The following is a 54,152-nucleotide window of genomic DNA, read 5'->3' on the forward strand; positions in this document are numbered from 1 at the left end:
GCGAAATGGATCAGGTCTACGCCGAGGGGGAGGAAGCGGCGGCGCTCTATGGCGCGCACGGGGCGCCGAAGTCGGCTGCGGAGATGGCGGCGCTGTTCGCCGCGATGCGTCCAAAGCTGGAGCGATCAGAGATCGTGCTGGATTTTCTGGAGATCGCGCGCAACGCGCCGCTGCTGCCGTCACGCTCGGTGCAGCGGCTGATGGTGCGCGCGGCGGTGGAGCTCACGCCGGACTGGGCGCGCAGCATTCTGGGATTGGGCTCAGGCTTTGGCTTACGTCCTGGCGGCGAAAGCGCACTGCGTGCACTCGGCGCGGCGTCGGATCACATCGTGCTCGAAAGCGCACCGCCGTCGCGGGCGTGCACGCGGCTGGAGCTGCCGGCGGATTATTTGTACCGCTAGACCATCACCTGATTGCCCAACTCCACGGCCCTGCCTGACGGGATGTGGAAGAAGTCCGTCGCATTGGTCGCGTTGCGCGCGAGGAAGATGAAGAGGTGATCTTGCCAGAGCGGCATGCCGCTCTTCTCGCTTGGCACAATGGTGCGGCGGGAGAGGAAGAAGCTCGTTTTCATGATGTCGAACTTCAGGCCGTGCTTGCGTGCTTCGGTCAGCGCCTTGACGACGTTCGGCGTTTCCATGAAGCCGAAGGTGAGGATCACGCGCTTCACGTCTGGCATGAAGTCCTCGACTTTGACGCGCTCGCTTTCGGGCGCGCGCGGCGCGTTGATGGTCTTCACGGTCAAGATGATGATCTGCTCGTGCAGAACCTGATTGTGTTTCAGGTTGTGCATCATCGCCGCCGGCGCAACGTCGGGATCGCCGGTGAGGAAGATGGCGGCCCCACGCACGCGGTGCGGCGGATGGTGAGAGAGCGTTTCGAACAATTTCGCCAACGGCTCGTCGCGGCGGGTGGTTTCCGTCAGCAGCCGCGTGCCGCGCACCCAGGTCCACATTAGGATGACTAGGCCCAGCGCCAGCGCCAGCGGCACGAAGCCGCCTGACCAGACCTTGGTCATGTTCGAGGCCAGGAACACGCTCTCGATCACCAGGAACGGCGCGCACAACAACGCGGCGACCCATTTCGGTTGCTTCCAGAGTTTCCAGATCGCGACGAAGGCGAGCAGCGTCGTCACCACCATCTCGCCGGTGACGGCGATGCCGTACGCGTTGGCGAGGCGCGACGACGAGCCGAACGCGAGCGTCAGAATGATAACGCCGACCAGCACCAGCCAGTTGATCTGTGGCATGTAGATCTGCCCGGCTTGCGTTTCGGACGTGCGGCGGATTTCCATACGCGGCAGGAAGCCCAGTTGGATTGCCTGCTGCGTCAGCGAGAACGCGCCGGTGATGACGGCTTGGCTGGCGATAATGGTCGCCATCGTCGCCAAGATCACAAGCGGCAGGCGCATCATGTCGGGCGCCGTTTCGAAGAAGATGTTTTCCAGCGCTTCCGGCCGCGCCAGCACCAACGCGCCTTGGCCGAGATAATTGAGCGTGAGGCACGGCAACACCAGCAACACCCAGACGAACTGGATCGGGCGGCGGCCGAAATGGCCCATGTCTGCGTAAAGCGCTTCCGCACCTGTCACCGCCAAGAACACCGAGCCAAGCACGATGAAGGCGAGAAAGCCGTGGCTAAGCAGAAATGTGAACGCAGGGATGGGTGAGAGCGCTTCGAGAATTCCCGGATCGTCGCCGATGTGCCAAAGGCCAAGGCCACCGATGGTCAAAAACCAGATTACCGTGATCGGCCCGAACCAAGCGCCGACGCGCCCAGTGCCGCGGCTCTGAACAACGAAGAGCCCAACCAAAACGGCAATGCTAATTGGCAGCACGAATGTGTCGATGCGGCCTTCGAGGCCGGGCACGACCTGCAAACCCTCGACCGCCGAAAGAACGGAGATCGCCGGCGTAATCAGCGCGTCACCGTAAAAAAGTGCCGCGCCGAGCAATCCGATGATGAACACGAACGCTGTGCGTTTACCCAGTGCGCGTTGCGCGAGCGCCATCAGTGCGAGCGTGCCGCCCTCGCCCTTGTTGTCGAGGCGCATCAGCGCGAACACGTATTTAATTGTGACGATCAGTACGAGCGCCCAGAAGATGAGCGAGACCGTGCCGATGACCTCGTGACGTTCGAGCCCGCCGGGGCCCAAGGCGACGTGCTTTAACGATTCGCGCAATGCGTAGATCGGGCTGGTGCCGATATCGCCGAACACGACGCCGACAGATCCCATCGCAAGCGTCCAGAAGCCGCCGTGCACAGCCGCGCGCGCACGGCCGCCGCCTTGGGCGCCGCCGGGAGAGCTTTGAGGTTGAGGCGCGTCGGCTGGAGCCTGCGCCATGCGGAATTCCCCTTTGGGCGAGCGTCGGCCCGAACCCGGGCCGGGCGTTTACGCCCTTTCACCTAGAGGGGCAAATGCTTGCGCCCAGGCGCCTTGTCGCTTCGTTACCTTAACGGCAGCCGCAGCCGCCGCCGCCATGCCCGCCGCCGTGACCGCGTCCGCCGCCGCGCGCGCTGGCCCGGGCTGAAGCAAATGCGAACGCCGAGGCGCTCGTGCTGCCGCCACGAATTATGACAGTCGTGCTGGAATACGAGCCGCCGCCAATGTCGGCGCCAACGCCACCAGCCGAGCCGGCAAAGAATGCGTTGGAAAGCGTCACTGTCTCGGGGCCGCTATATTCGATCGCCGGCGCCGGAGCTGGGGCGACGGGTTCAGGGCGCGGACGCGGACGTTGACGCGCCGGACGCGGGCGTTCGATGCCGTCGGCATACGCGACGCTGGGCGCGGCGAGCATTGGTGTGGCAACCAGCGCAAGTGCGGCAAAGAACGTTAGCGCACGCATTGAGACGTCTCCCGATTGAAGCGGGCGCAGTTTCGCGCGCGATGCGCCGCGTTGCAAAGCCGCTTCGCCAGCAGCGGGTGAAGTTCGCGTCAGTGCAGCGACGTTAATCAGAAATCGGAGGCGATGCCCTTGCGCTCCCAGTCGCCGTAGCGCGTCGGTTCCGGCCCTGCCGGGCCTCCGTGTTCTGGAGGCTGAGCGGCCGCATCCTTGCGCCGCGCTTCAGCTTCGGCGAGCGCACGCTGCGCTTCCGGCGTCAAAGCGCGCTTCGGCTCTTCCGCATCCGCCATATTGAACCTCGTCACGCGCTCGTTTCGACTGGCGAATAACAGCGCAGCGACCTGGTCTGCAATGGACCGCCGCACGCAGTCTGCATTAAAGGCCCGCAAAGGCGCCACGCGCGCTTCCTTCCGCATTGATTTTATGAACTATTCCGTCAGGCGCGGGGTGCGGACGCGCGTTTATGGTTGATGAAGCCTTAACTGCCGCGCTGCGAGCTTGGCTGAAGCTCGCGATGCGCCTTTTGTCCATCCTTCCCGCCGCGCTTTGCGTGGCGATCGGCGTCGCCGCCGATCCGCCGCGCGCGTGGGCGGATTCGCCCGTCGTGCTCGATGGCGTCGATGGCGATACGCGCAAAGCGATCCTCGATCTGCTGCCCGACCGCGACACACCAGAAAGCCTGTTCGACGCCGAGCGCATTGCTGAAGAAGCAGCTGCGCGTGCCTTGGTGTGGCTGCGCTCGGAGGGCTACTACGCCGCGACGGTGACGCCCGAAGCGGAGGAAAACCCGATCGCGGCGCGGTTGCTGATTTCGACCGGGCCGCGCTTTCTGTTTGAGCCGCCGCAGCTCGTTTACGACGGCGACACACCGACCACGACCGCCTCGCAAGCAGCGGCGCACGCGATCAACGCGGTACATGCGAACGCTCCGGCGCGCGCCGCGAACGTGCTGGAAGCGGAAGCAGGCGCCGTCGCTGCGCTGCAGAATGCAGGTTACGCCGACGCTGTCGCAGGGCCGCGGCGTGTCGTTGTCGATCACGCAACGTCGCGCGTCGCGCCAGAGTTTCACCTGAGCGCCGGCCAGATCGCACGGCTGGGGCGCGTCCGCGCTGAACCAGATACGGTGTTTCGACCGGGCTTCATCGCAGGCTTGCAGAACTGGGAGACTGGCGAAGCCTATTCGCCCGATCGCATCTCGCGCTTGCGCCGCGATTTGACGTCGACCGGCGCTGTATCTCTGGCGACAACGCGACTTGCGGAGCCCGGACCTGACGGACTACGCGACGTCGTCGTCGCGGTGGAACCCGCGCGGCGCAACGCTTATGAGCTGGGCCTCGGTTACTCCACGACCGAGGGGTTCGGCATTCAGGCGGAATGGACGCGTCGCAACTTCACTGGCCGCGCCGATTCTCTCAGCGTGGAAGCAACGCTGGCGGAAATGCAGCAGGGCCTAACCGTGGAGCTGCTGCGCCCGCACGCGGCGGGGCTCGGTCACTCCATCACGTACGGCGCCTCGGCGGATCACGAGGAGCTCGACGCTTACACGCGCCAGGGCGTCGCCCTCTTCGCTTCGGTGGATGCGTCCACCCGATTGCGTCTCGGGCAAAGCTACGGTGTCCGGCTTTCGGCGGATGAATATGACGATCTGCTCGGCAGCGTCACCGACGCCATCATTCTTTCTGGCTTCTATAATCTGCGCAACGACAGCACCGGCTACACGCTCGATCCACGCGACGGCTCGATCGTGGAAATGCGCGTCGAGCCGTCGGTGTCCACGGGCGACGAAACACTGGGCTTTGTGCGCGGGACGGCGGAAGGCCGCGTCTATGAATCGTTCGATGACGAGGATCGGCTCACGCTCGCCGCGCGCGTGCGCACCGGTTGGCTCGAACCGGTTGCGGGTAGCGCCGACGATGTGCCCCCAGATCGGCGCTTCTACGCCGGCGGCGGCGGTTCGGTGCGCGGATATGCGTACAACACGCTTTATCCGGCCGAGCGCGACACGCTAGGGCTCACGCCCGGCGGGCAAGGCTTGCTCGAGGGCTCGGTCGAAGCGCGTTGGCGCTTTGGCGATCGCTGGGGCGCGGCAGCGTTTGTCGATGGCGGCACGGCGTTCGACGATTGGAGCGAAGCTGGCGATCTAAGCTGGGGCGTCGGCGTCGGCGCACGCTACGATCTGGGCTTTGCGCCATTGCGTATCGATCTCGCGGTGCCGCTCGATCAAGACGAAACAGACGATGATTTCGCGCTCTATATCAGCTTGGGCCAGGCGTTCTGATGACGGACGCGCCGGACACCCCGCCTCCTCCGAAGCGAAAGCGCCGCTGGCTCTATCCCGCTGTCGGCGTCGCCATCGTCGCCAGCGGCGCCGCGATCGGCATCGGACCGGCTGCGCCGTACGTCGTCGATCACGTCGCGGACGGTGCGCGAATTTGGCGGCTGGGAAATCTAAAGGTCGATGGCGTCAGCGGCGGCTGGCTTGGGGCGCTACGCGCCGACCACATCACGATCGCGGACGAAGAAGGCGTTTGGATCGAGGCGCACGACGTGGCGCTGAACTGGGCTCCGCAGGAGATTCTGTTCGGCCAAGTGCAGCTCAACCGCGCGCGCGCAAGCTCCATTGTCATGCACCGGCAACCGCGCCTGCTGGCGCCGCGGCCGCCGCAAGGCGCTTCGCTCGACGTGCGGATCAGCAACATTCAAATCGAAACCATTGTACTCGAGGAAGCAGCATTCGGTACGCCGGCGCGTTTCACCGCCGATTTCGCGATGGACCTGCAGGACAAGCAGATCCAGTCGCTGGCGCTCGGGCTGCGACGCGAGGACAGCAATGACGACCGCGCCGTCATCGTCTATCAGGGCAGCGCGCTTTATGCGCTTTCTGCCGACATCGAGAGCTTGCCCGGCGGCATCATTGCGCGCGCGCTGGGCGTGAGCGAGCAAGGCGTCCGCGCGACGGCGCGTGGCGAAGGCGACCTCGACACCGGCCGGGCTCAGTTCGACGCGACGATTGGCGAAACACAATTGCTGACGGGCGCCAGCGAATGGGCGCAAGGCCGTTGGTCCACCACCGCACACGCCGATCTCATGGCGCTGCCCGCGCTCGCCGATATTGCGCGCCGGATCGGACCAAGCGCCGATGTCCGCCTCGCCGGCGCATCGGATCGCACGTTCATGGCGCACGCGGAAACACCGTTCCTCGCTGTTGATGCCTCCGGTGCACTGGATGAAGAAGGTCAGCTCGATGGCGGCGCGCGCATCGTAGCGACGACGACGCGGCTTTCCGATATCGCACATGAATCACCCTTTGCGTTGGGCGCGGCGCGTCTGGAGGGTGAGTTACGGCGGGCGCGCGGGACAACGGCGATCGAAGGCGAGTTTGTCGCGCAGGACATCGATGCGCTCGGCCGGCGCGTTTCGCTAAGGGGCCCTGTCAGCGCCTCGTTGACAGATGAGCGCTTTCACCTCGCCGCGCAGCTCGCGGCGCCGGAGGATGCACCTGCCCTGTTCGCGCAAGCGCGTCTGCGCACCGAGCTGAGCTATGATCGCCGCAGGCATCGCTTTGAGTTGGACGAGGCGGAGCTTGTTGGTGACGCGCTCGCGCTTGATGCGCAAGGCTGGGTCAATGGCGGCGACGGCGAGTTCTCGGGGGCGTGGCGTGTGCGCCGGCTCGAAGCGTTGACAGGCGAACTCTCGGGCGAAGCGGGCGGCAACTGGCGCGCCTTTGCGGAGGACGCGAATGGCGCGCGCGTTTGGACGACAGCGGTGGAGGGACAAGGCGCACGCATTGGCGGCTCGCCGGCCGTTGTCGCGCAATTGCTTGGCGCCACGCCGCGTCTCGACGCGCGGCTGGCGTACGTAAACGGCGGCATCACAGTGTCGCACGCGCGCGTCGATGGCGCGCAACTGCGCGCCGGCGCGACGGGTCGCATTGTGCGCGGCAACGCCAATCTCGCACTCGAAGCCACGGCGCGCGGGCCGCTCTCGCTCGGCGGCGCGGAGATCGCGGGCGCGGTCGACGCAACGGGACAGCTGACCGGTCGCATTGCGCGGCCGGCGCTGTCCGCTCGCGCGACGCTTTCTAGCTTCACCGCCGGCGGCGTCGTTGTTGAGCAGCCGATTGTCGATTTCACGCTGGCGCCGAGCGGCAACGCTTATGCTGGGCGGGCCGAAGTGCAAGGCGCCGCGCGTGGCCAAGCGCTGACGGGAATCGCGGACGTCTCCATCGCCGGCGGCGCTCTTGGTCTCTCCAATATAGACGCGCAGTGGGGCGCGCTGACGGCGCAAGGCTCGGCGGCGTTTGCATCGCGCGGCATTACAGCTGATCTCGACGTCAATGGCGGGCTCGATGGAATCGTGCCGGGCGTCACCGGGCGCCTTGTCGGCGCGTTGGCGCTAACGCCCGAAACCGTCACGCTCGATGCGCAGATCATGGACGCCCGATCCGGTGACCTTCGTGTGCGCGCCGCGACGCTCCGCGCGCACGGGCCGTTCGACGCCATCGCGGCGCAATTCAATCTGCGTGGGCGGTTGCGGCAGGCGCCGCTTGCGTTCGAAGGCACGGCCCTGCTTGATGCGGCTGACGAGACGACGCTCAGCGTCGAAGGCCGCGGCACGTTGGCGGACGCCGACATTTTCACGCGCGCGCCAATGCGGGCCGCGTGGCGCAATAGCGCGATCGAGGCGGCGCTCAACGTCGCAATCGAGGATGGCGTCGTGCAGGCGGCGTGGACCGAGCGCGGACGCGCGATCAGCGGCACGGCGCAGATCGAAGACGCACCGCTCGCACCCCTCGCGGCGATCTGGGGCGAGCGCGCGTCTGGGCGCATCGATGGCCGGATCGCGCTCGCGAACAATGGCAGCGGCCTTTCCGGCGAGGCCGACGTCACAATGGACAATGCCCGCTTTGCCGGCCGCCAACGCGGCACGCTCGATCTGCACATCGTCGGCGATCTCGACCCCGGGCGCTTGGCGGCTGTCGTTGACGCAACATCGACGGAAGGTTTGGTCGCGCATTTCGAGGCGGATGCGCCAGTCGTCACCAGCGTTGAGCCGATCCGCATTGCGCTCGCGCCGGAGCGGCGCGGACGTGCGACCTGGTCGGTGCGCGGTCCGGCGGAAAGCTTGTGGACGGCGGCGCGACTGCCTGATCAATCGCTTTCTGGTCTGCTCAATGGCGAAGGCGAGCTTGCGTTCGGCGCCGGTTACCTCTCGGGCGACGGCCACATCGAAATCGTCGATGGCCGCTTCGAGGACAAGCTCACCGGCATCACGTTCGTTGATCTCGATGCGCGCGTCGCGATCGACAATCGCGGCGTCACGATCGAGAACTTCACTGCGGCTGGGCCACGCGGCGGCAGGCTCACCGCAACCGGCGGCAGCGACACGAGCCGCCAAGGTCGCATCGTTGTCACCATCCAGGATATGCTGGTGGCCGATCGCCCTGATGCACGGGCGCGGGCAAGCGGCGAGCTGACGTTGGCCTGGGAAGGTCTGCGCTCCACGATGACGGGTGAACTCAACATCGACGAAGCTGACATCGACATCGCCGCAAACCCCGAAGCCGGCATCCCGACGCTAGACGTGATCGAAGTGAACCGGCCCGGTGATTTCGACGACGAGGAGGAAGAAGCCCCGCCGCTGCGAACCAACGCGACAACCGATCTCAACGTCCGCATCCGCGCCCCGGGCCGGGTGTTCACGCGCGGGCGTGGCGTCGATGCGGAATGGTCGCTCGATCTCCGGCTGCAAGGAACCTCGCGCGATCCGCGCCTTTACGGCCAAGCACGCTCGGTGCGCGGTACGCTTGCGCTCTCGGGCCAGCCGTTCGAAATTGAAGACGCGCGCATCGTCTTCAACGGCGATCCACTCGACGCGCAGATCGACATGACGGCGGTGCGCGACACCGCCGATCTCACCGCGCGCATTCGCCTGATCGGCACCGCCCGCGATCCGGAGATCACCTTCTCCAGCGATCCGCCCCTGCCCGAGGACGAAATCCTGCCGCAGGTGCTGTTCGGCCGCTCGATGGAAGATCTCTCCGCGCTCGAAGCAGCGCAGCTTGCGGCGAGCTTGGCGGCGCTGAGTGGGCGCGCTTCGCTCGACCTGGTTGACGCGGCGCGCGCGGCGGCGGGGCTGGATCGCTTCAACGTGCGCCAGGATGAAGACGGCGGTTTCCTCGTCGCCGGCGGCGTCTATCTCACGCGCGATGTGTACGTCGAAGTCGCGCGCACCGGGCTTGGCCAGGCGCAAACCCGTGTGGAATGGACCGTACGTCCGCGCTTGGTGTTGATCACCAGCTTCCTGGGTAACGGCGATCAGCGCGTTTCGCTGCGCTGGCGGCGGGAAAGCGATTGAGCCGCCACCCCTGCCCAGCCATATAGGGCGCAAATGAAATTCCTCGACCAAACCAAGATCTACATCCGCTCCGGCAACGGCGGCGCGGGCGCGGTCTCGTTCCGGCGCGAGAAGTTCATTCCGTTCGGCGGCCCGGATGGCGGCGACGGCGGCAAAGGCGGCGATGTCTGGATTGAGTCCGTCGACGGCCTCAACACGCTGATCGACTACCGCTACCAACAGCACTTCAACGGCAAGACCGGCGGCCACGGCATGGGTCAGAACCGCCACGGCGCCGACGGCGAAACCATTACGCTACGGGTTCCGACCGGCACGCAGGTGCTGGAGGAAGATAAGGAAACGCTGATCGCGGATTTATCGAAGGCGGGCATGCGTATCCTGCTCGCGCGCGGCGGCAATGGCGGCTTCGGCAACAACTATTTCAAATCCTCGGTGAACCAAGCGCCGCGCCACGCCAATCCCGGCCTCGACGGCGAAGAGCGTACGCTGTGGCTGCGGTTGAAGCTGATCGCTGATGCGGGGCTTGTCGGTTTGCCGAACGCTGGCAAGTCGACGTTTCTGCGCTCGGTGAGTTCGGCAACGCCGAAGGTCGCCGACTACCCGTTCACGACCTTGCATCCGCATCTGGGCGTAGTGACCATCGGCCAAGGCGAACGCTTCGTGATGGCGGATCTCCCCGGCTTGATCGAAGGCGCAGCGGAAGGCACCGGCCTCGGCACGCGCTTCTTGGGACACGTCGAGCGCTGCGTTGCTTTGGTGCACTTGATCGACGCCACTGCTGAAAGTGCAACGGAAGCCTACCGCACCGTTCGCGCTGAGCTCGAAGCATACGGCGAAGGCATCGCCGACAAGCCCGAGATCGTCGCGCTCAACAAGATCGACGCGTTGACGCCGGCCGAAGCCAATCGGAAACGCTCAGCGCTATCTCGCGCGATTGGCAAAGAGGTGCGCTTGGTCTCCGGCGTGTCCGGCGCCGGCGTGCGCGAGCTGGTGAACGAGATCGCCGCAATGCTGCGCGAGCGCCGTATCGAAGAAGCGCCAGAGCAAAAAGAAGAACCGCAATCGGATTGGGCGCCCTAGCTTAGGCCTGCGCGGCGGCGCGCTTCGACGCTATCGCGTGAGTCGAGACCCAGCAGATCGGTGATCCGGCGCATCAGCGCTTCTTCGTGCATTTCGCGGTGACTATCCGCCAAGATGACGCGCCACATCGCTTCAAGAACCGCCTGGCGCTCTTCGTGCGGCACGCCCTTCTTGATCAAGGACGTAAAACGGTAGAGATCGCTCGCCGCCGCTTCTGCCGCTTCGCCCTCAAGGCGAAGCGCAACGGCGGCAGGTCCGGAAAGCTGATAGCGTTGCGCCCAGAACATGCTCGATCTGCGTGCGCTCCACCTCAGCATAATCGTGATCTGCGTGAGCCGCGATCACCAGCAGCGCCGCGACGGCAATGCGCTGATCTCCTCCCGGCAGCACGCCATCGTCTTCAGGGCGGCCGGCGAGGCGGCGCATGATGTCTGCAAGCATGGGGTCGACCTAGTTTCACCTTCCGCGGCACGCAAGGGCGCCTATCGCAGGCTGACAGCGGCGCCTAGATTGATCGACGCATGATGCGCGACCTACCTCTCGCCTTTCCAGGCATGAAAGTCGGCCTGTTCGGCGGCAGTTTCGATCCCGCACACGAAGGTCATGCGCACGTGGCCGAGACCGCGCTGAAGCGCTTGGGTCTCGACAAGGTGTGGTGGCTGGTTTCGCCGCAAAATCCGCTGAAGCCGAAATCGTCGCCGTTCGAGCAGCGCGTCGCATCAGCGCGCGGCCAAGCGCATGGGCGCAAGATGGAGGTGACGGATATCGAGCAGCGGCTCGGCTGCGCCTTCACCTACCAGACGCTCCGCGCCCTCAAGCGGCTCTATCCTGGGGTGGAGTTCTTTTTGGTCATGGGCGCCGACAATCTGGCCAACTTCCGCAAATGGCGAAATTGGCGCGAGGTGGCGAAATCGGTCCCCGTGGTCGTCGTGTCCCGGCCAGGCACGAGCCCGGCCGACCGGCTATGCGCCCCAAAAGACTGGATTTTCCTGAACGCTCGCTTCAACCGGCAATCTTCCACAGCGCTCCGAAAGCCCAAGCGGGCGGCGGTGGCGAAACCCAGGCGGAAGTGATAGCGTTTAGGTTCCTGGGGAAACAAAAGGACCTCGCACCTGTCGCCTGAAATGAAGCGCGCGCCGGCCGCGTCACGAGCCGGAAAAGCACCGCGTGAGGCTGTTGATCGGCCTGCCCGGGGCATTGATGTCGATGCGGCGACGCGCGTGGTGCTCACCTCGCTCGAGGACGATAAGGCCGAGGATATCCTCGCCATCGATATTCGCGGCAAATCATCCTTCGCGGACATGCTTGTGGTGGCCTCCGGCCGCTCGGCGCGCCACGTCGGCGCGCTGGCCGATCACGTCATGCGCAAGCTGAAGGAAGCAGGCGTGAAAGACGTGCGGGTCGAAGGCCTGCCGCAGGCGGATTGGGTGCTGGTGGATGCGGGAGACGTTGTCATTCACCTGTTCCGCCCCGAAGTTCGCTCGTTCTACAACATCGAGAAAATCTGGTCCGGCAATATCGGTCCCGACTCCGCCCTGCCGAGCTAAGCTTTGCGCCTGCTGATCGCGGCGGTGGGCAAACTGCGCGACGCGCCGGAAGCGGCGCTGAGCGCGGACTACATCGAACGCGCCGCCAACGCCGGCCGGCAGATCGGATTCAAATCCGTCGATATCGTCGAAGTGGAAGCCAAACCCTCCGGCGATTCACGCGGCGAAGCCGGCGCCCTCTTCCGCGCAACACCCGATGATGCGCGCAAAATTCTGCTCGATGAGCGCGGCGCCGAATGGACGTCGCGCCAGCTCGCCGAAAAGCTCGCGCGTTGGCGCGATGACGGGTTGCCGTGCGCTACATTCTGGATTGGCGGCGCTGACGGCGTTTCGCAAAGCGTTAAGGATAACGCTGATGAAAAGCTCGCTTTTGGCCGTCAAACTTGGCCGCATCGCTTGGTTCGGGTGATGATTGCAGAGCAAGTTTACCGGGCTCTGACCATTTTGTGTCGTACTCCCTACCACCGAGACTGAAGATTCCGGCGTCGTCCGAAGGGCGACCAACGATGGGATGTGGTGGACATGGCTCGAGGCGCAAAACGCGCCCGCGCCCTTATCGCGTGCGCGCTAATAGCGCTCACGGTGCAGGGAACGGCTGACGCCCAGACGACACGCACGGCTGCTCAGGCCGAACGCGACCGCCGCACCGAGGCGGCGCGCGCCGAGCGTTTGCGCGCACAAGCCAACACCGCGCGCGGCGAAGTCCGCGCCCTGGACACGCGCCTCACAGAATCCGGCCGCCGGCGTTCTGAAGCCGAGGCCGCGGCCACGGCCGCCGAAGAACGTCTCGCGGTGCTGCAGACCCAGATTACCGCGGACGCGCTTCGCCAGCAGCGCTCGCGCGCCGCCCTTGAACGCGCGCTGATCAGCGCCGCGTTTGCGCAACGCCGAATCGAACCCGGCGCCGTGCGCTCAACCGTTTTCGCGCGCGCCGTGGCGCCGGCCATTAACCAAGATCAGCGCCGCGCCAGCGCAACGCTCGCCGAGGCGCGCGCCAATGAAGAAGCGATCTCAACCGAACGCTCCATTTTGGCTGACGCGCAGGCGGCGATCGACGCCGAGCGCGCCGAGATCGTCACCCTGCTCGCGCGCCGCCGCGCCACGCAGGCGCAATTGGTCAACGACGCGACCGCCGCCGAACGCCGCGTCCGCGCCCTCGCTGCCGAAGCGCGCAACCTGCGGGAACTGGCGGCGCGGGTGCAGCCAGCCTCCACCGCGCGGCGTAGCGGCGGTTCCACCGGCGCAACCTCGATCCCCGCCGCTTGGCTCGCGCCGGCGGAAGGCCGGATCGTGCGGGGTTACGGCGTTCGCCAAGGGGCGGGGCCTGCTTCACAAGGCGTTTCAGTCACCACACGCGCCAATGCGCAGGTGGTTTCTCCCGCATCCGGCGAAGTGGCCTATGCCGGTGTGTTTAGAAGCTACGGCCAAGTCTTGATCCTGAACCTGGACGGTGGTTACGCTGTCGTCCTCACCGGGTTAGAAACCATCTCAGCGCGCGTGGGTGAACGGGTGCGTGCGGGGCAGCCGGTTGGCGAAATGTCAGCCAATGCCTCTCCGGCGCCGGAATTGTATGTAGAAGTGCGTCGGGAAGGCCAGCCGGTCGATCCGGGGCGCTGGCTCACCGCACGAGGGCTTGCTGCAGACCAAAACGTGCGGGCTGGTTAGGCGAATCGGGCGATCATTTCGTCCGGGGAGTAGGGACGAGATGCGGATTGCTTGGATTGCGGCGCCGGTTGCCGGCATGGCTGCTCTGGTTGGCGCGCTGGCTTGGTCGGCCCCCGAGGATAATTCCCGCGGCGATGTTTACCGTCAGCTCGAACTGTTCGCCGACGTGTTGGCTCGCGTTGAGCAAGATTACGTGACCCCAATCGACGAGCAGGAAGCGATGGAAGCGGCCATTAACGGCATGCTGGCCTCGCTCGACCCCCACTCCTCCTACATGGATCCGACCGACTACCGGGACATGCAGACCCAAACCCGTGGCGAATACGGCGGCCTCGGCATTGAAGTGACGTCAGAAGAAGGCGTCGTCCGCGTCGTCTCTCCGATCGACGGCACGCCTGCCGCCCGCGCAGGCATCCAAGCCGGCGATTTCCTGACCGCGATCGACGGCGAATCCATCGTCGGCCTCACCCTGAATGATGCCGTCCGCCGCATGCGCGGCGAGTCGGGCACGCAGATTGTCGTCACCGTGGCGCGCGAGGGCACCGAGCCCTTCGACGTGACGCTGACCCGCGAAATCATCAACGTCCGCGCGGTTACCGCGCGCGTCGATGGCGAGATCGGCATCATCCGCATCTCCACCTTCAACGAGCGCACCGGCTCGATGCTCCAGGACGCGATCCGCCAAGTGAAGCGCGAGGCCGTTGGCGGCCTGCGCGGCGTGGTCGTCGATCTGCGCAACAACCCGGGCGGCCTGCTCGATCAATCGATTGAAGTGTCCGACGCGTTCCTCGATGGCGGCGAAGTGGTTTCGACCCGCGGCCGTCAAGCCGAAGACATCCAACGTTACAACGCGCGCCGCGGCGACGACCTCGCCGGCGTGCCGGTGGTTGTGCTGATCAACGGCGCGAGCGCCTCGGCGGCGGAAATCGTTGCGGGCGCGCTGCAAGACCGCAATCGCGCGCTCATCGTCGGCACCGACTCGTTCGGCAAAGGCTCAGTGCAAACCGTGATTCCGCTGCAAGGCGGCCGTGACGGCGCGCTGCGCTTGACCACCGCGCGCTACTACACGCCGGCTGGCCGCTCGATCCAAGGCGCTGGCATCACGCCGGACATGGAAGTCGCGGCGCGCCGTATGACGGCCGAGGATGTCGCCCGCCTGCAACGCATCGGCCTCAGCGAAGCCGATCTGCCGCATGCGCTCGACAATGAATCGGGCGCGCAACGTCGCGCGGTGCACATGCCGGAAGACCAACCGCCGGAAAACTGGACCGAGGGCGAAGACTATCAGCTCTCGCGCGCGCTGACGTTCCTGCGTCAAGGCACCGTGGCGGAACGTCTACGCGCACGCGACCAATCCGCGGCGCGCGCCGGGCGTTAAGGCTTTATAAACCAAGGTAAACGCGTCCGTTTGGTATAGTGACGCTTAAGGCGAATTGCGTGATCTTTCGCGCACATGATTCGCTCGAACCCTCGCGTGCGCTTACCACCGCAACGATCCGCGGCGACGGCGAAGCCACAGCGCCGGTTCCCAAAAATCGATCACCGCATCGCGGCGTTTGTCGCATGTGCGGTGTTCGCGCTGGGCGCGTTTGGCGCGGTGCAATTGTTCGGCGATCCGGCAGCGGCCGGACCGCGCCGTGTGGTTTCACTTGAACCCGGCGCCGCATCCGCCGCGACGGACGCACCGCGCGTTTCATTTTCGGATGCGGCCGAAGAAGGCATGGACCTCGAACACTTCGGCTTGGACGAACTTCCCCAAGCCGGCGCCGAGATCGGTGAGATCGGCGCTGACGGTCAGCTGCGGGTCTCCGTTGTGGAATCCCCGGAAGCGACGGCGGGACGCCCCGCAGCGTCGCCTCTGCCGCGCGCGCCGTTCGCCGGCATGACCGAGAGTGGGCCGAACGGGCCATTGCCGATCATCGCCGCGAACGGACGCACGCCGGGTCAAGCTTACGCACGGCCGTTCACGCGTCAGACCGATCGGCCAATGGTGGCTGTCGTCATCGGCGGCCTCGGCTTCAACGCGCGCGCAACGACGCAGGCGATCGACGAACTGCCGCCGGAGGTGACGCTCTCGTTCGTGCCCTACGCTCAGGATCTGCAAACCTGGATCGATCGCGCGCGGGCGCGCGGCCACGAGGTGATGCTCGAACTGCCGATGGAGCCGTTCGACCCTGACGCGGACGATACCGGTCCGCAAACGCTGCTCGCAACGGCTTCGGGGCAGCAGAACGTGTCGCGCCTCGACCAATTGCTCTCGCGCGGCGCGGGATATTTCGGCGTCACCAATTACCAGGGCGCGCGGTTTGCAACTTCGGCGCAGGCGTCCACTCCGGTTGTGCAAGCGCTGCGGCGGCGTGGCCTCGTCTTCATCTCCTCCGGCATCGGTCAACGCACAGCGCTTTCCGCCGAAGCGCAACGCGCGGGGCTTCCGAGCATGGCGGCGGATCGCATCATCGACGTGCGCCGCGAAGCCGATGCGATCGACGATCAATTGCTCAATCTTGAAGCGCTCGCGCTGCAGAATCAGAGCGCAATCGGCGCGGGTTTCGCGTATCCCGTGACGATCGAGCAGGTCGGCCGCTGGGCCAATGACGTCGCATCGCGTGGCTATCAACTTGCCCCCGCGTCGGCCGTGCTCAATGCACGCGCCGCGCGCCGATGACAGAAACCAGAGACCCGAAACGCTACCGACCAAACGTAGGCCTTGCGATGTTTCATCGCGAGGGACCTGTCTTTCTCGGCAAGCGTTACGGAGCGGAAGGCCCTTATCAATGGCAGATGCCGCAAGGCGGCATGGATCGCGGCGAAACTGCCGTCGAAGCGGCGTATCGCGAACTTGAAGAGGAGGTTGGCGTAAGGGCCGAGCACGTCGATCTGCTCGAAGAAACCTCAGACTGGCTCTATTACGAATTCCCCACGCACGTGCGCACAAAAATGAGGCCGCGCGGACGTTACATGGGCCAAAAGCAGAAGTGGTTTGCGTTCCGCTTCAAGGGACGTGACTCAGATATTAGGCTGGATACTCATACGCCGGAGTTTGTAGACTGGCGTTGGGCGCCGTTGGAAAGCGCGCCCGGTCTGGTGATCCCGTTCAAGCGCCCCACCTACGAAGAAGTGGCGAAACGGTTCAAGAAATATAGCGTGGGGGCTTCGAAATGATTGTCTGCCTTAAGGGCGCGGCGTTCGTGCGCGGCTGATGAAACACTCAAGCATTGTGACGCCTGTCGTGTTCGTGCACGGCGCGTTCTGCGGCGGCTGGGCGTTCGACGCGTTCCGCGAACCGTTCGAGAGCGCGGGCTTCGAAACGCACGCACCAAACCTGCCGCATCACGAGCGCGGCGCCGACCTCGAACAACTCGCGCTGACCGGTCTGAAGGATTACGCACAGGCGATTGCGGACTACGCGCGCGGCTTGCGCGCGCCGCCTGTACTGGTCGGCCATTCGCTCGGCGGCTTGGTGGTGCAGTTGGCGGCGGCGCAAATTCCGGTAGCGGGCCTTGTGCTAGTTGCGCCCTCCTCGCCGTGGGGCGTGCCGCCGACGACCTTGGACGAACACAGCAATCACTTCGGGCTTTCGCTACTCGGCGATTATTGGCGCAGACCTGTGCCGCCGGACTATCGCGTTGCCCGCGCAACGACGCTCGACCGCCTGAGCCGCGACGACGCTCGCAAAACGTTCGCGCGTTTCGTGCCGGAGAGCGGCCGCGCCATTCGCGAAGCGGTGCAGTGGTGGATGGACACGTCGATGGCGAGCCAAGCGCCGGTTTATCGTATCGCCGCGCCCGTGCTGGGACTTGCTGGCGGCAAGGATCGCGTAAACCCATCGAGTACCGTGCGCCGCGTGATCTCGCGCTTCCCCGATGGCCAAGCACATTTCCACGAGTTTCCAGAGATGAGCCATTGGCTCGTCGGCGAACCTGAAGCGCCGGAAGTGGCACAAATGACTCTGCGTTGGCTCGAGGCGCGCGACATTCTGCCGAAGGCAGCGAAGGCCAAGAAAAAGCAGCTCTCGCTGTTCGGCTGGCGCGCCGAAAGCGCCGGCGCTTAAGCGCCTTCGATTGCGGGTTGCGCGTTCGCGGGCCTGATCGTGATCAGCACAATTTCCGGCGGATTGAGAAAGCGCACCGGGACGATGCTCGTGCCGATACCGGCGCTCACATACATCCGCTTGCCGTTCTCTTCGACCAGATGGCAGCCATAACTTTTGTTGCGCAGCGGCAGAATTGGCCGGCCAATCAGCGGAATGGTCACCTGCCCGCAATGGCCGTGACCCGCGAGCATCAGTGCAGGTCCGCGCGGCATGTCCGCGAACGGATCCGGCGAGTGGCTGAGGACGATAGTGTCATGGCCTTCCGCGCCATCGAGCGCGGCGGAGAAATCCGGATCGCCGGTTGAATCGTCCGCAAGTCCGGCCACGACAAAGTCGCCGCCCTCGCGCCCGATCACGACGTTACGATTCCACAGCGCGGCCACGCCCGCCTCCTCCAACGCGCGCGTGATGGTTCCGCGTCGGTACCAGACATCGTGATTGCCAAGCACGCCGACGACGCCCAGCGGCGCGCGCAATGCGGCAAACGTCGCGATGCCGCCGAGCACTTCGCCCTGATTGCGCCCTGAGCGCTGCGCCTCCGGCTCATGGCTGCCGGCGTAGTCACCCAACAGCACAACCAGATCAGGACGCAGCTCGTTCACACGTTGAACGATCCGGCCCATGCGCGCAGCGTCAACATGCGGACTGCCGACATGGGTGTCGCTCAACGCCGCAATGCGCAGCGGCGCGCCATGCCATTCTTCGCTGACGATCTCGACATGGCGCACCACGAGCTGGTTCGGCTCAATGAACCAGGCGTAGACGTTGAGCCAGTACGCGACCTCGACCAGTGCAAGCACGCTGAGCAACACCCAACGCCTGCGCTTGCTCAGCGTCTTCCAACGCGTCACCAGCCAAACGGCAGCTAGCGAAAGCAGGATAATGCCAACAAACGCGCCAACTAGCGCCGGCCAGAGATGCGGATGCGGCATGCGCCGCTAGTCTAGCCGAAGGCGCCTAGCGCGCCAGCGCGGCCTTGATACCCTCGACGCGCGACAGCGCGCGTTGGGCTGCGGCGCGGCGGTCGTCGGTGTTGGCGTCGCGGAGATCGTCCTGGGCGTTCTTGAGCTGTTGCTCCAGCTGCGCGAGATCCACGTCGGCGAGGTCGATGGCTTCTTCGGCCAGGACGCTTAAGCCCTCGGGCGTCACGTCGGCGAAGCCGCCATTGACGAAGATGCGCCGCTCCGTGCCCTCGTTGATCACTTTCAACGCGCCGGGCTTGATGACGCTCATCACCGGCGCGTGGTTCGGCGAGACGCCGAACTCGCCTTCCGAACCCGGCACGACGACGTGATCGACTTCGCCGTTGAAGAGCTCACGCTCCGGCGAGACGAGTGCGAAGTGAAGCTTGTCAGCCATACCTGAAACCTACGGAGAAACGGCCGGCGTCGCGGAAACGAACGCCATCAACATCGGAAATCGAAAAGTGCGGCCCGGCATGCCTGGCTCGCCACCATCGAGCCGCACGCGCACTGGCCCAGAGGCGCCATCGCGATTGAACTCTCGAACGATAGCTTCTGGCGTCTGCGCGACCTCACGCTCGGCATATCCAACCGACGGCGACATGAGCGCTTCGGCCACTTGCGCAAACGTGGGCGCAACGCGCGGGCCGTAGGCCATCACATTGCATTCGCGCTCACTGGGCTCAGAGATCGCGACGATCCCGCGTCCGCTCAGCACGTCCCATGCGGGGCGCCCATCGGGGGTCTGCGTGAATTGCCGTGTCGAGGCGTTGCCTTCGGCGACCAGCGCGCGGTCCAACTCCGCGAGACCCGCAATGCCCACGCCTTGCGCCTGCGCTTTCGCGCACAGCGTAACTGCCTGCACGAAGCCCGTTGCCACCTGTTCGACGCTGACCTGAGCCGACGCCGCAGTCGGGGTCACGAACATGGCAAGCATCATGAACGCAATCGCAGACTCGAAACGGCTCATGACGTCAGAACCAACCTTTTTTCTTCTTCTTGTCCGGCTCGGGCGCAGGCGGCGGCGCAGCAGCGCGCTGCACGGAAGCCTTCGGCGCTGGAGCGTTCTTTTGCGCGGACGCGCCCTTTTGCGCCGGCGCGGCGGTACGCGATGCGCCATTGGCTGCGTTGCGAGCCGATGGATTCGGCCCAAGCTTGTTCACAAACCAGTTCATCGCGTCCCTCCAGAACCTGTCCCTATGCCGCCTCGGCGGCCAGACGTTGCGCTTTCGCGATGGCATCTTCAATGGCGCCGACCATGTAGAAGGCCGGTTCCGGCAGGTGATCGTAGTCGCCATCCACGAGGCCCTTGAAGCCGCGGATGGTGTCCTTGAGATCGCAGAGCACGCCGGGCGTGTTCGTGAACGCTTCGGCAACGTGGAACGGCTGCGAGAGGAAGCGCTCGATCTTGCGGGCGCGGGCGACCGTGAGCTTATCTTCTTCGGAGAGTTCATCCATGCCAAGAATGGCGATGATGTCCTGCAGCGACTTGTAGCGTTGCAGCGTTTCTTGAACGCGGCGGGCGACGTCGTAATGCTCTTGCCCGAGGATCAGCGGATCCAGAATCCGGGACGAAGAATCGAGCGGATCGACCGCCGGATAGATGCCCTTTTCCGAGATCGCACGCGACAGAACCGTGGTCGCGTCCAAGTGAGCGAACGAGGCGGCGGGCGCCGGGTCGGTCAAGTCGTCGGCCGGAACGTAGATGGCTTGCACCGAGGTGATGGAGCCCTTGGTCGTCGACGTGATGCGCTCTTGCATCTGGCCCATTTCGGTCGCGAGCGTCGGCTGATAGCCGACCGCCGAAGGAATACGACCAAGCAACGCCGACACTTCCGAGCCCGCTTGCGTGAAGCGGAAAATGTTGTCGACGAAGAACAGGATGTCCTTGCCCTGATCGCGGAAATGTTCAGCGATCGTCAGACCCGAAAGCGCCACGCGCGCGCGCGCGCCCGGCGGTTCGTTCATCTGGCCGAACACCAGCGCACAACGCGAGCCCGGACCGCCACCCGCGACGTTGACCTTCGACTCGATCATTTCGTGATAGAGGTCGTTGCCTTCGCGCGTGCGCTCGCCGACGCCGGCGAACACCGAGTAACCGCCGTACGCTTTGGCGATGTTGTTGATCAGCTCTTGGATCAGCACCGTCTTGCCGACGCCAGCGCCACCAAAGAGTCCGATCTTGCCGCCCTTCGAGTACGGGCAGAGCAGATCGACGACCTTGATGCCGGTGACGAGAATTTCCGGGACCGGCTTTTGATCGACGAACTCAGGCGCCAGTTGGTGGATGGCGCGGCGCGCCGTCGTCTTCACCGGACCCGCTTCGTCAATCGGCTCGCCGATGACATTGAGGATGCGGCCGAGCGTTTCTTCGCCCACCGGCACCATGATCGGCGAACCGGTGTCCGTCACAGGTTGGCCGCGGACGAGGCCGTCGGTGGCGTCCATGGCGATGGTGCGTACGGCGCTTTCGCCCAAGTGGGTCGCCACTTCGAGCACAAGGCGCTGACCATTGTTCATGGTCTCGAGCGCGCTGTAGATGTTCGGCAGCTCACCGTCGAACTCGACGTCGACAACTGCGCCAATCACCTGCGTCACGCGGCCTGTAGCTTTCTTCGTCATCTCGGGTGCCTACCTTCCAGTTTCGGTCACGACGAGGGACAAGCCGTTCGCGCGCCTGGTCAGCGCGAGCACTTGGCCCTGGTCTACGTTCACACATTGCACGCGGCCATCCGCCTGCACTTCAACTTGCTCAGCGCCAGCGACGCTGCATGAATTGGCGTCGCACGAGGCGACGGAGTTCGGCCCGCCGGTCACCAGTGCGGCGCCATCGGCGATGTCGATCATCACGCTTGGCTCAGCGCAGCGTCCGCCGACTTCATCGGCTTCCGCGCTGGTGAATCGCGCGATCGCGACGCCAGCGCCAGCGGCGACGATCGGCGTCACGGCCATGGCGATGAGGAGCGACCGCTTCATCAGCTTTCCACCACCAGTTCGACCGGAATGTTGCCGCGCGTCGCCTTCGAGTACGGGCAAACTTGATGCGCGGAGTCGAGCAGCTCTTGCACCTGCGCACGATCCATATCAGGGATCGCCAGCGTCAGTTTCGCCGAAAGCCCCAGACCGCCCTCTTCGCGGCCGATGCCGACTTCGCATGTCACGACCGCTTTGGCCGCATCGATCTTCTTTTGACCCGCCACGAACGCGACGGCCGAGTTGAAGCAATTGGCCCAGCCCAGCGCAAACAGCTGCTCCGGGTTCGACCCTTCGCCCGAGCCGCCCAAGCCCTTGGAGTGCTCCATGTGAAAATAGAGCCCCCCTTCCGCGAGCGCGACCTTGCCGCCGGCTCGGCCGCCTTTTGAGACTGCTTTGGTTTTGTAGAGTGTGTCTGCCATTGGTCGTGCCTCCTTAGAGAGCTTCCGCCCCGGAGATGATTTCGATCAGTTCCTTGGTGATGTTGGCTTGGCGCTGACGGTTATAGCGGAGCGTCAGCTTCTTGATCAGATCGCCGGCGTTGCGCGTGGCGCTGTCCATGGCGCTCATCTGCGCGCCGTAGAAGCCGGCTTGGTTTTCCAACAGCGCCTGCAGGATTTGGCCGTTCAAGTATTGCGGCAGCAGCGCTTCGAGGATTTCCTCTTCGCTCGGCTCGTATTCATAGACCGCGCCCTTGAGATCCGGCGGCGTCACGCCTTCCGGCGCGCGCGCTGGGATGAGTTGCGTTGCCGTCGGCACTTGGCTGATCACCGACTTGAAGCGCGAGAAGAACAAGGTCGCGACATCGAATTCGCCAGCGGCGAACAGTTCGAGAATGGCTTCGCCAACGAGATGCGAGGCGTCCGCGCCAATATTCTTGAACGCTGACAGATCGACGTAGCGGACGATCTTTTCGCCGTGCAAACGGCGGAGCTGATCGCGCCCCTTCTTGCCGACCGCGAGAATCTTCACGGTTTTGCCGGCCGCGAGCAGCTCATTGATCCTCTCGCGCGCGGCGCGGACGATCTGAGTGTTGAAACCGCCGCAAAGGCCGCGTTCGCTCGTCATCACCACGAGCAAATGCACTTGATCCTTGCCCGTGCCGCGCAGCAGCATTGGCGCACTGTCGCCGGACACCGCCGACGCCAAGTTCGCGATCACGCGCGCCATGCGTTCAGCGTACGGACGCGCCGCTTCGGCTTGGCTTTGCGCCCGCTTCAGCTTCGCGGCCGCCACCATCTGCATCGCCTTGGTGATCTTCTGCGTGGATTTCACGCTGGCGATGCGATTGCGGAACTCTTTTAAGCTCGGCATCGGAGTCCCTTAGGCAAACGTCGCTGAGAATTCTTCGAGCGCGGCTTTGATGTTCGCTTCAATACCGTCCTTCGAAATGTCTTTCTTGGTGATGATCGCTTTCAGCAGGTCGCCCTTCTTGGCGCGCAGGAACGACGTTAGCTCCTTCTCGAAGCGCCCAACTTGATCGACGGCGATCTTGTCCAAATAGCCGCGCGTGCCGGCATAGATCAGCACCACCTGCTCCTCGACCGGCGACGGCGAGAATTGCGGTTGCTTCAGCAGCTCGGTGAGGCGCGCGCCACGGTTCAGCAGGCGTTGCGTCGCGGCGTCGAGGTCAGAGCCGAACTTCGCGAACGCCGCCATTTCGCGGTACTGCGCGAGTTCGCCCTTCAACGGACCGGCGACTTGCTTCATCGCCTTGATCTGCGCGTTGCCGCCGACGCGCGACACCGAGATACCAACATTGAGCGCCGGACGGATGCCTTGGAAGAACAGTTCGGTTTCCAAGAAGATCTGACCGTCCGTGATCGAGATCACGTTGGTTGGGATGTAGGCCGAGACGTCGTTGGCCTGGGTTTCGATGATCGGCAGCGCCGTCAGCGAGCCCGAACCGTTGTCTTCGTTCAGCTTCGCCGCGCGTTCGAGCAAGCGCGAGTGCAGATAGAACACGTCGCCCGGATAGGCTTCGCGGCCCGGCGGGCGGCGCAGCAAGAGCGACATTTGGCGATACGCAACGGCTTGCTTCGACAAGTCATCATAAATGATGAGCGCGTGCATGCCGTTGTCGCGGAAATACTCACCCATGGCGCAGCCGGCGAACGGCGCGATGAATTGCAGCGGCGCCGGCTCGGAGGCCGTGGCGGCGACGATGATCGAATATTGCAGCGCGCCCTTGTCTTCGAGCGTCTTCACGAGCTGCGCGACGGTTGAGCGCTTTTGGCCGATGACGACGTAGATGCAGTAGAGCTTCTCGCTCTCCGGCGCGTTGCGGTCGTGCGCTTCGCGTTGATATAGGATGGCGTCGAGCGCGACGGCGGTCTTGCCGGTTTGGCGGTCGCCGATGATCAGCTCGCGCTGGCCGCGGCCGATCGGGATCAGAGCGTCGATCGCCTTGATGCCGGTCTGCATCGGCTCGTGCACCGACTTGCGCGGAATGATGCCCGGCGCCTTCACGTCGACGGTGCGGCGCTCGGTGGACTTGATCGGGCCCTTGCCGTCGATCGGCTCACCCAGCGGGTTGACGACGCGGCCGAGCAGGCCCTTGCCGACCGGCACGTCGACGATTTCGCCGAGGCGCTTAACGGTGTCGCCTTCTTTCAGATTGCGGTCTTCGCCGAAGATGACGACGCCGACGTTGTCGCGCTCGAGGTTGAGCGCCATGCCTTTAACGCCACCCGGGAACTCGACCATTTCACCGGCTTGCACGTTCTCAAGGCCGTACACGCGCGCGATACCGTCGCCGACGCTCAGCACGCGGCCGATCTCGGCGACCTTCGCTTCAGTGCCGAAGCCCTTGATCTGCTCTTTGAGGATTGCGGAAATTTCAGCGGCGCGGACGTCCATTACGGTCTCCTCAGGCGGATTTCAGGGCCAGACGCAGCGCGTCCAGCTTGGCTTTGACGGATGCATCGAACTGGCGGGAGCCGACACGGACGACGAACCCGCCGATCAGGCTGTCGTCGACTGACGTTTCGGCCTCGACCTTGGCCCCCAGCTGTTTGCTCAGGGATTCGACGATGGCGGCTTTCTCGTCCGCGCCCAGCGGGCGGGCCGAGATAATCTCAACCTGGCGGGCGCCCCGTTCCTTGGCGACCAGCGCGCGGTAGGCGGTGACGATGCCGGGCAGTTCGGCGGCGCGGCGGTTCAGGGCGGCGACGCCGATGGCCTTGCGGCCCAGTTCGGAAACGCCGAGTTTCGCGGCCACAGCACTCAAAGCATTGGCTTTTTCTTGCGGATCGATCAGTGGCGAGCGGGCCGCGTCCCGGAGATCGGCGCTTTCCTTCCAGGCCGCCGCGAACTTCGCGAAATCGGCCTCTACAGCGTCTAACGCGTTGGCTTCCTTGGCTAATTCGAAAACGGCCCGGGCGTAGCGCGCCGCCGCTTCGGAAGCTTCGCCATCGAAGGTCTCTGCCACGTCTGTCTCGCTGCTTCCGCCGCTGACGATCCGCCGGACCGTCCGCTGACTTGATTGCGCCGCTTGGGGAAAACCCAAACGCCAAAGACCGCTGCGGGTCGATCGCGCGGAGTGCTTTGACGCGCGCGCGAAGTACCATGTCGGCTCCGAGATTGACAACCGGCCCGGCGGCGGCGGATCAGCGACAAAAGAGCCTGATCAGGCGGGGGAAAGCACCGATGACCGACGCACCAGCGTCTTCGCAGACCAGCCCTGAAGTTTCGCCCGCAAAGATGCGCCAGGTGGTAGCCGCGTCGGCCGCCGGCACGGTGTTCGAGTGGTACGATTTCTTCGTCTACGGCGCGCTGGCGTCGGTGATGAGTGCGCACTTTTTTGCAGGGCTCCCCGACGCGCAGGCGTTCGTCTTTACGCTGCTGACGTTCGCGGTTGGCTTCATCGTCCGCCCGCTCGGCGCGCTGGTGTTCGGCAAGATCGGCGACTCCACCGGACGCAAGGGCGCCTTCCTCATCACCATCACCATCATGGGTCTGGCGACATTCGCGATCGGGTTGCTGCCGACAGCGGAAGACATCGGCGTTTGGGCGCCAATCCTGCTCGTCGCCATGCGCGTGTTGCAGGGTTTCGCGCTCGGCGGCGAGTATGGCGGCGCCGCGATCTACGTCGCCGAACACGCGCATCCTAAGCGGCGCGGCGCCGCGACTGGCTGGATCCAGGGCACGGCCTCGATCGGTTTGATCGGCGCGCTCGGTGTTGTCCTCGGCTCGCGCGCGTTGCTTGGCGAAGAGGCTTTCCGCGAATGGGGATGGCGTATCCCCTTCCTGATCTCGATCGGCCTGCTCGGCGTGTCCGTTTGGATTCGTCTGCAGCTTGAGGAAAGTCCGGCGTTCAAGAAATTGCAGGACGAAGGCAAAGTCTCAAAACGCGCCTACGCAGAGAGCTTCACCGAATGGCCCAATCTGCGGATCGTGCTGCTTGCGTTGTTCGGTGTAATGATGGCGCAAGGCGTCGTTTGGTACACGGCGCACTTCTATTCGCAATTCTATCTGGAGCGCATTCTCAAGATCGACAGCCAGAGCGTGAACTTGATCATGATCGCTGTCGTGCTGATCTCGGCGCCGCTCTACATTTTCTTCGCGCGCCTCTCGGATAAAGTCGGCCGCAAGCCAGTCATGCTGTTTGGCATGCTGCTGATGCTGGCGCTGTACTTTCCGGGCTTTCACTACATCACCCGCGCCGGCAATCCGGCGCTGGACGCTGCGTCGCAAACCACACCCGTTTCCGTGTTCGCCTATCCCGGTGACTGCACCTTCCAGCTCGATCTCACCGGCGGCGCGCAGCAATTCGCCACGTCCTGCGACATCGCCAAAGGCGCGCTATCCAACGCAGGCATTTCGTACCGGACGATCAACGCCCCGGTTGGCACCACCGCGCGCGTCGAGATCGGCCGCGATGTCGTCGTCGAAAGCGTGAACGCCGTGGGCCAAAGCGCGAGCGAAATCCGCGCCACGCGCACGGCCTTCAACGACCGCTTGCGCGAGGCGCTGACGCAAGCCGGTTATCCGGCCGCGGCGCCGGGCGCGATGCAGGGCTGGAGCGTGGCTGAGGTTCTGCGGGTGTTTTCTGAAAAGGGCGGCGTCATCGGCATCATGGCGCTTTTCATCGTCGCCGCCTGCGCGCTCTACGGGCCGCAAGCGGCGGCGCTCGTCGAGCTTTTCCCGACGCGCATCCGCTACACCGCGATGAGCTTCCCCTATCACATCGGCACGGGTTGGTTTGGCGGATTGCTGCCGGCGATCGTGTTCGCGATCAACACCGCTACAGGCTCAATCTATCAGGGGCTCTGGTTTCCGGTGATCGTCACCGCGCTCGCCGTGATCATCACATTCTTCTTCTGGCCGGAGACCAAGGATCGCGACATTCACGCTTGATGCGCGATCGTTTGGTTTTCAGACATTCACCAGACTTCTGAACGAGAGATTAAACCAGCGCGTGCATAGTCCTTTGCATGACGGCGTTCCCCCACGCCGCCGAGGCCCTCACCAGCGCCCTTGACCGCTTCGGGCACGCCAGTGCGCGTGTGCTTGAAGCGGTCACTGGCGTCGGTGATGCGGACTTGGGCGAGAGCCTCGTTGAGATGACGAAGGCCAAGGTGCAAGCGAAAGCAAGCATCGCCGTGATCCGTTTCTCCGATGAGATGTGGGACGCGTTGGTCGCGATCGGTAAAGAGTCCAATCACGCTTGATTGCGGTGCGCGACGTTAGTGCGCCGCCTTCTCCGCCGCCGCTTCATCCCTGCGCCTTGCACGGATGTTGAGCAACTCCACACCAAGCGAGAACGCAATGGCGAAGTAGAGGTAACCACGGGGAATGTGGAAGCCCAGCCCGTCCGCGACCAGCGCCACGCCGACCAGCAGGATGAAGGCCAGCGCCAGCATCTTCATGGTCGGGTTCTCTTCAATGTATTCCGCCAGCGGCTTGGCGGCGATCGCCATCACCAGCGTCGAAATCACGACAGCCGCGATCATCACGGCCAGAATGTCGGTCATGCCGACGGCGGTGATCACGCTGTCGAGCGAGAACACGATGTTGATGACGCCGAGCTGCAACAGCACAGCGTTGAAATCATTCTTCGCTTCCGCCTCTTCGTGATGTGTGCCCTGCACTGAGGCGTGGATTTCCTGCGTGCCCTTCACCAGCAGGAACAAGCCGCCCGCGAGCAGGATCAGATCCTTGATGGTGAAATAGGTGAACTCCTCGATCGCATGCGCGTCGGCGCTCATGCCCAGGATCAAGGCCGCCCACCCTTCCGGCAGCGCGAACAACGGGTGCTCGTCGAGCTGGATGATCCAGAAGATGCCGCTGAGCATGATGATGCGCAGGATCATCGCGCCCCACACGCCGACGCGCCGCGCTTGATCCTGCTGCTTGCCCTTGAGCTTGCCGATCGCGATCGACACGAACAGCAAATTGTCGATCCCCAGCACGATCTCGAGGAAGGTCAGCGCCGACAGGCTGACCCAAAATGCGGGGGTGGCGAGAATGTCCATGAACGCGATCTCCAGGCGCACCTAACGCCCGAACTGCGCCGCTACGTCAAGGACGTGCTTCCACCGCAAAGCCGTGCTTTGATGCCCGCTGATCCTTCGGAGACGGCAAGATGCGGCGTTCCATTCTGATTTTTGCTTTGCTCGCAAGCGCGTGCGTATCGCCCGCGCCGGTGACGTCGACGGCCTTGGTGGCCGCGGACGCGGCGACCTCGCTAGCCGTTGGCGAGCGTGTGACCCAAGAGATTTCCTCGCAAGCCGGCGGCGAGGGCATGGACCCGGCGGTGAACCTCACGCTGCGCCACGCCGACGGGCGTTCGATCAGCTTTCAGGAAGCCAACCACACGCCGAACGACATCTTCGTGCAGCGCGCCGGCGGCGCACTGGCGCAGGTGATGGGATTGCGGGGCGAGGAAACCACGACACTCTATTACGTCACCGAAGGCGAGAACGCTGGCTCGGCGTTTTTCTGCGGCCCGCAAGGCCCGGCGGCGATCGGAACACACGAGGCGCCCGACGGAACGCTGCAGGTCGTCGGCTTGCGCCAAGCCATCCAAGTCGAGACGCGGCCCGACGGTGCGACTGAAGCGGTGCCGTACAGCCCGGATCAAGTCTGCGCGCGACTGAAGTTCCGAAGAGGCTGACAATCTATGCGCTGACGCTGCTTCGCATCAGAACTTGCTGAAGCCGCCGTCGATCAGGATCGAGTCGCCGTTGTGGAAGCGCGAGGCGTCGCTGGCGAGATAGACGGCGATGCCGCCAAGCTCCTCCGGCTTGCCCCAGCGCCGATACGGTACGCGCGCGATGACGTTCTTGATGAACACCTCGTTCTGCTGCGCGGCGGCGGTTATGTCCGTCTCGATCCAACCGGGTAGAATAGAATTGGCGCGCACGCCGTAGCGCGCGAACTCGACCGCGATACCGTTGGTGACGGCAATCACGGCGGCTTTGGTGGCGGTGTAGTCCTGATTGCGCGCAGCGCCGAACAACGCGCCGAGACTCGCAACGGCGACGACCGAGCCGCCTGGATCGCCCGCTTCGGCGCGCACCTTCATGTGACGGCACGCTTCGCGCAGCGTGAAGATCACGCCGTCGAGATTGACGGCCATGACGCGGCGCATGTCCGCGCCGCCAATATCGAGAAACGACTTCCAGCGATTGCTCACGCCGGCGTTGGCGAACACAGAATCGACACGCCCAAACTCGGCGAGCGTTGCATTGAAGCCAGAGACGATGTTCTCTTCCTTGGATACATCGACAACGCGCGCGTTCACCTTTGTGCCGTGCTTCGTCAGCGCTTCGAGCGCGCGAGTGTTCTTGTCGGCATTGGTGCCCCAGATCTCGACGCTCGCGCCGGCCTGCGCCAACGCCTCCGCCATGCCCAGGCCAATGCCGCCATTGCCGCCTGTGACGAGCGCGACGCGGCCACTGAGATCGAAGGGTTTGTAGGTCATATCGCTGTTATGGACCGTGATTGCTTATGCGCGCAATCTCGTAAGAGCGAAGTCAAGCGTCATCGTGATCTCGTTCATTCGGCTCTTTGATTTCAATAATTTCCTTTGGTCTGGCATCTCTGAGCCAGCGATACCAGATGGCCCAGCCGATGTAGTAGGCGCCGGTGAAGATGGCCCACATCGCGACGTAGTACCTGGTGTCCGCCCACGTAAACAACGGACCGATGGGTTGCGCTCGCGACAAATACTCGAAGAAGCGCACGACCATTCCAAAGAGCGCAAGCGCTCCGAAGTAGAACGCCGATTTTCCGAACGCGGGCCATTGATGGAGCGGCGCCATTATAAGAACGAATACGGGTCCACGTCGATCTGCACGCGCACCGCGCTGTGCAGTTTCACGCGGCCGGCCCATGCCGCCAGAAATGCGCTGACATCGACGCCGCGATTGGCGCGAATGAGGAAGCGGCGGCGGTGCATGCCGCGGATGACGCTGAGCGGCGCGGGCGCTGGGCCCCAGAGGTCGAGGCCATCCACGACTGGCGCCTTCTCGCCCATCGCTTTCGACGCATCGTTAGCGAGCTGTTCGTTCGGCGCGGAGACGATGATTGCGGCGAGCCGGCCGTACGGCGGCATGCCGGCGGCTTCGCGTTCGGCGATTTCGGCGGCGAAGAAGGCGTCGCGATCCTGCGCGGCGAGCGCCTGCATCACCGGCTCTTGCGGCGCGTAGGTTTGAATTAGCGCCCTGCCCGCCTTTTCGTGGCGGCCGGCGCGGCCGGCAACTTGGCTGACAAGCTGGAACGTGCGCTCGCCGGCGCGGAGATCGCCGCCCTTCAAGCCGAGATCGGCATCGACAACGCCGACGAAGGTGAGGTTCGGAAAGTTGTGGCCCTTGGCGACGATCTGGGTGCCGATCAGAATATCGATCTCGCCATCCTCCATCCGCTTCACCAGCGCACGCACGGCATCGCCATCGGGCGTGGTGTCGGAAGAGAAGATTTCGATCCGTGCGGCCGGGAAGAATTCGCGCACTTCTTCTTCGATGCGTTCAACGCCGGGACCGATCGAGGTGAAGCTATCCGGCGTCTGACATTCCGGGCACGCCTTCGGCTTTGGCATCGAGAAGCCGGTGAGGTGACAGACGAGACGGCCGGAGTAGCGATGCTCGACCAACCAGGAATCCGTTTCCGGCGATTGCATGCGGTGGCCGCAGGCGCGGCAGAGCGTGAGCGGCGCGTAGCCGCGGCGGTTCATATAAAAGAGCGATTGCTCGCCGCGCAGCATGGCTTCGGCGCAGGCGCGGATCAGCTTCGGCGAAATCCAGCGGCCCTTTTCGGGCGCGTCGATCTTGAGATCGATCAGCTCAACGTCCGGCAATTCGGCCGTGCCGTGGCGCGACGGGAGTTCGACGTGGGCGTAGCGGCCGGCTTGTGCGTTCACCAGCGTTTCGAGCGACGGCGTGGCGCTCGCGAGGATCACGGCGCAGGAGCCGAGCTTGGCGCGGGCGACGGCGAGATCGCGCGCCTGATAGATGACGCCCTCCTCCTGCTTGTAGGACGGGTCGTGCTCTTCATCGACGACGATGAGCTTCAGGTTCGGATACGGCAGGAACAGCGCCGAGCGCGCGCCGACGATCAGCCGCGCGCGGCCGGCGGCGATTTCGCGCCAAGCGCGGCGGCGAGCTTTGTGTGGAATAGCCGAGTGCCATTCGACTGGCGTCACGCCGAAGCGCGCTTCGAAACGGGACATCGCCGATTGCGTCAGCGCGATTTCCGGGAGCAGCACCAACACCTGCGCGTCCGGCGCCTGCTTCAAAGCCTCGGCGGCGGCCTCAAGATAGACTTCCGTTTTGCCCGAGCCCGTAACGCCGTCGAGCAACGAGACGTGAAAGCCGCCATCGCGCACGAAGGCGCAAACGCGATCGGCGGCGGCTGTCTGAATAGCGGACAGCGCCTTGCCGCTCATGCTGAGATCGGGCGCGGGGAATGGCGGATCTTCGCTGATCTCAAGTTTCGTAAGCGCGCCGCAATCGACCAAGCCTTTAACGACGGCCGACGAAACATCCGCGCGACGCGCGAGTTCGGCGGCGCTGACGTGCTCCTTCGCGGCTTCTTCCAACACACGCGCGCGCGCTTCCGTGACTTTCGGCGGCGTCTCGCCGGTGGGCGCCAACACAATATGAGTCGGCGGCGGCAGCAGTGCTTCGGGCGAGCGCGCCACCATGCGAAGCAGATCGCCGGCGGGGCGAACCAGATACTTTGCCGACCAATCGACGAAGTCGCGCGAGATAGAGGGCAGCGGCGAGCCGGGCAGCACTTCTTCGATGGCTTTGAGGTTCGCGGCGCCCGGGTGATCTTTCTCGACGCGCCACACCACGCCGCGCACCAGCCGCGTGCCGATGGGCGCGATCACGTGCATGCCGGGTTCGATGCCGAGCGAAGATGCGGCACGATAATCGAACGGTTCGGGCAGCGGCAGCGGAAACTGCACGGACACTTTGTCCAACGTGTCGTGCTCGAACGCGGCGCCCTCCTCCGCGACCGCAAACAGCGGCCCGAGCGGCGGCGCGGTGCGCTGGCGCTTCAGCGCTTCCATGGCGCGACGGCGGGCGGTTGAGGTCATTGAGAATGAATCTAGGGGGTCGAGGGATTCGGTGGAAGCACCCGGCGCTGTGGCGAAGCGGATACTCAACGGCGTTTTACCCTGCTTTCTCAGCGCTCCTTAGCCAAGCCGGCGCGATCCTGGGGCGCCATGTTCGCGTCCCTCCTCTCGCGGCTGACCCAGCCGCTGCCCAGCCGCGCACACGACGGGCTGTTCACGACCTTCGCGCCGAACGGCGTTTCGGCGGCGACGTTGCGCGCGCTTTACCATCAGTATGACGACGCGTTTCCCGACGAACCGGTCCCGCCGCAGCATCGCTATTTCCGGTCGCTGGTCGATCAGATCGTCGGACAAAAGACGGACGCCTCAGGCCTGCAACGTATGCGCGCGGCGTATGCGAGTTGCTTCGAGCGCTACGAGGCGTTCGAAGACGCTGTTGACGTCTGGCGCAAGGAGCCGGCGTTCCGCAAGGCTCTGATCGAGGCGAGAGAGCAGATCATCGCGGAGCTGCTGCCGACGGCAACTGCCGAAGCGGCGCGACGGAAGCACTTCAGCCGCTGGCGCGAATGTCTCGCGGCGCCGCTCGATCTGGAGGGTGCGACGCGGCTCGATCTGATCAAGCAAATGAGCCCAGACGATTGGCACGAGATCGTGCTGAACTGGACTTGGGATCACGGCACGGCCGAGCTGGACTGGATCACAGCGCGCCGGGATTGCGACCGGGCGACGGCGGTTGTGGCGCTCGCCGCCGGTAAATGTGGACGCTTCGCTACGCAGATCGCCGGGCCGCACGAGCGAAAGCACGCCGGCTTCGTCCGCACGCTGGCGGCGCGGGTTGAGAACGGATTCTACCCGATAGCGGAGCTGACGCTTGGGCTCTCGATGCGCAAGCGGGCTCAATACGAGGCGGAGCTGGAGACGGCGCGGACGACCGGTGAGAGTCCATGGCGGATACCGGAAGGCCTGCTCGACTGGGAGGGCGTGCGCGCTCATCAGCCGAAATATGCGATTACGGATGGGCGGCTGCACTATCAGTATGAGCACTGGCTGACCCACGGCGCGCCGCGAACTCGCTAACACGATCTAAACGCGGTCATGGCTGAATGCCGATGATGACCGCCGCTTCCGCCCTACTCTCGCACTGGATCGCGCATTTGCGCGATGAGCGGCGCTTTGCGGCCAATTCCACTGAAGCGTATGAGCGCGACGTATCGGCGTTTCTCGATTTCCTGCAGAGCCATTTGGGCGGCGAACCTGATGCGCAAGCGCTGGCTGAGTTGGAGCCGCGCGATCTGCGGGCGTATCTGGCGTTTCGACGGCAAGGGCCGGATGCGCTGGGAGATCGTTCGATCTCGCGCGCTTTGGCGGCCATTCGTAGCTTCTACCGTTATCTCGAACGCCGTCACAGCGTGACCAATGCACGGCTTTCGTTGGTGCGTGGTCCGAAACTGAAGCGGCCTTTGCCGCGGCCAGTTTCCGAAGCAGCGGCGCGCGATCTGATCAGCGAAGCACAAACGGCGGCCGGCGAAGAATGGATCGGCGCGCGGGATGCGGCGCTGGTGACTTTGCTCTATGCGGCGGGTTTGCGGATTTCGGAGGCGCTGGCGCTTGATGGCGGCGATCGGCCGTTGCCGGAGATGCTGCGTGTGGTCGGCAAAGGCGGCAAAGAGCGGCTGGTGCCGTTGCTTGCTGCAGCGCGGCAAGCGGTTGAGCGATATGCCGAGCTTTGCCCATTTGCGCTGACCGAAGACGCACCGCTTTTTCGCGCGGCTCGCGGCGGCGCTATGTCTCCGCGCATGGCTCAAGCGTTGATGGAGACGCTGCGCGGACGTTTGGGATTGCCTTCAAGTGCGACTCCACACGCTTTGCGGCACTCGTTCGCAACGCATTTGCTCGCGAACGGCGGCGACTTGAGAGCGATCCAAGATCTGCTCGGACACGAGTCGCTTTCGACGACTCAGGCCTACACGAGCGTCGAAACGCAAAAAATTTTGCAGTCGTATCGCCGCGCACATCCGCGCGCGTGACGATTTTCGCGCGCATGCACACGCTTACGCGCCTTTGTTTTCAAGGCGCGTAGCGATTTCGCACAATGCTCGCGAAGACAAAAACGCAAGCACGCAGAAAAATGCGCGCGAGTACTTGCGTCAACATCTTGCAAACCAAATTGAGCGAGAAAAATACTCGGAGAGTCAAACAACTCCCGTCCAACCAACCGACCACACTTGTAAAGATGAGGAAACGAAAATGGCTAAGAAGGTAAAGAAGGCGCGCAAGACCGCCAAGAAGACGAAGGCTCGCAAGGCCGCCCCGAAGAAGACCGTCCGCAAGGCCGCGAAGCGCAAGACCGCCAAGAAGACCGCTCGCAAGACGAAGGTCGCGAAGAAGGCGAAGACCGCCCGCAAGCCGGCGAAGCGCAAGAAGATGGCTCGCAAGACCAAGAAGGTCGTTGCGCCGCCCGTCGCGATGTAATCGCATTGGCAGGGGGGATGCTTCGGCGTCCCCCTTCGCCGTTCTAGACACTGCTCAATCGGGACCACGATCACCAAAAGGATCTCATGCGTTCGCCGGTCATAAGAAGCCCCCGCTCCCGCATCGAACGCCGCAGATTGTCCCGTCTCAAACGCTGACTTAGGTTCGGCCCGCTTCTCTCACACCCGATCTTGATCGCCGTCCACGCGCGGCCCAAGCTCTGCTGTTCAAATGACTATTCGCGTCTCCTCTTCGATCCGCCGCAAAGGAAAAGTCGTCGGTCGCGCTACCGCGGTCACGGAGGAGCCTGACGCCCCACGCGCGGTTCGCGAGGTGATTGAGCAAGCTGGGAAGCAGGCCAAGGCTCACGACGTCGCCCGCCATACTGGCCGCAAAGCGTTCAGGAAGAAGCCCATCAAGGAGTAGAGCCGAAACCTTGTTGACAGACGGTCGATCAGAGAGTACTTTGTAATTCAAAGTTGCTCTTGGAGTTGGAGAATGACCGTGACACGCGAGGAATTGCTGCAGGACCTGAGTTATGCGCGGACCCTGGCCGAGGAGGGCCGGCGGGCGCCGCTGATTGGCGGGTCTTACCTGGTCTTGTTCGGCGTGTTGCTCACGATCGCCTACGGCGCTCACGGAGCCATGCTCATGGGGCAAGTGGAGCAACAATGGGCCGGCGCGATCTGGATGGCGTTCGGCGTTTGCGCCGGCCTCGGCGTCTTCATCCTGCGTGGCCGCACCAAGGATTTGCCTGGCAGCTCTTCGATCTCGAACCGCGCTGACCGGACGGTGTGGCAGGCGGTGTCGTTGGCGATCCTGTTCGTTGTCGTGGGCGCGCTGGCGCGGGGCATCGCCTATGACGACTATATCGGCACCTACGGCATCATGGCGGCGGGCTTCGGCCTCTATGGCGTGGCGCTCTATTCGACGGCGACGTTGAGCGGTCATATGTGGCTGCGTATCTTTGCGTGGCTGTCGTGGTCGCTGAGCGCGACGATGTGGCTCTTCCTGGGCGAACCGTGGGCATACGTGATGGGCGCCGTGGGCGCGTTCCTGGTGCTGCTGGTGCCGGGCGTCATCATGATGCGCGCTGAACCCTCCAAGGTTGTGTGAGGGCGCCTTGTCCAAGTTCGACCACACCGAGATTGACGATGTGATTCACGGACGGCTGCGGCTTGGCGTGATGGCGTATCTCTCGACCGTCTCCCCTGCTCCGTTCGTGGAACTGAAAGGCAAGGTCAACGCCACCGACGGCAATCTCTCGACGCATTTGAGCAAGCTTGAAGAAGCGGGCTATGTGCGGATCGAGAAGAAGTTCGAAGGCAAGAAGCCGCTGACGTTGGTGCATCTCACCAAGGATGGGCGTGAGGCGTGGATCGGATATCTCTCGCGCATTCAGGCGCTGATTAGCGCAGCCGAATAAGCGCCGAACGCGCGGTGCGCTGGCGTTGCGGGTCTGAAGACCCGCGCTCCTTTTTTGTGCGAACGTGTGAGGCGTCACGAGGTGTCGGCGAGAGGCGCAGCGTCAGCAAAGGCTTCCACGTCTGCGATCGGCCGCATTTCTGGGCGCGTGCGATAAGAACGCCGGCGCGTAAGGCCGCGCGGCAGGCGCTGCAGCAAGCGCGCGACCAGCGTTTCGACGTTTTGCGAGAGTGCGGCGATGCGCTTTTGCAAATCCTTCGAGCGTAGCGCGCGGCGAATGGCTGAGCCGATGATGGCGCGCCGCCTATGCGTTTCGATGCGACGGCGGGCTGAATGTTTGGGTGGGTTGATGAAGCGCACGTGTGGCGCGGCGCGGAGCATGACGATGCTGACGAGCAGCCGCTCGATGCGGTTCAGCCATTGATGCGCGATAACCGTCGCTTGATCGGAGAATGGCGCGATGGCGCGCGCTTCGTGGAGGAACGCCGCAAACCATTTCAGCCATAGCAACATCCAGCGCTGGGTGCGCTGGAGGCGATGCTCGGAGATAGGTGGGGCGTTGAAACGCATGGGCGCGAGTGTGCGCGTGGTGTGAAGCCGGTCGGATTGATTTCTCGCCCTTCGTGCTCACCCGATAGGGGGAGCTGTCATCGCGATCGATGACTGAGGGGGCAGCGCCTTTGTTTGCAAGCATTTGCGCCCTCCCCTCCGTCGCGTGCACCGCACGCGACACCTCCCCTAACGGAGGGAGGACGAGAGCTAAGTGTTGGATAGAGGGCGCCTCTATCCCCGCATTCCGTTTGTTGCTGGCAGTGTGAGTTCAGCTGATCGCCGCAACGCGTAGCATGCTACTGCGGGGGTTCCCTCGCGGTAGTTTTGCAACAGCGTCGGGTCAAACGACCGCTTCTCGCGTTGCTTGGTAGGATATTCACCAGGATCGCTCTTCATGTTTCTCGGGAGTTCACTTTTTTAACACGGGAAATCACGATGAACCTAAAATCAACTCTAGCAATTTCAGCGCTGCTCGCCGGCATAACCGGTGGCGCCGGCGTCGCGGCCGCTGAAGATTGGTATGTTCGCGGCGATGTGGGCGTGACCGTCGACGGCGAATTCGGCGATCCGAGCTTTGACGACGCGGATTTCGACGACGCCGCGATGTACAGCATTGGCGCCGGATATGGATTCGCCAACGGCTTCCGCGCCGAAGGCGAACTTTCGTACCGCGACAACGAACTCGACGACAACGCAATTCCGTTCCCGGCATCTGGCGACGCGCAAGTCACCGCGCTGATGGGCAATCTCTATTACGACTTCAACCGCGCCGGACGTTGGCAACCGTATGTCGGCGTCGGCGTTGGCGCCGCGAAGTTCGAGTTCGACGGACAAGTGTTCATCGGCAGCTACGAGGCCGATAGCACGAACTTGGCCTATCAAGGCATCGCCGGCATTAACTGGCAGTTCTCCGACCACTGGAGCGCCGACCTCGCCTATCGCTACTTCCAGATCCCTGACGCGGAATACGAAGCAGGCGTCATCCCGCCGTTCACGGAATTCGAGGAAGATTACACCCACCAAGCCGTGACGCTCGGCATCCGCTACAGCTTGGGCTCTCCGGCCGCTGCGCCGGCTCCGGTTGCGCCAACGCCGCCGCCCGCGCCTGCGCCAATGCCAACGACGCCGCAAGCTTCAATCTGCCCGGCTTCTGAGTTTGTCGTGTACTTCGAGTGGGATCGTTCGAACTTGAACCAAGCCGCGCTTGAAACCATCGACGCCGCAGTCAACCGCGCGCGCCAGTGCAACGTTTCTGGCGCCATCGTTGTCGGCCACACCGATACGTCGGGCTCGCCCGCGTACAACGAAGCCCTCTCCGAGCGCCGCGCTTTTGTCGTGCGCGACGCGATGGTTTCGCGTGGCTTCGCCGCAGGCGCAATTCGCACTGAGGCGCGCGGCGAAAGCGCGCTCGCCCGCGCTACCGCCGATGGCGTGCGTGAACCGCTCAACCGCCGTACGGCGGTGACGATCAGCTTCCGCTGATCAGAGCTGATGCGTGAATGAGTGAGGGCGGTGGACGAAAGTCCGCCGCCTTTATTTTTCGTGTCGCTCGCCGCTCGGTGAGCGCCTCTAAGCGCACTGCCCTTCGTCGCGCCTGGAGCAGGATGGATTATCAGCGCGTGCCGGGCTAATGCCCTCGCATGGCGCGCACCAAGCAAAGCCCTGAGTTTGAGATCGACGTGGGTGGCGAGACTTATGTTTGGCGCCTCCAACGGCTTCCCCAATGGTCCACTGATTCCAATGAGTGGCGCGGCAAGGCGATCGCGGTGCGTCACAAGGATGGACAGCGCGAAGTCGTGCTGGAGTTTCCGTCTGGGCCGCCGCCCAAGTTTGGCGCGCCGCCACTGAAGCCGGCGCAAATACCCAAGCCTCTCATTGTGAGGGCAATCGCGTCCGCCATCGCCGAGGGTTGGAACCCGATGTCTCGCGGGAGACCCGTGACCATCGTGGTTGATGAGACGGGCGCGTAGCAGTCGACGCGCGCTGCCTTAAGCCGCGGCGCTCAAGGCCCAGCGCGAGACACCCGGATACGGCGGCTCATTGGTGTCGGCGAAGCCTTGGCGAGCGAGCGTGTGGGCGGCTTGGGCATCTTCGGCGTCGAGGTGGGCGATGACGCGTTGGGCGCCGTTGGCGAAGGCCCAGGCCGCGAGCGCGCGGATGGTTTCGCCGCCGAAGCCGCGGCCTTGGAATTCCGGCAACAAGCCAAAGGCGAGTTCGACATCGCCGGTGAATTCGTCGGGGCGGCCGATCAAGGCGGCGAGGCCGACGAGGCGCGGCGGCGTGCGCTCGCCTTCGCTGGCGACGATGGCCCAGCCGTACCAGCCCTGCCCTTCGGGATCCTTCTCGAGCGCGGTGACGGCCCATTCGAGGCCGGGCTGCTCGAACGGCGCGGGCGGCCAGTTCGGTTCGTGCGTCACCGCGATGGCGTTGAAGAACGCGGAGCGATGGCTGGCTTGCAGCGCGGCCAAGTCACGATCGAGCGCCAGGAGCGCGATGCGCTCCGCGGTGAGTGTCAGCAAAGTCCCGTCCCTCCCTCGCTGTGGATGACGAGGAGAACGCAGATTGCGCGGCGCGGAAAGTGAGCATTCCGCAATTTTCACAGGAGGATGAAGCGGCTCAGCCCTTGTCCTGAACGCCACCGGACCAAGTCACGATAACGAGGTCGTCGATGTCCGGCACATAGCGGTGCCCGGTAACGACTGTCCATGCGTTGGGCGTCGGTAGCGTCGCCGCCGGATCGCTGGCAGGCGCAAGCCGCGTGTATACGACATGACCCTGCTGATAGGCGGTCACTGCTACGATCTCGTCGGCGAAAATTCTGCGCAGCAAATCGCGGGCGTCATCAAGTTTCGCCACATCCTGCTCCGCGGCATTGAGAAACACTCGTGCCCCACCGCCGTGGGTATAGACCCCAGCGTTCCCATGCTCGTTGCTCCAGGTCACCGTGAAGCCTTGTATGGATTCCGGAAACTCTGTCGCCAACGTCAGCAACAGACGCATCTGCGTCTCGTGATCGACGGCGCTCACGCCTGCATGGTCCAGCCATCGACGCCTTTAGCGGCTTCCTTGATGGCTTCGGACATGGTGGGATGGGCGTGGCAGGTGCGGGCGATGTCTTCGGCGGAGGCGCCGAATTCCATGGCGACACAAACTTCACCGATCATCTCGCCGACGCCTGAGCCGACCATGTGCACGCCGACCACCTTCTTGGTCGCGACTTCCTCCAGCACTTTCACCATGCCGTCGGTTTCGTGATTGGTGCGCGCGCGCGAGTTGGCCATGAACGGGAATTTGCCGACCTTGTAGTCGACGCCCGCGGCTTTCAGTTCTTCTTCCGAGCGCCCGACGGTGGCGATCTCGGGGTCGGTGTAGATGACGTTCGGGATGATGTCGTAGTTCACGTGGCCCCACTGGCCCGCGATGATTTGCGCCGCGGCGATGCCCTCCTCTTCGGACTTGTGCGCCAGCATCGGCCCGGTGGTGCAATCGCCGATGACGTAGATGCCTTCCGCCGTCGTTTTGAGATGGCCGTCGTGCGGGATGAAGCCGCGCGGATCGGTCTTGATCCCGACGGTCTCGAGGCCGAGTCCATCGGTGAACGGTTTGCGGCCGATGGCGACGAGGACGACGTCGGCGTCGAGCGTGCGAGCGCCGCCGCCTTTGCTCGGCTCGATGGTGACTTGCAGACCTTGGCGCAGTTTCTCGACGCCGGTGACCTTGTGGCTAAGCTCGAACTTCACGCCTTGCTTCTTCAGCGTGCGCTGGAAGGCGGTTGAGATTTCGGCATCGACCGTCGGCGTGATCTTGTCGAGGAATTCGACGACGGTGACTTCGGCGCCGAGGCGGCGCCAGACGCTGCCGAGTTCAAGGCCGATGACGCCGGCGCCGACGACGATGAGTTTGCCCGGCACTTGTGCGAGCGAGAGCGCGCCGGTGGAGCTGACGATGCGCTCTTCGTCGATGTCGATGCCGGGAAGCGGCGTCGGCACGCTGCCGGTGGCGATGACGATGTTTTTGGTTTCGAGGGTTTGCTTGGCGCCGTCCGGGCCGGTCACTTCAACTCTGCCGGCGCCGGCGATGGCGCCGAAGCCTTTGACGTAATCGACCTTGTGCTTACGCATCAGGAACTCAACGCCCTTGGTGAGGCCTTCGACGGCGTCCTCCTTCTGCTTCAGCATTTGCGGCAGATCGAGCGACAGCCCGGTGATCTTCACGCCCATCGACGGGAACACCTTGGTCGCGGCTTCGTAGTATTCGCTGGCGTGTAAGAGCGCTTTCGATGGGATGCAGCCGACGTTGAGGCAGGTGCCGCCGAGCTTGCCGCGGGATTCGATGATCGCGGTTTTGAGCCCGAGTTGGCCGGCGCGGATGGCGCAATTGTAGCCGCCGGGGCCGCCGCCGATGATGACGAGATCGTAGCTCATGAATGCTCCGGGAACGCGCGTTGAATTTGGCGCGAACCTAGGCGCCGAACCCGGTCGGATCAATGCGCGATCTAGGCGCCCTGCCCTGCGCGTCTGCGAGCGAGGATGGTCCAACCGATGAGGACAAGCGCGAGCGCGGCGCAGAACCAGCCGAAGGCGTCGCCGATGCGGGTGTAGAGCGTGGGAACGTGGCGGGGTTGGATGATACTGCGATCTGTCAATGAGGCTATGTCGCTGCCGCTAGGCGCCTCGGCTAGAACTTGGCCATAGGGATCGCTGATCGTCATCACGCCTTCGCGGGCGCTGCGGATCAGCGTGAAACCGCTCTCGACGCCACGCAGCACCGCCATGCGCGAATGTAGCCAGCCATCGACGCCGAAATCCCAGGCCGGAACCAATAACAAGTCGGCGCCTTGCTCGCCGTAGCGGCGGGAGAGCGCTGGGAAGTCCATATCCTTGCAAATGACAACGCCGGCGCGCAGCCCGTCCACATCGGTGAACAAAGTCGCGGTTCCGGGCGTAAACTCGGATTCGAGGCCCGGGATCATGTGATGCTTATCGTAGGTGCGGACGCCTTCGGCGGTGACGAAGTAGGCGCGGTTGAAGCTGACATCGCCTTGCCGCTCGACGGCGCCGACCACGATCGTCGCGTGGTGCTGACGCGCGATCGCGGCCAGATCATCCAACGCTGACTGCGCCTGACCTTCGCCCAACGTGACGATCTTCTCCGGGAGCACGATGATGCGCGCGCCATCATCTGCGGCGCGGCTCACTTCGTTGACGTACCCTTCCCAAGTAGGCCGCCAATCGGCGGCGTCGAACGCGAGATCGTCGCCGGCAAGCAGCGCGATTCCGATCTCGCGCGCTTCGAGGAGCGGCTCGTCTCTCGCATCGATCAAATGACGCGTGAAACCAAATCCGATCGCCGCCGCGACGATCACGACCGGCGCCGCGGCAGCGATCGCCCTCTTCCCAGTCAGAAAAGCAACCGCCGAAGCAAAGGCGCTGAGCACAAACACAATCGCAGGCGCGCCGCCGAGGGAGGCGACTTGGATCGCCGGGAGGAAATCTATCTGGCTGTAGGCGAGCGAGCCGGCCGAGCCGTGCGGCGATGTGGCGGCGATCAAGGCCTCGACGCCCGCCATCAGTGTCGGAAACACAAGCACGGCCGCCCAGGACGGCAGATGCCGTGCGCCGCCGCGCACGGCGAACGCAATGGCGCCCCAGATCAGCGCTTTCATGAGCGTGATGATCGCTGTCGGCGCGAGGCCGCCGAGATCGAGGAAGTACGACGCCATCAGCGCCGTCGAAAGCGCGCCCGCGAGCGCGCCGTAGAGAAATGCGCCCAAGCGTGTCGCGCCCATGACGGCGATCAGCAGCGGGATCGGCGCGATCCAGGCGAGCGGCCAGAACGGGTGCAAGCCGTACGATTGCGCGAGCAGCGCGCCTGACAACAACGCGGCGACGATGCGCCCGAGCGTCAGCACGTGCTACGCGCCTTGCTTGTCCCAGTAGGAGCGGTCGGCGGCGTCGACGATCCAGATGATGAGGCCGAGGATCAGCACGATGGCGAGGATGCCGACTTGCGCTTCGGTGGTGGTGAGGTCGGAAGCGATCACTTGCGGCTGCAAGTAGGCTTTGGGATCGATGCTTTGGATGGTGGCGAGGCCGTCGCTTTGGGTCCACGCCCAGCGGCCGCCGAAGAGCGCAAAGCCGATGAGCCAGGTCCAGAAGCCTTGGGTGCGGCGCATCAAGCGGATCGCGCAGATCAGGAAGAAGAGCCCGGCGCCCGCGAGCAAGCCGACTTCGATCCAGTTCGCGGTGGCGGCTCCCGAGTTGGCGGCGGCGACTTGCGCTTGTGCGACTTGGCTATCGACCTGATCGACGCCGACGCCAGGGGCTTCAAAGCCCGTGATCGCGCCCGCCGCGGCGAGCGCGCCGGCGAAGGTGAGCAGCACCAGGGCCAACAGCGCCAGAATGGCCGGCCAGCGCAGAATGAACGTCATGGGTGTCCCCTCCCAGCCGCTCCCCCGAGCAGGCCTTGTGCTAAGTTATACTTGGACCTTGCACGCCGCCAGTGGCGAAGCGAAAGCGGTTTGGATTCAAAGGCGAAGATCGGGGCGCCGGCGCGCCAGCGGAGGGAATGCATGACTTGGTTCGGGACGGTGAGTGCGGTCAGCGCGCTGCTAATGGGCGCGATGTTTGGGGTGAACGCGTATTTCCAGTTCGCGACGGGCGTGAGCTGGTGGCTCTACGTGCTGACCGCCGCGCTGCTGCTGGTCGGCGGATTTCGCACGCTGCGGAAGATGTCGGGCGGGTTGCGGTTGCTCGGCGGCGCGTGGGGCTTGGCCGCCGGTGTGTTGGCGGTGCCGTTGAGCGCTGCTCGCGCCGATGGCGCAACGTTCGACACCGCTGGTGCGGCGCTGTTTGCAGTCGCGCTCGCGGGCCTCGCGCTGACGGTGCTGCACAAGGAAACCAAGAAGGCTTAACCGAAGGCAAGCAGCGGGTACGCGATTGCGTTGGTCAGCGCGTGCAGGAACCAGCTCGGCGCGATCGAGCCGTTGCCGACGCGCTCATTGAGCCAGGCCATGATCCATCCGCCGGTGGCAGGAAGACCGCCGATGGCGAGCGCTAGCGCTGGATCGAACTTGGGTCCGCCGGGTATCACAAAGATGAGCAGGTGCACGGCGCCGAACAGAATGGCGTGAAGCGTGTTGCCGGCGCCGAAGCCCAGCCAGCGGATCAGGCGCTTGGCGATGAAGCCGCGAAACAGAATCTCTTCGGAGAGCGCGGTCTTGAACAGCGCGACGATCAGGATCTGGCCGACGACGTCGGCGCTCATCCCCTGCTCGCGGATGTGACCGGCGACCGTGTTTGAACCGGCCGCCATGTCGCGGAGGGCTGGCAGCATGAAAACGGCGAGCGATGCGGGGATGAGAATGACGGCGACGCCGAGTGTCCACAGCATTGCCTTGGACGTCGGTGCGATGAGGCCGAAGTAGCGGGGGAAACTCTCCTGCTTGCGCGCGAAGATCGCCCACACGATCAGCGGGATGAGCGTGAAGACCGCGACTTGCAGCGCGGCGTTGATGGCTTCCTGCAGCATCGCGGTAGTTTATCCACAATGATCCGCCTGCGAAACACGAACAACAAGCGGTTAACACCCGTTGTTAGATCGGGTGGGCGCACTTGGAGGTCGCCATGCAGATCACGAAGCTTCGCAATTCCGAAGAAACCGGCCTGGTTCCTGCCGGCGCCTACTTCAAGCGTCTCGCGGCTGATCTGCAAAAGGCCAACGCCACGGAAGCGGCGCGCCAAGATGATCTTGATGCGGAAGACCGTGCACTGGAGGCGATCTACCGCCGCCGCTCGGCGTCGCGCGAAAATACTTACTCGCACCGAGAACTGAGCGCCGCTCTCTGACACCCATTCCCGGATTGCGCGTAGCGCAAGTCCGGGACCCATAAACACGGGTCGTTCAAAAATGAAACGCGACTCGCGTCGCGCTTATTGTGGATTGGTCCGTGTTTATGGGTCCCGGGCTCACGGCTTCGCCGTGCCCCGGGAATGGGTGGAGACCTACAGGTCGAGCAACATCCGTTCCGGATCTTCCAAGCCTTCCTTCACGCGAACCAGGAAGGTGACGGCTTCCTTGCCGTCGACGATGCGGTGATCGTAGCTCATGGCGAGATACATCATCGGGCGCACGACGACTTGCTTGTCGATTACGATCGGGCGGTCCTGGATTTTGTGCATGCCGAGAATGCCGGACTGCGGCGCGTTCAGGATCGGCGTGGACATTAGCGAACCATAGACGCCGCCATTGCTGATCGTGAACGTGGCGCCTTGCAGATCTTCGAGCTTCAGATGGCCATCGCGGGCCTTGAGGCCGAGTTCGCCAATTTCCTTTTCGATCTCGGCCATGGATTTGTGATCGGCGTCGCGCACCACCGGCACGACCAGGCCGCGATCGGTGCCGACGGCGATGCCGATATCGTAGAAATTCTTGTAGATGATGTCGTCGCCGTCGATCTCGGCGTTGACGTTCGGGATTTCCTTCAAGCCGGCGATGCACGCCTTCACGAAAAAGGACATGAAGCCAAGCTTCACGCCGTGCTTCTTCTCGAAGCTGTCTTTGTATTTGTTGCGCGCCGCCATGATGGCCGACATGTCGGCCTCATTGAACGTGGTCAGCATCGCGGCGGTGTTTTGCGCTTCCTTCAAACGGCGCGCGATCGTTTTGCGCAAGCGCGTCATCGGCACGCGCTCTTCGCGATCGGAGACGACGCGCGCTTGCAGCGGCGGATGCGGCGCGGGCGTTTGAGATTGCGCGCCGCGGTTTTCGATGATGGAGAGCGCGTCGGCCTTGGTGACGCGGCCGTCTTTGCCGGAGCCGGTGACGCCGGAGACTTCAACGCCGCCTTCGGCGGCGATGCGCTGCACCGATGGCGGCGCTTGCTTGGCGGCGGTTACGGCTGCAGCAGGTTGCGGCGCTGGCGGCGCGGCGAGTGGAGGTTTCGGCGCTTCGGCTTTTGGCGCAGGCGCGGCTTCGGCTTTCGCCGGTTGCGCCCCTGCCCCGCCCATGCGGCCGAGAATGGCGCCGATGTTGACGGTGGCGCCTTCGGCGGCGACGATTTCGCTCAGCACGCCGGCCTCCGGCGCTGAGACTTCGACCGAGACTTTATCGGTCTCGAGTTCAACCAGCGTCTCGTCCTTGCGCACTGTGTCGCCGGCCTTCTTCATCCACTTGGCGACAGTGGCTTCGCTGACGCTTTCGCCGAGGGTCGGCACAACAATATCGGTCATCTCAATTCACTCGCTTGGTGGCGCATCATGACTGGGGAGGACGGGTGACTCGGTGTGAGTCCAGAATATCCCGTCATTGCCGTTGTTTTTCTGAACAAGCCGCACGCGCTTGGGATCGAGGCCGCGGATCAGGCGGGCGTTGACGCCGATCTTCTCGGCGTCAACGGTTCCGACGAGCGTGGTGTGTGTCGCGCATCCGCAGGTGCGGCAATGGTGAAACTCTAGCTCGCGATCGCCCCACATATAGATGAAGGTGTCAGGCGGGCTGGCGAAATGCACGTCGCGCTGCGGGTAGTAGGCAATGAGCGATCCGTAGAGCCGGCAATGCGAGCAATTGCAGTCGAGCACTTGCGTAGGCTGCTCGACCTCGAAGCGGACCGCGCCGCAATGGCAGGAGGCGCTGACTTTGCTCAACCGAGCGCGCTTTCGAGCAGCGCTTCGAGTTGCTTTAGGTGCTTCGACATCTGACCCGCGGCCGTGGACGCGCTGGCGGGGCGGCCGGCGTAGCGACCGCGCTTGGCCTTGATGCTCATTTTCTCCAGCGTGAGTTCGAGCCACGGTTCGGCGAAGGTGTAGCCGCCCATGTTCTTCGGTTCTTCCTGGCACCAGACCAATTCGGCGTTCGGGAAGCGCGCCAGTTCGTGCATCAGCGACTTCATCGGCCACGGATAGAGTTGCTCGATGCGCAGCAGGTAGATGTCGTCGAGGCCGCGCTTTTCGCGTTCGTCGAGCAGATCGAAATAGACTTTGCCCGAGCAGAGCACGACGCGGCGGATTTCGCTGTCGCCTTTGAGCTTGATCGCTGTGTGGCCGTTGTTGAGCTGGGCGTCGTCCCAGAGCACGCGGTGGAACGAGGTGCCTTCGGCCATGTCGGCGAGATCGGAGACGGCCTTCTTGTGCCGGAGCAGCGATTTCGGCGTGAACACGACGAGCGGCTTGCGGAAATCGCGATGCAGCTGGCGGCGCAGTGCGTGGAAGTAGTTCGCGGGCGTGGTGCAGTTGACGACCTGCATGTTGTCTTCGGCGCATTGCTGCAGGAAGCGTTCGAGGCGCGCGGAGCTGTGCTCCGGGCCCTGCCCTTCGTAGCCGTGCGGCAACAGCATCACGAGCCCGGACATGCGCAGCCACTTGCGCTCGCCGGACGAGATGAACTGATCGATCACGACTTGAGCGCCGTTCACGAAGTCGCCGAACTGCGCTTCCCAGAGCGTCAGCGTTTTCGGATCGGCGAGCGTGTAGCCGTATTCGAAACCGAGCACCGCTTCTTCGCTGAGCAACGAGTCGATGACTTCGTAGTGGGCTTGGCCAGAGCGGATGTTGTTCAGCGGCGTATAGCGCGCTTCGGTTTGTTGATCGATGAAATGCGCGTGACGCTGGCTGAACGTGCCGCGACAGGAATCTTGGCCTGACAGGCGGACGTTGAAGCCTTCGTCGAGCAACGTGCCGAAGGCGAGATGCTCCGCCAGCGACCAATCGATGCCTTGGCCGTCATCGATCGCCTTGCGGCGCGCCTCCACGACGCGCTGCACTGTCTTGTGCATCTCGAACGCGGCGGGAATGTCGGTGATGCGGCGGCCGATGTCGCGGAGCTTGGAGATGGACGCTTCGGTCTTGCCACGGCGATCGTCGTCTTCCGGCAGCGAGAAGCCGGACCAGACGCCGTCGAGCCAATCGGCTTTGTTGACGCGATATTCCTTGCCAGCGTCGAATTCGCGATCGAGGAAGGCATTGAAGTCGTTTTGCCACTCGTCCATTTCGGCCTGCGTGACGACGCCCTCTTTGAGCAAGCGCTCGCTATAGATCGTGAGCGTGGTCGGCTGATCCTTCACGCGGCGATACATGATTGGCTGCGTCATGGTCGGGTCATCGCCTTCGTTGTGGCCGAAGCGGCGATAGCAGAACATGTCGATGACGACGTCTTTGCCGAACAATTGGCGATACTCGGTCGACACCTTCGCGGCGTAGACCACGGCTTCCGGGTCGTCGCCGTTCACATGGAAGATCGGCGCTTGCACCATCAGCGCGACGTCGGATGGGTACGGCGATGAGCGCGAATAGTGCGGCGCGGTGGTGAAGCCGATCTGGTTGTTGATGATGAAGTGCATCGTGCCGCCGGTCTTGTAGCCGCGCAGGCCCGAGAGCGCGAAGCATTCGGCGACGACGCCCTGCCCCGCGAACGCCGCGTCGCCATGGATCAGCAGCGGCATTACGCGCGCGCGCAGGTCGTGCAGCGCCGCGCCCTCTTCCGTCCACGTCGCGGCGAGCGCTTGTTTGGCGCGCGCTTTGCCCAGCACGACGGGGTTCACGATTTCGAGGTGCGATGGATTAGCGGTGAGCGAGAGATGGACGTCATTGCCATCGAAGCTGCGGTCGGACGAGGCGCCGAGGTGATACTTCACGTCACCGGAGCCCAGCACGTCGTCGGGCGTGGCGGAGCCGCCTTGGAATTCGTGGAAGATGGCTTGGTACGGCTTGCCCATCACGGCGGCGAGCACGTTCAAGCGGCCGCGGTGGGCCATGCCGAGGATGATCTCTTCCACGCCGAGCGCGCCGCCGCGTTTGATGATCTGTTCGAGCGCCGGGATCATGGCTTCGCCGCCGTCGAGGCCGAAGCGTTTGGTGCCGGGGTGGCGCTTGTGCACGAACTTCTCGAAGCTCTCGCCTTCGATCAGCTTCTTCAGGATCGAGCGCTTGCCTTCGGGCGTGAAGGTGATGGCTTTGTCCGGACCTTCGATGCGCTCTTGCAGCCAGCTTTTCTCCGTCGGATCGGAGATGTGCATGAACTCGACGCCGACGGTCTCGCAGTAGGTGCGCTTCAGGATCGCAAGCATCTCGTTGATGGTCGCGGTTTGCAGGCCGAGCACGCCGTCGATGAAGATGGGGCGATCGAGATCGTTCGGGCCGAAGCCGTGATTGCCGGGATCGAGTTCGGGCGCCGGTGGGCGCACCTCCATGCCGAGCGGGTCGAGATTGGCGGCGAGGTGACCGCGTGTGCGATAGGCGCGGATCATCATCAGCGCGCGCACGCTATCGCGCGCGGCTTGCTGCACGTCTTGCGTTGAGGCGCCAGGCAAGCGCGCGGCGACGCGTTGTTCGAGCTTGGCGGCGAGGCCGGCCCAGCCGCCATCCATCAGCGCCGTCGTTTCAGTGGTCTTCGGTTGCGCCAGTTCGGCGCGATACCAGCTCGGGCCGCGTACAGCAGCGGCTACGGCTTCGGGATCGTCGCGCACTTGGTCGAAGAAGGCGCGCCAGGAGGCGTCGACCGAGTTCGGATCACGGGCGTAGCGCGCCGCCATTTCCTCAATGAACGTCGCGTTGGCGCCGTAAAGGAAGCTCGTTTCGAGCATCGCTGTATTGGGCAAGCTGCGGGCGTCATCCGCCATGGAACGCTGACCTCTCGGAAAACCGGTCGAACCCATGAAAAATATAGGGCGCACCGTCAGACGGCGCCCCTTCTAAAGTGCGTCGGTAAAGGATTGAAGGGCTGCGAAGGCGGAAGGGTGCTGGTTTACTCAGCGGCCGCCAACGAGAGTGCAGTTTATCCCGCGGCGGGGCAGCGGGAACGCTGAAAGGCCTGCCATTGCCCATCAGTCATCCGCTCAATAGCCACTGCCCCGGAAATCGAAACGTCTGTCACCACCAACCAGCCGTCTTCGATACGGAGCGGTTCATTCACGCGGCGAAAGAACGCCTCGTAGCCCTCAAGGGCAAATTCGACGTTGATGGAGTTGAAAGCCGGACGGTTCCAGGCCGGTACCTCCGCTGAACGCAGCAAGTGGATTGCTCCCAATCTAAGGGTTCGTGTGAAGGCAGGTTGGGCGCTCCCCTCAGCACCAAGGATGCCCCAATCTTGGTTGCGACCAAGAGCAGCTGCGCCGCGCCGACGTTGTTCTTGTTGTCCCCACATGAACGGCCGGCGGTCATAGGGATCAGCGATCCGCGCGTGGAACGCTGTTCGCGCCGTTTGCGTAGTCGGATCCACGTCGCCCAAGCAGACCGCCGGGCTGTAGTGCTGCGACGACGGCCCAGTGGTGGCGCAGTAGACAGGCGCGCCAACGCCAAACACATCGGCATCGGTGCGGACCACCCACAGCGGCGTTAGCAACGCCCCATCGCGCAGGCCGAGGTCAGGGCGAGGCAATTGGACGGGGCGAGGAGCGAGTGGTTGCAGTTCGAGGGTCGCGACATTTGCCGTCGGATAGAACGAGCCGTCCGACGCCAGCGTTGTTCGCCTAACGCGGAACGCTTGCTCCACGCGATCGCCTGATGAAGCGACTTGGATGCTTGGCCCCTCGGGACACCAGTTGAGCGGATCGATTTGCGCGGACGCGTCGTCTGCCGACGCGATCAAGGCGAACACTGCAACGAGCGGAGCGCGCATCTTCAACCCTTCAACAGCTCGCTCATCGTCCGGCCCAGCGCGGCCGGGTGCGGCGCTACCTTGATGCCGGCGGCTTCCAGTGCGGCGATTTTCGACGGCGCGTCGCCTTTGCCGCCCGAAATGATCGCGCCGGCGTGGCCCATGCGGCGGCCGGGCGGCGCTGTGCTGCCGGCGATGAAACCGACGACGGGTTTCCAGCGACCCTTTTTCTTTTCGTCGGCCAGGAATTGCGCGGCGTCTTCTTCGGCGGCGCCGCCGATTTCGCCGATCATGACGATGGACTTGGTTTCATCGTCGGCGAGGAAGCGCTCGAGCACGTCGATAAATTCCATGCCCTTCACGGGGTCTCCGCCGATGCCGACGGCTGTCGATTGGCCGAGGTCCTCGTTGGTGGTTTGGAACACGGCTTCGTAGGTCAGCGTGCCGGAGCGCGAGACGACGCCGACACTGCCCTTCTTGAAGATCTGGCCGGGCATGATGCCGATCTTGCACTCGTTCGGCGTGAGGATGCCGGGGCAGTTCGGGCCGAGCAGGATCGAGTTCGACGTCGCCAGCTTTGCCTTCACGCGCACCATGTCGAGCACCGGAATGCCTTCGGTGATGCAGACGATGAACGGGATTTCGGCGTCGATGGCTTCGTCGATTGCGGCGGCGGCGTGCGGCGGCGGCACGTAGATCACCGTCGCGTCGGCGCCGGCGCGTTCCTTGGCTTCAGCGACGGTGTTGAAGACCGGTAGGCCGAGATGGGTTTGGCCGCCCTTCCCCGGGCTGACGCCGCCGGTCATCTTGGTGCCGTAGGCGATGGCTTGCTCGGAGTGGAACGTGCCGTTCTTGCCGGTGAAGCCCTGGCAAATGACGCGCGTCGCGGCGTTGACGAGAATGGACAAAGCTTGCGGCCCCCGAGAATGTCGGTGCGGGCATAACCCCTGGGGACCGCGCCTGCAAATCCCAAGCTGACGCGCCCTAGTCGGATGGCCGACGCGACGATAAGGTCGGCGAAAACGGGAGGGGTGGATGAAGATCTGGATCGCGCTGGCGGCGGCAGTGCTGCTTACGGCTTGTGCATCGTCCCGGCCTCAAACCTTCACCGGCCAGTTCACGGCGCCGCCCGCGGGCTCGCGCATCGTGGTGATGACGCCGGATGTGCAGCTCGGCGTGCTGACGGCGGCAGGTTTGCAGGAACCGCGCGAAGATTGGTCGCGTTCGGCGCGTGATGGCCTGGCGCGGGCGCTGGCGGCACAAATTCAGCACGAAGGCCATACCGGCAGCACGCTCGATCCGACCACGGCGATGGAAGGTCGTGTCGGCCAGATCATCCGGCTGCACGACGCAGTGGGCACTTCGATCCTTGCTGTGAACTATGGCGGCGCCAACCTGCCGACGCGGCGCGGCAATTTCGAATGGACGCTTGGCGACGGCGTGCAGGAATTGGCGACGACCTACAACGCCGACTACGCGCTGTTCGTGACCGCGCGCGGTTCGTACGCGAGTTCTGGGCGCGTCGCGGCTATGGTGGGCATGGCGATCCTTGGCATCGGCGTGCCTCTGGGTGGGCAGCAGGGTTTCGCGTCGCTGGTCGATCTGCGTACTGGGAACGTGATCTGGTTCAACGTGGCGCAAGCGTCGCCGAACCAAGACATGCGCGATCCGGGCGGCGCGGCGAGCTTCGTGACTACGCTGCTCAACGACGCGCCGCTATGAGACGCGCGCTTATTGCGGCATGCTTGGCGCTGGCGCTTGCGGCGCCAGCCGCAGCGCAAGACGTCCCTGCCCCGTCGCGACAACGGCCGCTTGAAAACACCGATGAAGGCGGGCTTTGGGGCATGTCTGACCGCGCCGAAGCGCAGGCGCGGGCGTCTGGGCAGATCGAGCGCGATCCGGCGCTGAACGAATACGTGCGCGGCGTCGCGTGCCGGGTGGCGGCGCGTTATTGCGGCGACGTGCGCGTTTACGTGATGAACCGGCCGTTCTTCAACGCGTCGATGGCGCCAAACGGCTACATGGAAGTGTGGTCCGGTTTGTTGCTGCGCGCGGATGACGAAGCGCAATTGGCGTTCGTATTGGGCCACGAGACCACGCACTACGCCGAGCAACACTCGATCGAGATGATGCGCACGGTGCGCGGACGCGCGACGGCGGCGATGATCCTCTCCGTGGGCGCATCGGCGGCGGGCGCGGGGTATGCCGGCGATCTGATTTATCTTGGCACGTTGGCCAGCGTGTTCGGCTATTCGCGCGAGAAGGAAACCGAAGCGGACATGGCCGGCTTCGATCACACCGCGGCTGCCGGCTACGATGTCGGCGCGGGCGCCGCGATCTGGACGAGCCTCATTGCGGAGACGCGCGCGTCGGACAATCCAGATGTGCGCCGGCGCGAGACACGTGGCAGCATCTTCGCAACGCACCCGGTTTCCACCGAGCGCGTGCAAGCGTTGCAGGCGCGCGCGACACAGCGTGGCGCCGGCGGCGAGACGTTCCGTGAGCGCTATCGCGCGGCGATCCGGCCGCATCTCGATCCGTGGCTACGTGCGGAGCTGCGGCGGCGTGATTTCGGACAGACGATGCAGATTCTGGATCGGCTCGCGGCGCACGGCGAGGATCTGGGTGTGGTTGAATATTATCGCGGTGAAGTGAACCGCATTCGCCGCGGCAACGGCGATCGCGATCGGGCAAAGACGCATTATCTGGCGGCGATCGCGCAACCTGATGCGCCTGCGGCGGCTTGGCGCGAGCTAGGTGAAATGGCGGCGCGCGATGGCAACAACGCGGAAGCGGCGCAACTGTTTGCAACATATCTGGAGCGCGCGCCGAACGCGGAAGACCGCGCTTTGGTGGAAGCGCGCGTCGCGCAGATTTCGGGGGGAGCGCAATGACGACACGGCGTGGATTGTTGGCGGCGGCGCTTGGCGGCGCGGTCGCGGCGGGATGCGCGAGCTCGGGCGGATTGCGCTCTGGCGCGTACACCAATGTCGGCACGTTCAACATCACGCTGCCGCGAGAATGGTCGGACATCACGTTCATGCTGGCGAACCGGCCGCGCAATTTGCGCATGCTCTCTATCGATGGACCGCTGCTGAACCGGCTTTATTTGGCGTCGTTGATGCCGGGTGAATCGCTGTTGCGTCCGCGCGATCGCGATACGCCGCGGCCGACGTTCCGCACCGACATGAGCGACAGCGAGTTGGTTGAGTTCGTCGTCGATTGCGTGGCGGTCGAGTATCAATCGCCAGCGGCGAGCGCATTGCGGCCGCAGACGTTCGCAGGCCAACCCGGCGTACGTTTCGATGTCAGCGCTCAAACGGCGGAGGGTTTGAACATTTCCGGCACGTCGCTGGTCGCGCGCGCGAACGACCGGCTGCACATGCTGCTCTTCCTCGCGCCGAGTGAGCACTATTACGGCGCGATGCTGCCAGAAATCGAGACGATCTTTGCGGGGGCTACACCGGCGACGGCTTAACCCATGATGAAGGCGTTGAGCTTGTTGCCGTCGGGATCGCGGAAATAGCCGGCGTAAAAGCCAGGCAGGCCCGGCCGCGGGCCAGCTTCGCCTTCACATTTGGCGCCCATTGAGATCGCCAGACTGTAGATGCGGTCGACTTGGGCCGCATCCTTGCACTCGAGCGCCACCATCACGCCATTGCCCACGGTTGCTGTGTTGCCGTCAAAGGGCTTGGTGAGGCCGATGCCCGCGCCGCCGCCGGGTTTGCCCCAGGCGATGAAGGTGTCCATGTCGAACATACGCCCGACGCCGAGCTCGCCGCAGATAGCGTCATAGAATTTCGCCGCGCGCTGAAGATCGTTGGTGCCCAGTGTGACGTAGCCGATCATGGCGTCTCCCCTCTTGCTTGGCCCTCGCCTCATTGTGCTAAGCGGGGCGGGCATGGTTTAGACCCGCGCGGAGCGAAGCGAAAATGGAAAAAGACCGGCTGCTGGCGTTCAGCGATGGCGTCATCGCCATCATCATCACGATCATGGTGCTGGAGCTGCGCCCGCCGCATGAGGCGACCTTAGAAGCCCTGCGCCAACTGGCGCCGACGTTTCTGAGCT

60 protein-coding genes (2 of these 60 cut by a window edge) are annotated in these 54,152 nt (G+C 64.1%); 29 read left to right on the plus strand and 31 right to left on the minus strand.

Features of this window, described 5'->3' with window-relative positions:
* Nucleotides 1-401, plus strand: partial view of an oxygenase MpaB family protein gene (locus DSM104635_RS18495; protein WP_158767637.1) — the 3' end only. It extends 493 nt beyond the left edge of the window; the window shows 401 of its 894 coding nt (coding positions 494-894); the start codon falls outside the window, past its left edge; it ends in the stop codon at nt 399-401.
* On the opposite strand, the gene DSM104635_RS18500 is transcribed toward DSM104635_RS18495, so the two are convergent.
* The 3 genes from DSM104635_RS18500 to DSM104635_RS18510 all read right to left on the minus strand — a co-directional run bounded on the left by DSM104635_RS18500 (nt 398) and on the right by DSM104635_RS18510 (nt 3,133).
* Nucleotides 398-2,344: a potassium transporter Kup gene (locus DSM104635_RS18500; protein WP_158767638.1), complete on the minus strand. Its 1,947-nt coding sequence runs from the start codon at nt 2,342-2,344 to the stop codon at nt 398-400. The two genes, DSM104635_RS18495 and DSM104635_RS18500, sit on opposite strands and share 4 nt — an antisense overlap.
* A 109-nt stretch (nt 2,345-2,453) precedes the next feature.
* Nucleotides 2,454-2,846, minus strand: coding sequence for a hypothetical protein (locus tag DSM104635_RS18505; protein ID WP_158767639.1), 393 nt, complete (start codon nt 2,844-2,846; stop codon nt 2,454-2,456).
* Between the two features lie 107 nt (nt 2,847-2,953).
* On the minus strand, nt 2,954-3,133 hold the full coding sequence (locus DSM104635_RS18510) for a DUF1674 domain-containing protein (RefSeq protein ID WP_158768152.1): 180 nt from the start codon (nt 3,131-3,133) through the stop codon (nt 2,954-2,956).
* A gap of 224 nt (nt 3,134-3,357) precedes the next feature.
* Between DSM104635_RS18510 and DSM104635_RS18515 the strand changes: the two genes are divergently transcribed.
* From DSM104635_RS18515 to obgE, 3 genes are read left to right on the plus strand one after another with little or no spacing between them, the layout of a single operon-like run.
* Nucleotides 3,358-5,121 carry an autotransporter assembly complex protein TamA gene (locus tag DSM104635_RS18515; RefSeq protein ID WP_158767640.1) on the plus strand — a complete coding sequence of 588 codons (1,764 nt, stop codon included), beginning with the start codon at nt 3,358-3,360 and terminating at the stop codon, nt 5,119-5,121.
* A complete protein-coding gene (locus DSM104635_RS18520; RefSeq protein ID WP_158767641.1) occupies nt 5,121-9,200 on the plus strand; it encodes a translocation/assembly module TamB domain-containing protein in 4,080 nt (1,359 codons plus the stop codon). The genes DSM104635_RS18515 and DSM104635_RS18520 overlap by 1 nt, the downstream gene beginning before the upstream one ends.
* 33 nt (nt 9,201-9,233) lie before the next feature.
* Nucleotides 9,234-10,280: a GTPase ObgE gene (obgE, locus tag DSM104635_RS18525; protein WP_158767642.1), complete on the plus strand. Its 1,047-nt coding sequence runs from the start codon at nt 9,234-9,236 to the stop codon at nt 10,278-10,280.
* Here the strand turns inward: obgE and DSM104635_RS18530 are convergent.
* Complete coding sequence (locus DSM104635_RS18530) at nt 10,277-10,567, minus strand: tellurite resistance TerB family protein (protein WP_158767643.1); 291 nt, start codon at nt 10,565-10,567, stop codon at nt 10,277-10,279. The two genes, obgE and DSM104635_RS18530, sit on opposite strands and share 4 nt — an antisense overlap.
* Here DSM104635_RS18530 and DSM104635_RS19975 point away from each other — a divergent pair.
* From DSM104635_RS19975 to DSM104635_RS18575, 9 genes are all read left to right on the plus strand, one after another.
* Complete coding sequence (locus DSM104635_RS19975) at nt 10,566-10,805, plus strand: hypothetical protein (protein WP_228445760.1); 240 nt, start codon at nt 10,566-10,568, stop codon at nt 10,803-10,805. The genes DSM104635_RS18530 and DSM104635_RS19975 overlap by 2 nt on opposite strands.
* Nucleotides 10,802-11,353 carry a nicotinate (nicotinamide) nucleotide adenylyltransferase gene (gene nadD / locus DSM104635_RS18540; protein WP_158767645.1) on the plus strand — a complete coding sequence of 184 codons (552 nt, stop codon included), beginning with the start codon at nt 10,802-10,804 and terminating at the stop codon, nt 11,351-11,353. Before DSM104635_RS19975 ends, nadD begins: the two co-directional genes overlap by 4 nt.
* Before the next feature lie 51 nt (nt 11,354-11,404).
* Nucleotides 11,405-11,827, plus strand: a complete 423-nt coding sequence (gene rsfS / locus DSM104635_RS18545; RefSeq protein ID WP_158767646.1) for a ribosome silencing factor — start codon at nt 11,405-11,407, stop codon at nt 11,825-11,827.
* 3 nt (nt 11,828-11,830) lie between these two features.
* Nucleotides 11,831-12,301, plus strand: coding sequence for a 23S rRNA (pseudouridine(1915)-N(3))-methyltransferase RlmH (rlmH, locus tag DSM104635_RS18550; RefSeq protein WP_158767647.1), 471 nt, complete (start codon nt 11,831-11,833; stop codon nt 12,299-12,301).
* Between the two features lie 48 nt (nt 12,302-12,349).
* Nucleotides 12,350-13,492 (plus strand): murein hydrolase activator EnvC family protein, encoded by a 1,143-nt coding sequence (locus DSM104635_RS18555; protein ID WP_158767648.1) that lies wholly within the window; start codon nt 12,350-12,352, stop codon nt 13,490-13,492.
* 40 nt (nt 13,493-13,532) lie between these two features.
* Nucleotides 13,533-14,870 carry a S41 family peptidase gene (locus DSM104635_RS18560; protein ID WP_158767649.1) on the plus strand — a complete coding sequence of 446 codons (1,338 nt, stop codon included), beginning with the start codon at nt 13,533-13,535 and terminating at the stop codon, nt 14,868-14,870.
* A 96-nt stretch (nt 14,871-14,966) separates the two neighbouring features.
* On the plus strand, nt 14,967-16,157 hold the full coding sequence (locus DSM104635_RS18565) for a divergent polysaccharide deacetylase family protein (RefSeq protein WP_158767650.1): 1,191 nt from the start codon (nt 14,967-14,969) through the stop codon (nt 16,155-16,157).
* Nucleotides 16,154-16,654 (plus strand): RNA pyrophosphohydrolase, encoded by a 501-nt coding sequence (locus DSM104635_RS18570; RefSeq protein ID WP_158767651.1) that lies wholly within the window; start codon nt 16,154-16,156, stop codon nt 16,652-16,654. Before DSM104635_RS18565 ends, DSM104635_RS18570 begins: the two co-directional genes overlap by 4 nt.
* Before the next feature lie 37 nt (nt 16,655-16,691).
* Nucleotides 16,692-17,543: an alpha/beta hydrolase gene (locus DSM104635_RS18575; RefSeq protein ID WP_158767652.1), complete on the plus strand. Its 852-nt coding sequence runs from the start codon at nt 16,692-16,694 to the stop codon at nt 17,541-17,543.
* On the opposite strand, the gene DSM104635_RS18580 is transcribed toward DSM104635_RS18575, so the two are convergent.
* The 10 genes from DSM104635_RS18580 to DSM104635_RS18625 are packed head-to-tail and all read right to left on the minus strand — an operon-like array spanning nt 17,540 to nt 24,950.
* Nucleotides 17,540-18,517 carry a metallophosphoesterase gene (locus tag DSM104635_RS18580; RefSeq protein ID WP_158767653.1) on the minus strand — a complete coding sequence of 326 codons (978 nt, stop codon included), beginning with the start codon at nt 18,515-18,517 and terminating at the stop codon, nt 17,540-17,542. The two genes, DSM104635_RS18575 and DSM104635_RS18580, sit on opposite strands and share 4 nt — an antisense overlap.
* Before the next feature lie 25 nt (nt 18,518-18,542).
* Nucleotides 18,543-18,944, minus strand: a complete 402-nt coding sequence (locus DSM104635_RS18585; protein WP_158767654.1) for a F0F1 ATP synthase subunit epsilon — start codon at nt 18,942-18,944, stop codon at nt 18,543-18,545.
* 9 nt (nt 18,945-18,953) lie between these two features.
* Nucleotides 18,954-19,517 carry a hypothetical protein gene (locus DSM104635_RS18590; protein ID WP_158767655.1) on the minus strand — a complete coding sequence of 188 codons (564 nt, stop codon included), beginning with the start codon at nt 19,515-19,517 and terminating at the stop codon, nt 18,954-18,956.
* Nucleotides 19,518-19,521: 4 nt separating this feature from the next.
* A complete protein-coding gene (locus tag DSM104635_RS18595) occupies nt 19,522-19,722 on the minus strand; it encodes a hypothetical protein (protein ID WP_158767656.1) in 201 nt (66 codons plus the stop codon).
* A 22-nt stretch (nt 19,723-19,744) separates the two neighbouring features.
* The gene (gene atpD, locus DSM104635_RS18600; protein ID WP_158767657.1) at nt 19,745-21,169 is read right to left on the minus strand and encodes a F0F1 ATP synthase subunit beta; all 1,425 of its coding nucleotides are present in this window, start codon (nt 21,167-21,169) and stop codon (nt 19,745-19,747) included.
* A gap of 9 nt (nt 21,170-21,178) precedes the next feature.
* A complete protein-coding gene (locus tag DSM104635_RS18605; RefSeq protein WP_158767658.1) occupies nt 21,179-21,523 on the minus strand; it encodes a hypothetical protein in 345 nt (114 codons plus the stop codon).
* On the minus strand, nt 21,523-21,942 hold the full coding sequence (locus DSM104635_RS18610; RefSeq protein WP_158767659.1) for an organic hydroperoxide resistance protein: 420 nt from the start codon (nt 21,940-21,942) through the stop codon (nt 21,523-21,525). Before DSM104635_RS18610 ends, DSM104635_RS18605 begins: the two co-directional genes overlap by 1 nt.
* 13 nt (nt 21,943-21,955) lie before the next feature.
* Nucleotides 21,956-22,834 carry a F0F1 ATP synthase subunit gamma gene (locus tag DSM104635_RS18615; protein ID WP_158767665.1) on the minus strand — a complete coding sequence of 293 codons (879 nt, stop codon included), beginning with the start codon at nt 22,832-22,834 and terminating at the stop codon, nt 21,956-21,958.
* A gap of 9 nt (nt 22,835-22,843) precedes the next feature.
* Nucleotides 22,844-24,379, minus strand: a complete 1,536-nt coding sequence (gene atpA / locus DSM104635_RS18620) for a F0F1 ATP synthase subunit alpha (RefSeq protein WP_158767667.1) — start codon at nt 24,377-24,379, stop codon at nt 22,844-22,846.
* Nucleotides 24,380-24,389: 10 nt separating this feature from the next.
* Nucleotides 24,390-24,950: a F0F1 ATP synthase subunit delta gene (locus DSM104635_RS18625; RefSeq protein ID WP_158767668.1), complete on the minus strand. Its 561-nt coding sequence runs from the start codon at nt 24,948-24,950 to the stop codon at nt 24,390-24,392.
* A gap of 218 nt (nt 24,951-25,168) precedes the next feature.
* Between DSM104635_RS18625 and DSM104635_RS18630 the strand changes: the two genes are divergently transcribed.
* Both DSM104635_RS18630 and DSM104635_RS18635 read left to right on the plus strand, forming a co-directional pair.
* A complete protein-coding gene (locus DSM104635_RS18630) occupies nt 25,169-26,878 on the plus strand; it encodes an MFS transporter (RefSeq protein ID WP_228445761.1) in 1,710 nt (569 codons plus the stop codon).
* A gap of 77 nt (nt 26,879-26,955) precedes the next feature.
* Complete coding sequence (locus tag DSM104635_RS18635) at nt 26,956-27,192, plus strand: hypothetical protein (RefSeq protein ID WP_158767671.1); 237 nt, start codon at nt 26,956-26,958, stop codon at nt 27,190-27,192.
* 15 nt (nt 27,193-27,207) lie between these two features.
* Here the strand turns inward: DSM104635_RS18635 and DSM104635_RS18640 are convergent, their stop codons facing one another.
* Nucleotides 27,208-27,996, minus strand: coding sequence for a TerC family protein (locus tag DSM104635_RS18640; protein WP_158767672.1), 789 nt, complete (start codon nt 27,994-27,996; stop codon nt 27,208-27,210).
* Nucleotides 27,997-28,106: 110 nt separating this feature from the next.
* On the opposite strand from DSM104635_RS18640, the gene DSM104635_RS18645 reads away from it, so the two are divergent.
* Nucleotides 28,107-28,637, plus strand: a complete 531-nt coding sequence (locus tag DSM104635_RS18645; protein ID WP_158767674.1) for a hypothetical protein — start codon at nt 28,107-28,109, stop codon at nt 28,635-28,637.
* A gap of 27 nt (nt 28,638-28,664) precedes the next feature.
* Here DSM104635_RS18645 and DSM104635_RS18650 read toward each other — a convergent pair whose 3' ends face one another.
* From DSM104635_RS18650 to DSM104635_RS18660, 3 genes are read right to left on the minus strand one after another with little or no spacing between them, the layout of a single operon-like run.
* Entirely contained in the window at nt 28,665-29,447 is a 783-nt protein-coding gene (locus tag DSM104635_RS18650; protein WP_158767676.1) for an SDR family NAD(P)-dependent oxidoreductase, read from the minus strand.
* Between the two features lie 52 nt (nt 29,448-29,499).
* Nucleotides 29,500-29,787, minus strand: a complete 288-nt coding sequence (locus tag DSM104635_RS18655) for a hypothetical protein (RefSeq protein ID WP_158767678.1) — start codon at nt 29,785-29,787, stop codon at nt 29,500-29,502.
* Nucleotides 29,787-32,066 carry a primosomal protein N' gene (locus DSM104635_RS18660; RefSeq protein WP_323368333.1) on the minus strand — a complete coding sequence of 760 codons (2,280 nt, stop codon included), beginning with the start codon at nt 32,064-32,066 and terminating at the stop codon, nt 29,787-29,789. The genes DSM104635_RS18655 and DSM104635_RS18660 overlap by 1 nt, the downstream gene beginning before the upstream one ends.
* A gap of 129 nt (nt 32,067-32,195) precedes the next feature.
* On the opposite strand from DSM104635_RS18660, the gene DSM104635_RS18665 reads away from it, so the two are divergent.
* The 5 genes from DSM104635_RS18665 (at nt 32,196) to DSM104635_RS18685 (ending at nt 35,943) form a co-directional block, all read left to right on the plus strand.
* Entirely contained in the window at nt 32,196-33,122 is a 927-nt protein-coding gene (locus tag DSM104635_RS18665; protein ID WP_158767679.1) for a DUF4274 domain-containing protein, read from the plus strand.
* A 35-nt stretch (nt 33,123-33,157) separates the two neighbouring features.
* Entirely contained in the window at nt 33,158-34,072 is a 915-nt protein-coding gene (locus DSM104635_RS18670; RefSeq protein WP_158768155.1) for a tyrosine recombinase XerC, read from the plus strand.
* 220 nt (nt 34,073-34,292) lie between these two features.
* Complete coding sequence (locus DSM104635_RS19805) at nt 34,293-34,517, plus strand: hypothetical protein (protein WP_187448156.1); 225 nt, start codon at nt 34,293-34,295, stop codon at nt 34,515-34,517.
* 498 nt (nt 34,518-35,015) lie between these two features.
* A complete protein-coding gene (locus DSM104635_RS18680) occupies nt 35,016-35,633 on the plus strand; it encodes a hypothetical protein (RefSeq protein ID WP_158767681.1) in 618 nt (205 codons plus the stop codon).
* 7 nt (nt 35,634-35,640) lie between these two features.
* Entirely contained in the window at nt 35,641-35,943 is a 303-nt protein-coding gene (locus DSM104635_RS18685; protein ID WP_158767683.1) for a winged helix-turn-helix domain-containing protein, read from the plus strand.
* Between the two features lie 74 nt (nt 35,944-36,017).
* Here DSM104635_RS18685 and DSM104635_RS18690 read toward each other — a convergent pair whose 3' ends face one another.
* Nucleotides 36,018-36,512: a hypothetical protein gene (locus DSM104635_RS18690; RefSeq protein WP_158767684.1), complete on the minus strand. Its 495-nt coding sequence runs from the start codon at nt 36,510-36,512 to the stop codon at nt 36,018-36,020.
* Nucleotides 36,513-36,929: 417 nt separating this feature from the next.
* On the opposite strand from DSM104635_RS18690, the gene DSM104635_RS18695 reads away from it, so the two are divergent.
* Both DSM104635_RS18695 and DSM104635_RS18700 read left to right on the plus strand, forming a co-directional pair.
* Nucleotides 36,930-37,976, plus strand: a complete 1,047-nt coding sequence (locus tag DSM104635_RS18695) for an OmpA family protein (RefSeq protein WP_158767686.1) — start codon at nt 36,930-36,932, stop codon at nt 37,974-37,976.
* A 158-nt stretch (nt 37,977-38,134) separates the two neighbouring features.
* Entirely contained in the window at nt 38,135-38,464 is a 330-nt protein-coding gene (locus DSM104635_RS18700) for a hypothetical protein (protein ID WP_158767687.1), read from the plus strand.
* 18 nt (nt 38,465-38,482) lie between these two features.
* Here DSM104635_RS18700 and DSM104635_RS18705 read toward each other — a convergent pair whose 3' ends face one another.
* The 5 genes from DSM104635_RS18705 to DSM104635_RS18725 form a co-directional block, all read right to left on the minus strand.
* Complete coding sequence (locus DSM104635_RS18705; RefSeq protein WP_158767689.1) at nt 38,483-39,013, minus strand: GNAT family N-acetyltransferase; 531 nt, start codon at nt 39,011-39,013, stop codon at nt 38,483-38,485.
* A gap of 97 nt (nt 39,014-39,110) precedes the next feature.
* Nucleotides 39,111-39,521: a hypothetical protein gene (locus tag DSM104635_RS18710; RefSeq protein ID WP_158767691.1), complete on the minus strand. Its 411-nt coding sequence runs from the start codon at nt 39,519-39,521 to the stop codon at nt 39,111-39,113.
* Nucleotides 39,518-40,918: a dihydrolipoyl dehydrogenase gene (lpdA, locus tag DSM104635_RS18715; RefSeq protein ID WP_158767692.1), complete on the minus strand. Its 1,401-nt coding sequence runs from the start codon at nt 40,916-40,918 to the stop codon at nt 39,518-39,520. The genes DSM104635_RS18710 and lpdA overlap by 4 nt, the downstream gene beginning before the upstream one ends.
* A gap of 71 nt (nt 40,919-40,989) precedes the next feature.
* Nucleotides 40,990-42,405, minus strand: a complete 1,416-nt coding sequence (locus DSM104635_RS18720; protein WP_158767694.1) for an apolipoprotein N-acyltransferase — start codon at nt 42,403-42,405, stop codon at nt 40,990-40,992.
* A gap of 3 nt (nt 42,406-42,408) precedes the next feature.
* Nucleotides 42,409-42,924: a hypothetical protein gene (locus DSM104635_RS18725; protein ID WP_158767696.1), complete on the minus strand. Its 516-nt coding sequence runs from the start codon at nt 42,922-42,924 to the stop codon at nt 42,409-42,411.
* A gap of 141 nt (nt 42,925-43,065) precedes the next feature.
* On the opposite strand from DSM104635_RS18725, the gene DSM104635_RS18730 reads away from it, so the two are divergent.
* A complete protein-coding gene (locus DSM104635_RS18730) occupies nt 43,066-43,407 on the plus strand; it encodes a hypothetical protein (RefSeq protein ID WP_158767697.1) in 342 nt (113 codons plus the stop codon).
* Here DSM104635_RS18730 and DSM104635_RS18735 read toward each other — a convergent pair.
* On the minus strand, nt 43,404-44,024 hold the full coding sequence (locus DSM104635_RS18735) for a CPBP family intramembrane glutamic endopeptidase (RefSeq protein ID WP_158767698.1): 621 nt from the start codon (nt 44,022-44,024) through the stop codon (nt 43,404-43,406). The genes DSM104635_RS18730 and DSM104635_RS18735 overlap by 4 nt on opposite strands.
* Before the next feature lie 95 nt (nt 44,025-44,119).
* Here DSM104635_RS18735 and DSM104635_RS18740 point away from each other — a divergent pair, with 95 nt between their 5' ends.
* Nucleotides 44,120-44,341, plus strand: coding sequence for a hypothetical protein (locus DSM104635_RS18740; protein WP_158767699.1), 222 nt, complete (start codon nt 44,120-44,122; stop codon nt 44,339-44,341).
* 156 nt (nt 44,342-44,497) lie between these two features.
* On the opposite strand, the gene odhB is transcribed toward DSM104635_RS18740, so the two are convergent.
* The 5 genes from odhB to sucD all read right to left on the minus strand — a co-directional run bounded on the left by odhB (nt 44,498) and on the right by sucD (nt 50,992).
* Nucleotides 44,498-45,724, minus strand: a complete 1,227-nt coding sequence (gene odhB, locus DSM104635_RS18745) for a 2-oxoglutarate dehydrogenase complex dihydrolipoyllysine-residue succinyltransferase (protein ID WP_158767700.1) — start codon at nt 45,722-45,724, stop codon at nt 44,498-44,500.
* A gap of 6 nt (nt 45,725-45,730) precedes the next feature.
* Nucleotides 45,731-46,138 (minus strand): GFA family protein, encoded by a 408-nt coding sequence (locus DSM104635_RS18750; protein WP_158767701.1) that lies wholly within the window; start codon nt 46,136-46,138, stop codon nt 45,731-45,733.
* The gene (locus DSM104635_RS18755; RefSeq protein WP_158767702.1) at nt 46,135-49,107 is read right to left on the minus strand and encodes a 2-oxoglutarate dehydrogenase E1 component; all 2,973 of its coding nucleotides are present in this window, start codon (nt 49,105-49,107) and stop codon (nt 46,135-46,137) included. Before DSM104635_RS18755 ends, DSM104635_RS18750 begins: the two co-directional genes overlap by 4 nt.
* Before the next feature lie 155 nt (nt 49,108-49,262).
* On the minus strand, nt 49,263-50,105 hold the full coding sequence (locus tag DSM104635_RS18760; protein ID WP_158767703.1) for a hypothetical protein: 843 nt from the start codon (nt 50,103-50,105) through the stop codon (nt 49,263-49,265).
* A gap of 2 nt (nt 50,106-50,107) precedes the next feature.
* Entirely contained in the window at nt 50,108-50,992 is an 885-nt protein-coding gene (sucD, locus tag DSM104635_RS18765; protein ID WP_158767704.1) for a succinate--CoA ligase subunit alpha, read from the minus strand.
* A gap of 127 nt (nt 50,993-51,119) precedes the next feature.
* On the opposite strand from sucD, the gene DSM104635_RS18770 reads away from it, so the two are divergent.
* From DSM104635_RS18770 to DSM104635_RS18780, 3 genes are read left to right on the plus strand one after another with little or no spacing between them, the layout of a single operon-like run.
* Nucleotides 51,120-51,806 (plus strand): hypothetical protein, encoded by a 687-nt coding sequence (locus tag DSM104635_RS18770; protein WP_158767706.1) that lies wholly within the window; start codon nt 51,120-51,122, stop codon nt 51,804-51,806.
* The gene (locus tag DSM104635_RS18775; RefSeq protein ID WP_158767708.1) at nt 51,803-52,978 is read left to right on the plus strand and encodes a M48 family metallopeptidase; all 1,176 of its coding nucleotides are present in this window, start codon (nt 51,803-51,805) and stop codon (nt 52,976-52,978) included. The genes DSM104635_RS18770 and DSM104635_RS18775 overlap by 4 nt, the downstream gene beginning before the upstream one ends.
* Nucleotides 52,975-53,562, plus strand: coding sequence for a hypothetical protein (locus DSM104635_RS18780; protein ID WP_158767710.1), 588 nt, complete (start codon nt 52,975-52,977; stop codon nt 53,560-53,562). The genes DSM104635_RS18775 and DSM104635_RS18780 overlap by 4 nt, the downstream gene beginning before the upstream one ends.
* On the opposite strand, the gene DSM104635_RS18785 is transcribed toward DSM104635_RS18780, so the two are convergent.
* On the minus strand, nt 53,559-53,933 hold the full coding sequence (locus tag DSM104635_RS18785; RefSeq protein ID WP_158767712.1) for a VOC family protein: 375 nt from the start codon (nt 53,931-53,933) through the stop codon (nt 53,559-53,561). The genes DSM104635_RS18780 and DSM104635_RS18785 overlap by 4 nt on opposite strands.
* An 83-nt stretch (nt 53,934-54,016) precedes the next feature.
* Between DSM104635_RS18785 and DSM104635_RS18790 the strand changes: the two genes are divergently transcribed.
* Nucleotides 54,017-54,152, plus strand: partial view of a TMEM175 family protein gene (locus tag DSM104635_RS18790; protein ID WP_158767713.1) — the 5' end (the start) only. 449 nt of this gene lie beyond the right edge of the window; the window shows 136 of its 585 coding nt (coding positions 1-136); it begins with the start codon at nt 54,017-54,019; its stop codon lies beyond the right edge, outside the window.

The organism is Terricaulis silvestris (assembly GCF_009792355.1).
Lineage (GTDB): Bacteria > Pseudomonadota > Alphaproteobacteria > Caulobacterales > Aquidulcibacteraceae > Vitreimonas > Vitreimonas silvestris.

What these genes read in the sequence shown, in the direction of transcription:
- DSM104635_RS18500 (WP_158767638.1), bottom strand. Translation starts at nt 2,344, where the DNA reads ATGGCGCAGGCTCCAGCCGACGCGCCTCAACCTCAAAGCTCTCCCGGC.
- DSM104635_RS18505 (WP_158767639.1), bottom strand. Translation starts at nt 2,846, where the DNA reads ATGCGTGCGCTAACGTTCTTTGCCGCACTTGCGCTGGTTGCCACACCA.
- DSM104635_RS18510 (WP_158768152.1), bottom strand. Translation starts at nt 3,133, where the DNA reads ATGGCGGATGCGGAAGAGCCGAAGCGCGCTTTGACGCCGGAAGCGCAG.
- DSM104635_RS18515 (WP_158767640.1), top strand. Translation starts at nt 3,358, where the DNA reads ATGCGCCTTTTGTCCATCCTTCCCGCCGCGCTTTGCGTGGCGATCGGC.
- DSM104635_RS18520 (WP_158767641.1), top strand. Translation starts at nt 5,121, where the DNA reads ATGACGGACGCGCCGGACACCCCGCCTCCTCCGAAGCGAAAGCGCCGC.
- obgE (WP_158767642.1), top strand. Translation starts at nt 9,234, where the DNA reads ATGAAATTCCTCGACCAAACCAAGATCTACATCCGCTCCGGCAACGGC.
- DSM104635_RS19975 (WP_228445760.1), top strand. Translation starts at nt 10,566, where the DNA reads ATGCTCGATCTGCGTGCGCTCCACCTCAGCATAATCGTGATCTGCGTG.
- DSM104635_RS18530 (WP_158767643.1), bottom strand. Translation starts at nt 10,567, where the DNA reads ATGTTCTGGGCGCAACGCTATCAGCTTTCCGGACCTGCCGCCGTTGCG.
- nadD (WP_158767645.1), top strand. Translation starts at nt 10,802, where the DNA reads ATGATGCGCGACCTACCTCTCGCCTTTCCAGGCATGAAAGTCGGCCTG.
- rsfS (WP_158767646.1), top strand. Translation starts at nt 11,405, where the DNA reads ATGAAGCGCGCGCCGGCCGCGTCACGAGCCGGAAAAGCACCGCGTGAG.
- DSM104635_RS18555 (WP_158767648.1), top strand. Translation starts at nt 12,350, where the DNA reads ATGGCTCGAGGCGCAAAACGCGCCCGCGCCCTTATCGCGTGCGCGCTA.
- DSM104635_RS18560 (WP_158767649.1), top strand. Translation starts at nt 13,533, where the DNA reads ATGCGGATTGCTTGGATTGCGGCGCCGGTTGCCGGCATGGCTGCTCTG.
- DSM104635_RS18570 (WP_158767651.1), top strand. Translation starts at nt 16,154, where the DNA reads ATGACAGAAACCAGAGACCCGAAACGCTACCGACCAAACGTAGGCCTT.
- DSM104635_RS18575 (WP_158767652.1), top strand. Translation starts at nt 16,692, where the DNA reads ATGAAACACTCAAGCATTGTGACGCCTGTCGTGTTCGTGCACGGCGCG.
- DSM104635_RS18580 (WP_158767653.1), bottom strand. Translation starts at nt 18,517, where the DNA reads ATGCCGCATCCGCATCTCTGGCCGGCGCTAGTTGGCGCGTTTGTTGGC.
- DSM104635_RS18585 (WP_158767654.1), bottom strand. Translation starts at nt 18,944, where the DNA reads ATGGCTGACAAGCTTCACTTCGCACTCGTCTCGCCGGAGCGTGAGCTC.
- DSM104635_RS18590 (WP_158767655.1), bottom strand. Translation starts at nt 19,517, where the DNA reads ATGAGCCGTTTCGAGTCTGCGATTGCGTTCATGATGCTTGCCATGTTC.
- DSM104635_RS18595 (WP_158767656.1), bottom strand. Translation starts at nt 19,722, where the DNA reads ATGAACTGGTTTGTGAACAAGCTTGGGCCGAATCCATCGGCTCGCAAC.
- atpD (WP_158767657.1), bottom strand. Translation starts at nt 21,169, where the DNA reads ATGACGAAGAAAGCTACAGGCCGCGTGACGCAGGTGATTGGCGCAGTT.
- DSM104635_RS18605 (WP_158767658.1), bottom strand. Translation starts at nt 21,523, where the DNA reads ATGAAGCGGTCGCTCCTCATCGCCATGGCCGTGACGCCGATCGTCGCC.
- DSM104635_RS18610 (WP_158767659.1), bottom strand. Translation starts at nt 21,942, where the DNA reads ATGGCAGACACACTCTACAAAACCAAAGCAGTCTCAAAAGGCGGCCGA.
- DSM104635_RS18615 (WP_158767665.1), bottom strand. Translation starts at nt 22,834, where the DNA reads ATGCCGAGCTTAAAAGAGTTCCGCAATCGCATCGCCAGCGTGAAATCC.
- atpA (WP_158767667.1), bottom strand. Translation starts at nt 24,379, where the DNA reads ATGGACGTCCGCGCCGCTGAAATTTCCGCAATCCTCAAAGAGCAGATC.
- DSM104635_RS18630 (WP_228445761.1), top strand. Translation starts at nt 25,169, where the DNA reads ATGACCGACGCACCAGCGTCTTCGCAGACCAGCCCTGAAGTTTCGCCC.
- DSM104635_RS18635 (WP_158767671.1), top strand. Translation starts at nt 26,956, where the DNA reads ATGACGGCGTTCCCCCACGCCGCCGAGGCCCTCACCAGCGCCCTTGAC.
- DSM104635_RS18640 (WP_158767672.1), bottom strand. Translation starts at nt 27,996, where the DNA reads ATGGACATTCTCGCCACCCCCGCATTTTGGGTCAGCCTGTCGGCGCTG.
- DSM104635_RS18645 (WP_158767674.1), top strand. Translation starts at nt 28,107, where the DNA reads ATGCGGCGTTCCATTCTGATTTTTGCTTTGCTCGCAAGCGCGTGCGTA.
- DSM104635_RS18650 (WP_158767676.1), bottom strand. Translation starts at nt 29,447, where the DNA reads ATGACCTACAAACCCTTCGATCTCAGTGGCCGCGTCGCGCTCGTCACA.
- DSM104635_RS18655 (WP_158767678.1), bottom strand. Translation starts at nt 29,787, where the DNA reads ATGGCGCCGCTCCATCAATGGCCCGCGTTCGGAAAATCGGCGTTCTAC.
- DSM104635_RS18660 (WP_323368333.1), bottom strand. Translation starts at nt 32,066, where the DNA reads ATGACCTCAACCGCCCGCCGTCGCGCCATGGAAGCGCTGAAGCGCCAG.
- DSM104635_RS18665 (WP_158767679.1), top strand. Translation starts at nt 32,196, where the DNA reads ATGTTCGCGTCCCTCCTCTCGCGGCTGACCCAGCCGCTGCCCAGCCGC.
- DSM104635_RS18670 (WP_158768155.1), top strand. Translation starts at nt 33,158, where the DNA reads ATGACCGCCGCTTCCGCCCTACTCTCGCACTGGATCGCGCATTTGCGC.
- DSM104635_RS19805 (WP_187448156.1), top strand. Translation starts at nt 34,293, where the DNA reads ATGGCTAAGAAGGTAAAGAAGGCGCGCAAGACCGCCAAGAAGACGAAG.
- DSM104635_RS18680 (WP_158767681.1), top strand. Translation starts at nt 35,016, where the DNA reads ATGACCGTGACACGCGAGGAATTGCTGCAGGACCTGAGTTATGCGCGG.
- DSM104635_RS18690 (WP_158767684.1), bottom strand. Translation starts at nt 36,512, where the DNA reads ATGCGTTTCAACGCCCCACCTATCTCCGAGCATCGCCTCCAGCGCACC.
- DSM104635_RS18695 (WP_158767686.1), top strand. Translation starts at nt 36,930, where the DNA reads ATGAACCTAAAATCAACTCTAGCAATTTCAGCGCTGCTCGCCGGCATA.
- DSM104635_RS18700 (WP_158767687.1), top strand. Translation starts at nt 38,135, where the DNA reads ATGGCGCGCACCAAGCAAAGCCCTGAGTTTGAGATCGACGTGGGTGGC.
- lpdA (WP_158767692.1), bottom strand. Translation starts at nt 40,918, where the DNA reads ATGAGCTACGATCTCGTCATCATCGGCGGCGGCCCCGGCGGCTACAAT.
- DSM104635_RS18725 (WP_158767696.1), bottom strand. Translation starts at nt 42,924, where the DNA reads ATGACGTTCATTCTGCGCTGGCCGGCCATTCTGGCGCTGTTGGCCCTG.
- DSM104635_RS18730 (WP_158767697.1), top strand. Translation starts at nt 43,066, where the DNA reads ATGACTTGGTTCGGGACGGTGAGTGCGGTCAGCGCGCTGCTAATGGGC.
- DSM104635_RS18735 (WP_158767698.1), bottom strand. Translation starts at nt 44,024, where the DNA reads ATGCTGCAGGAAGCCATCAACGCCGCGCTGCAAGTCGCGGTCTTCACG.
- DSM104635_RS18740 (WP_158767699.1), top strand. Translation starts at nt 44,120, where the DNA reads ATGCAGATCACGAAGCTTCGCAATTCCGAAGAAACCGGCCTGGTTCCT.
- odhB (WP_158767700.1), bottom strand. Translation starts at nt 45,724, where the DNA reads ATGACCGATATTGTTGTGCCGACCCTCGGCGAAAGCGTCAGCGAAGCC.
- DSM104635_RS18755 (WP_158767702.1), bottom strand. Translation starts at nt 49,107, where the DNA reads ATGGCGGATGACGCCCGCAGCTTGCCCAATACAGCGATGCTCGAAACG.
- DSM104635_RS18760 (WP_158767703.1), bottom strand. Translation starts at nt 50,105, where the DNA reads ATGCGCGCTCCGCTCGTTGCAGTGTTCGCCTTGATCGCGTCGGCAGAC.
- DSM104635_RS18770 (WP_158767706.1), top strand. Translation starts at nt 51,120, where the DNA reads ATGAAGATCTGGATCGCGCTGGCGGCGGCAGTGCTGCTTACGGCTTGT.
- DSM104635_RS18775 (WP_158767708.1), top strand. Translation starts at nt 51,803, where the DNA reads ATGAGACGCGCGCTTATTGCGGCATGCTTGGCGCTGGCGCTTGCGGCG.
- DSM104635_RS18780 (WP_158767710.1), top strand. Translation starts at nt 52,975, where the DNA reads ATGACGACACGGCGTGGATTGTTGGCGGCGGCGCTTGGCGGCGCGGTC.
- DSM104635_RS18785 (WP_158767712.1), bottom strand. Translation starts at nt 53,933, where the DNA reads ATGATCGGCTACGTCACACTGGGCACCAACGATCTTCAGCGCGCGGCG.